The organism is Streptomyces cinereoruber (assembly GCF_009299385.1).
Classification (GTDB): Bacteria; Actinomycetota; Actinomycetes; order Streptomycetales; family Streptomycetaceae; genus Streptomyces; species Streptomyces bikiniensis.
Map to the genome: position 1 here is coordinate 3,865,094 of NZ_CP023693.1, position 56,241 is coordinate 3,921,334.

General features: G+C 72.3%; 52 protein-coding genes and 3 tRNA genes (2 of these 55 only partly in view). 20 read left to right on the forward strand and 35 right to left on the reverse strand.

Annotated features, from left to right (window positions below; genetic code table 11):
• Window positions 1-867, forward strand: the 3' portion of a protein-coding gene (locus CP977_RS17250) for an ABC transporter permease (RefSeq protein WP_109186788.1). 2,001 nt of this gene lie to the left of the window's left edge; 867 of the gene's 2,868 nt are visible here — the last part of the coding sequence; its start codon lies off the left edge, out of view; the stop codon is at window positions 865-867.
• Window positions 868-964: 97 nt separating this feature from the next.
• A complete protein-coding gene (locus tag CP977_RS17255) occupies window positions 965-1,510 on the forward strand; it encodes a bacterial proteasome activator family protein (RefSeq protein ID WP_062753845.1) in 546 nt (181 codons plus the stop codon).
• Window positions 1,511-1,686: 176 nt separating this feature from the next.
• Here CP977_RS17255 and CP977_RS17260 read toward each other — a convergent pair whose 3' ends face one another.
• The 7 genes from CP977_RS17260 to pdhA form a co-directional block, all read right to left on the reverse strand.
• A complete protein-coding gene (locus tag CP977_RS17260; RefSeq protein ID WP_062753844.1) occupies window positions 1,687-2,673 on the reverse strand; it encodes an NAD(P)H-quinone oxidoreductase in 987 nt (328 codons plus the stop codon).
• A gap of 70 nt (window positions 2,674-2,743) precedes the next feature.
• Entirely contained in the window at window positions 2,744-3,829 is a 1,086-nt protein-coding gene (locus tag CP977_RS17265; RefSeq protein ID WP_079131121.1) for a potassium channel family protein, read from the reverse strand.
• Complete coding sequence (locus CP977_RS17270) at window positions 3,826-5,367, reverse strand: molybdopterin molybdotransferase MoeA (RefSeq protein WP_152370426.1); 1,542 nt, start codon at window positions 5,365-5,367, stop codon at window positions 3,826-3,828. Before CP977_RS17270 ends, CP977_RS17265 begins: the two co-directional genes overlap by 4 nt.
• Complete coding sequence (locus tag CP977_RS17275; RefSeq protein ID WP_062753838.1) at window positions 5,364-6,215, reverse strand: NTP transferase domain-containing protein; 852 nt, start codon at window positions 6,213-6,215, stop codon at window positions 5,364-5,366. The genes CP977_RS17270 and CP977_RS17275 overlap by 4 nt, the downstream gene beginning before the upstream one ends.
• Window positions 6,216-6,295: 80 nt before the next feature.
• Window positions 6,296-7,660 (reverse strand): dihydrolipoamide acetyltransferase family protein, encoded by a 1,365-nt coding sequence (locus CP977_RS17280; RefSeq protein ID WP_152370427.1) that lies wholly within the window; start codon window positions 7,658-7,660, stop codon window positions 6,296-6,298.
• On the reverse strand, window positions 7,660-8,706 hold the full coding sequence (locus tag CP977_RS17285; RefSeq protein ID WP_152370428.1) for an alpha-ketoacid dehydrogenase subunit beta: 1,047 nt from the start codon (window positions 8,704-8,706) through the stop codon (window positions 7,660-7,662). The genes CP977_RS17280 and CP977_RS17285 overlap by 1 nt, the downstream gene beginning before the upstream one ends.
• Window positions 8,706-9,863, reverse strand: coding sequence for a pyruvate dehydrogenase (acetyl-transferring) E1 component subunit alpha (gene pdhA / locus CP977_RS17290; RefSeq protein ID WP_152371583.1), 1,158 nt, complete (start codon window positions 9,861-9,863; stop codon window positions 8,706-8,708). The genes CP977_RS17285 and pdhA overlap by 1 nt, the downstream gene beginning before the upstream one ends.
• 192 nt (window positions 9,864-10,055) lie before the next feature.
• Here pdhA and CP977_RS17295 point away from each other — a divergent pair, with 192 nt between their 5' ends.
• Window positions 10,056-10,565, forward strand: coding sequence for an Lrp/AsnC family transcriptional regulator (locus CP977_RS17295; RefSeq protein ID WP_152370429.1), 510 nt, complete (start codon window positions 10,056-10,058; stop codon window positions 10,563-10,565).
• 73 nt (window positions 10,566-10,638) lie between these two features.
• Here the strand turns inward: CP977_RS17295 and CP977_RS17300 are convergent, their stop codons facing one another.
• Together CP977_RS17300 and CP977_RS17305 are read right to left on the reverse strand one after the other, a co-directional pair.
• On the reverse strand, window positions 10,639-11,232 hold the full coding sequence (locus CP977_RS17300; protein ID WP_062753828.1) for a TetR/AcrR family transcriptional regulator: 594 nt from the start codon (window positions 11,230-11,232) through the stop codon (window positions 10,639-10,641).
• The gene (locus tag CP977_RS17305) at window positions 11,229-12,872 is read right to left on the reverse strand and encodes a 3-hydroxyacyl-CoA dehydrogenase (protein WP_152370430.1); all 1,644 of its coding nucleotides are present in this window, start codon (window positions 12,870-12,872) and stop codon (window positions 11,229-11,231) included. The genes CP977_RS17300 and CP977_RS17305 overlap by 4 nt, the downstream gene beginning before the upstream one ends.
• Before the next feature lie 124 nt (window positions 12,873-12,996).
• Between CP977_RS17305 and paaN the strand changes: the two genes are divergently transcribed.
• Window positions 12,997-14,694 (forward strand): phenylacetic acid degradation protein PaaN, encoded by a 1,698-nt coding sequence (paaN, locus tag CP977_RS17310; RefSeq protein ID WP_109186784.1) that lies wholly within the window; start codon window positions 12,997-12,999, stop codon window positions 14,692-14,694.
• A gap of 71 nt (window positions 14,695-14,765) precedes the next feature.
• Here the strand turns inward: paaN and CP977_RS17315 are convergent, their stop codons facing one another.
• From CP977_RS17315 to CP977_RS17325, 3 genes are read right to left on the reverse strand one after another with little or no spacing between them, the layout of a single operon-like run.
• Window positions 14,766-15,461, reverse strand: a complete 696-nt coding sequence (locus tag CP977_RS17315) for a TrmH family RNA methyltransferase (RefSeq protein WP_152370431.1) — start codon at window positions 15,459-15,461, stop codon at window positions 14,766-14,768.
• Window positions 15,458-16,783 (reverse strand): HTTM domain-containing protein, encoded by a 1,326-nt coding sequence (locus CP977_RS17320; protein WP_107276784.1) that lies wholly within the window; start codon window positions 16,781-16,783, stop codon window positions 15,458-15,460. The genes CP977_RS17315 and CP977_RS17320 overlap by 4 nt, the downstream gene beginning before the upstream one ends.
• Entirely contained in the window at window positions 16,780-17,625 is an 846-nt protein-coding gene (locus CP977_RS17325; RefSeq protein ID WP_152370432.1) for a DUF5819 family protein, read from the reverse strand. The genes CP977_RS17320 and CP977_RS17325 overlap by 4 nt, the downstream gene beginning before the upstream one ends.
• A gap of 112 nt (window positions 17,626-17,737) precedes the next feature.
• Here CP977_RS17325 and paaA point away from each other — a divergent pair, with 112 nt between their 5' ends.
• The 5 genes from paaA to CP977_RS17350 are packed head-to-tail and all read left to right on the forward strand — an operon-like array spanning window position 17,738 to window position 21,379.
• On the forward strand, window positions 17,738-18,772 hold the full coding sequence (paaA, locus tag CP977_RS17330) for a 1,2-phenylacetyl-CoA epoxidase subunit PaaA (RefSeq protein WP_152370433.1): 1,035 nt from the start codon (window positions 17,738-17,740) through the stop codon (window positions 18,770-18,772).
• Entirely contained in the window at window positions 18,769-19,056 is a 288-nt protein-coding gene (gene paaB, locus CP977_RS17335; RefSeq protein WP_062753816.1) for a 1,2-phenylacetyl-CoA epoxidase subunit PaaB, read from the forward strand. The genes paaA and paaB overlap by 4 nt, the downstream gene beginning before the upstream one ends.
• Window positions 19,053-19,799, forward strand: a complete 747-nt coding sequence (gene paaC, locus CP977_RS17340) for a 1,2-phenylacetyl-CoA epoxidase subunit PaaC (protein ID WP_079131119.1) — start codon at window positions 19,053-19,055, stop codon at window positions 19,797-19,799. The genes paaB and paaC overlap by 4 nt, the downstream gene beginning before the upstream one ends.
• Complete coding sequence (gene paaD / locus CP977_RS17345) at window positions 19,793-20,290, forward strand: 1,2-phenylacetyl-CoA epoxidase subunit PaaD (protein WP_109186780.1); 498 nt, start codon at window positions 19,793-19,795, stop codon at window positions 20,288-20,290. Before paaC ends, paaD begins: the two co-directional genes overlap by 7 nt.
• Window positions 20,291-21,379 (forward strand): 2Fe-2S iron-sulfur cluster-binding protein, encoded by a 1,089-nt coding sequence (locus CP977_RS17350; RefSeq protein WP_152370434.1) that lies wholly within the window; start codon window positions 20,291-20,293, stop codon window positions 21,377-21,379.
• A gap of 57 nt (window positions 21,380-21,436) precedes the next feature.
• Here CP977_RS17350 and CP977_RS17355 read toward each other — a convergent pair whose 3' ends face one another.
• The 4 genes from CP977_RS17355 to CP977_RS17370 form a co-directional block, all read right to left on the reverse strand.
• Window positions 21,437-21,781 (reverse strand): rhodanese-like domain-containing protein, encoded by a 345-nt coding sequence (locus CP977_RS17355; RefSeq protein WP_062753810.1) that lies wholly within the window; start codon window positions 21,779-21,781, stop codon window positions 21,437-21,439.
• A gap of 56 nt (window positions 21,782-21,837) precedes the next feature.
• Complete coding sequence (locus CP977_RS17360; protein ID WP_079131118.1) at window positions 21,838-22,653, reverse strand: hypothetical protein; 816 nt, start codon at window positions 22,651-22,653, stop codon at window positions 21,838-21,840.
• A gap of 68 nt (window positions 22,654-22,721) precedes the next feature.
• The gene (locus CP977_RS17365; protein ID WP_152370435.1) at window positions 22,722-24,218 is read right to left on the reverse strand and encodes a DUF2252 domain-containing protein; all 1,497 of its coding nucleotides are present in this window, start codon (window positions 24,216-24,218) and stop codon (window positions 22,722-22,724) included.
• 139 nt (window positions 24,219-24,357) lie between these two features.
• Window positions 24,358-25,413, reverse strand: coding sequence for an ABC-2 transporter permease (locus CP977_RS17370; protein ID WP_372460704.1), 1,056 nt, complete (start codon window positions 25,411-25,413; stop codon window positions 24,358-24,360).
• Between the two features lie 103 nt (window positions 25,414-25,516).
• On the opposite strand from CP977_RS17370, the gene CP977_RS17375 reads away from it, so the two are divergent.
• Window positions 25,517-25,984, forward strand: a complete 468-nt coding sequence (locus tag CP977_RS17375) for a MarR family winged helix-turn-helix transcriptional regulator (RefSeq protein WP_062756982.1) — start codon at window positions 25,517-25,519, stop codon at window positions 25,982-25,984.
• Between the two features lie 151 nt (window positions 25,985-26,135).
• Here the strand turns inward: CP977_RS17375 and CP977_RS17380 are convergent, their stop codons facing one another.
• From CP977_RS17380 to CP977_RS17390, 3 genes are all read right to left on the reverse strand, one after another.
• The gene (locus CP977_RS17380) at window positions 26,136-26,795 is read right to left on the reverse strand and encodes a response regulator transcription factor (protein ID WP_062753802.1); all 660 of its coding nucleotides are present in this window, start codon (window positions 26,793-26,795) and stop codon (window positions 26,136-26,138) included.
• Window positions 26,796-26,831: 36 nt separating this feature from the next.
• Window positions 26,832-28,610, reverse strand: coding sequence for a sensor histidine kinase (locus CP977_RS17385; RefSeq protein ID WP_152371584.1), 1,779 nt, complete (start codon window positions 28,608-28,610; stop codon window positions 26,832-26,834).
• A gap of 194 nt (window positions 28,611-28,804) precedes the next feature.
• A tRNA-Leu gene (locus tag CP977_RS17390) sits at window positions 28,805-28,891 on the reverse strand.
• 566 nt (window positions 28,892-29,457) lie between these two features.
• Here CP977_RS17390 and CP977_RS17395 point away from each other — a divergent pair.
• From CP977_RS17395 to pknB, 6 genes are all read left to right on the forward strand, one after another.
• A complete protein-coding gene (locus tag CP977_RS17395) occupies window positions 29,458-30,312 on the forward strand; it encodes an FhaA domain-containing protein (protein ID WP_062753800.1) in 855 nt (284 codons plus the stop codon).
• A 10-nt stretch (window positions 30,313-30,322) separates the two neighbouring features.
• On the forward strand, window positions 30,323-30,847 hold the full coding sequence (locus tag CP977_RS17400) for an FHA domain-containing protein FhaB/FipA (protein ID WP_062753798.1): 525 nt from the start codon (window positions 30,323-30,325) through the stop codon (window positions 30,845-30,847).
• A gap of 189 nt (window positions 30,848-31,036) precedes the next feature.
• A complete protein-coding gene (locus CP977_RS17405; protein ID WP_062753796.1) occupies window positions 31,037-32,524 on the forward strand; it encodes a Stp1/IreP family PP2C-type Ser/Thr phosphatase in 1,488 nt (495 codons plus the stop codon).
• A gap of 27 nt (window positions 32,525-32,551) precedes the next feature.
• Window positions 32,552-33,973: an FtsW/RodA/SpoVE family cell cycle protein gene (locus tag CP977_RS17410; protein WP_062753794.1), complete on the forward strand. Its 1,422-nt coding sequence runs from the start codon at window positions 32,552-32,554 to the stop codon at window positions 33,971-33,973.
• Complete coding sequence (locus CP977_RS17415; RefSeq protein ID WP_062753792.1) at window positions 33,970-35,436, forward strand: peptidoglycan D,D-transpeptidase FtsI family protein; 1,467 nt, start codon at window positions 33,970-33,972, stop codon at window positions 35,434-35,436. The genes CP977_RS17410 and CP977_RS17415 overlap by 4 nt, the downstream gene beginning before the upstream one ends.
• Window positions 35,437-35,601: 165 nt before the next feature.
• Window positions 35,602-37,644, forward strand: a complete 2,043-nt coding sequence (gene pknB, locus CP977_RS17425) for a Stk1 family PASTA domain-containing Ser/Thr kinase (RefSeq protein ID WP_104860460.1) — start codon at window positions 35,602-35,604, stop codon at window positions 37,642-37,644.
• An 80-nt stretch (window positions 37,645-37,724) separates the two neighbouring features.
• On the opposite strand, the gene CP977_RS17430 is transcribed toward pknB, so the two are convergent.
• The 5 genes from CP977_RS17430 to CP977_RS17445 form a co-directional block, all read right to left on the reverse strand.
• Entirely contained in the window at window positions 37,725-38,402 is a 678-nt protein-coding gene (locus tag CP977_RS17430; protein WP_062753790.1) for a class E sortase, read from the reverse strand.
• 37 nt (window positions 38,403-38,439) lie between these two features.
• The gene (locus CP977_RS17435) at window positions 38,440-39,936 is read right to left on the reverse strand and encodes a class E sortase (protein ID WP_152370437.1); all 1,497 of its coding nucleotides are present in this window, start codon (window positions 39,934-39,936) and stop codon (window positions 38,440-38,442) included.
• On the reverse strand, window positions 39,933-40,571 hold the full coding sequence (locus tag CP977_RS17440) for an aminodeoxychorismate/anthranilate synthase component II (protein WP_062753786.1): 639 nt from the start codon (window positions 40,569-40,571) through the stop codon (window positions 39,933-39,935). Before CP977_RS17440 ends, CP977_RS17435 begins: the two co-directional genes overlap by 4 nt.
• Window positions 40,568-40,729, reverse strand: coding sequence for a hypothetical protein (locus CP977_RS34120; protein ID WP_030206689.1), 162 nt, complete (start codon window positions 40,727-40,729; stop codon window positions 40,568-40,570). The genes CP977_RS17440 and CP977_RS34120 overlap by 4 nt, the downstream gene beginning before the upstream one ends.
• A 132-nt stretch (window positions 40,730-40,861) precedes the next feature.
• A complete protein-coding gene (locus CP977_RS17445; RefSeq protein WP_062753784.1) occupies window positions 40,862-41,629 on the reverse strand; it encodes a DUF881 domain-containing protein in 768 nt (255 codons plus the stop codon).
• Window positions 41,630-41,769: 140 nt separating this feature from the next.
• Between CP977_RS17445 and crgA the strand changes: the two genes are divergently transcribed.
• Window positions 41,770-42,024, forward strand: a complete 255-nt coding sequence (gene crgA / locus CP977_RS17450) for a cell division protein CrgA (RefSeq protein WP_152370438.1) — start codon at window positions 41,770-41,772, stop codon at window positions 42,022-42,024.
• A gap of 362 nt (window positions 42,025-42,386) precedes the next feature.
• Here the strand turns inward: crgA and CP977_RS17455 are convergent, their stop codons facing one another.
• Window positions 42,387-43,250: a rhomboid family intramembrane serine protease gene (locus CP977_RS17455; RefSeq protein ID WP_062753776.1), complete on the reverse strand. Its 864-nt coding sequence runs from the start codon at window positions 43,248-43,250 to the stop codon at window positions 42,387-42,389.
• A 24-nt stretch (window positions 43,251-43,274) separates the two neighbouring features.
• On the reverse strand, window positions 43,275-43,802 hold the full coding sequence (locus tag CP977_RS17460) for a peptidylprolyl isomerase (RefSeq protein ID WP_062753774.1): 528 nt from the start codon (window positions 43,800-43,802) through the stop codon (window positions 43,275-43,277).
• Window positions 43,803-43,974: 172 nt separating this feature from the next.
• On the opposite strand from CP977_RS17460, the gene CP977_RS17465 reads away from it, so the two are divergent.
• Complete coding sequence (locus CP977_RS17465) at window positions 43,975-44,688, forward strand: DUF5324 family protein (RefSeq protein WP_062753772.1); 714 nt, start codon at window positions 43,975-43,977, stop codon at window positions 44,686-44,688.
• A 303-nt stretch (window positions 44,689-44,991) separates the two neighbouring features.
• On the opposite strand, the gene CP977_RS17470 is transcribed toward CP977_RS17465, so the two are convergent.
• From CP977_RS17470 to CP977_RS17480, 3 genes are all read right to left on the reverse strand, one after another.
• Entirely contained in the window at window positions 44,992-45,378 is a 387-nt protein-coding gene (locus CP977_RS17470) for a DUF6344 domain-containing protein (RefSeq protein WP_152370439.1), read from the reverse strand.
• A gap of 145 nt (window positions 45,379-45,523) precedes the next feature.
• Complete coding sequence (locus CP977_RS17475) at window positions 45,524-46,876, reverse strand: MFS transporter (protein WP_152370440.1); 1,353 nt, start codon at window positions 46,874-46,876, stop codon at window positions 45,524-45,526.
• 190 nt (window positions 46,877-47,066) lie between these two features.
• Window positions 47,067-47,139: transfer RNA gene (locus CP977_RS17480), tRNA-Ala, on the reverse strand.
• A 129-nt stretch (window positions 47,140-47,268) separates the two neighbouring features.
• Between CP977_RS17480 and CP977_RS17485 the strand changes: the two genes are divergently transcribed.
• Both CP977_RS17485 and CP977_RS17490 read left to right on the forward strand, forming a co-directional pair.
• On the forward strand, window positions 47,269-47,817 hold the full coding sequence (locus CP977_RS17485; protein ID WP_062753768.1) for a helix-turn-helix domain-containing protein: 549 nt from the start codon (window positions 47,269-47,271) through the stop codon (window positions 47,815-47,817).
• Window positions 47,818-47,878: 61 nt separating this feature from the next.
• Window positions 47,879-49,291, forward strand: coding sequence for a serine/threonine-protein kinase (locus tag CP977_RS17490; RefSeq protein WP_152370441.1), 1,413 nt, complete (start codon window positions 47,879-47,881; stop codon window positions 49,289-49,291).
• 13 nt (window positions 49,292-49,304) lie between these two features.
• Here the strand turns inward: CP977_RS17490 and CP977_RS17495 are convergent, their stop codons facing one another.
• From CP977_RS17495 to gyrB, 6 genes are all read right to left on the reverse strand, one after another.
• Window positions 49,305-50,606 (reverse strand): hypothetical protein, encoded by a 1,302-nt coding sequence (locus CP977_RS17495; protein WP_062753764.1) that lies wholly within the window; start codon window positions 50,604-50,606, stop codon window positions 49,305-49,307.
• 158 nt (window positions 50,607-50,764) lie between these two features.
• On the reverse strand, window positions 50,765-50,899 hold the full coding sequence (locus CP977_RS17500) for a DLW-39 family protein (RefSeq protein ID WP_003958712.1): 135 nt from the start codon (window positions 50,897-50,899) through the stop codon (window positions 50,765-50,767).
• 168 nt (window positions 50,900-51,067) lie between these two features.
• Window positions 51,068-51,141: transfer RNA gene (locus tag CP977_RS17505), tRNA-Ile, on the reverse strand.
• 110 nt (window positions 51,142-51,251) lie between these two features.
• Window positions 51,252-51,815, reverse strand: coding sequence for a DUF3566 domain-containing protein (locus CP977_RS17510; RefSeq protein WP_062753762.1), 564 nt, complete (start codon window positions 51,813-51,815; stop codon window positions 51,252-51,254).
• Between the two features lie 109 nt (window positions 51,816-51,924).
• Complete coding sequence (gene gyrA / locus CP977_RS17515; protein ID WP_062753760.1) at window positions 51,925-54,537, reverse strand: DNA gyrase subunit A; 2,613 nt, start codon at window positions 54,535-54,537, stop codon at window positions 51,925-51,927.
• Window positions 54,538-54,578: 41 nt separating this feature from the next.
• A protein-coding gene (gyrB, locus tag CP977_RS17520; protein ID WP_062753758.1) for a DNA topoisomerase (ATP-hydrolyzing) subunit B crosses the window boundary here: on the reverse strand, window positions 54,579-56,241 show its 3' portion. It continues 368 nt past the right edge of the window; 1,663 of the gene's 2,031 nt are visible here — the last part of the coding sequence; its start codon lies beyond the right edge, outside the window; its stop codon occupies window positions 54,579-54,581.

The following is a 56,241-nucleotide window of genomic DNA, read 5'->3' on the forward strand; positions in this document are numbered from 1 at the left end:
GGTGACGCCAAGCTCCTCCAAGTGCTCGGCGTCGACGACCCCGCGGCCGTGAAGGCCCTCGCCGACGGCAAGGTCGTCACCTTCGACCGTGCCCAGGTCGACAAGAACGGCACCGTCGGGCTCAAGCAGATCACCGACAACGCCGCCGCCGACAAGGCCATGGAGGAGGGCCGCCCCGCGCCCGGCAAGGTCAGCACCGTGCCCGCCTACCTCGTGCCCGGCGGCAAGAAGTCCTACGGCGTCCAGGCCCTGATGACCCCGGCCGCGGCCGAGGCCGCCGGTCTCTCCACCGTGCCGCTGGGCATGTACGCCAGCACGGACCGGCTCCCGGACGCCGAGCAGCGGCAGAAGCTCGACGGCGAGATCGCCAAGCTCGCCAGCGGCGTCGAACTGCACGTGGAGGAAGGTTTCGTCAACAAGTACGGCATCGTCCTGCTCTCGCTGGCGATCTTCGCCGGCCTCGTCACCATCGGCGCCGCCGGCATCGCCACCGGGCTCGCCCAGGCCGACGCCGAGGCCGATCTGAAGACGCTCGCCGCCGTGGGCGCCCCGCCCCGGGTCCGCCGTACGCTCAGCGGTTTCCAGTGCGGAGTCGTCGCCACGATGGGCGTGGTCCTCGGCTCGGCCGCCGGGATGCTGCCCGCCGTGGGGCTCCGGCTCACCGAGGAGCGCGACCAGCTCCGCTTCCACGAGGTGAGCATCGCCCAGGGCTGGACCGGCACCGACACGGCGCCGCCGGACGTGCCGATCGTCGTCCCATGGGAGACGCTGGCCGTCCTGCTCGTCGCCGTCCCGCTGGGCGCCGCCCTGCTCGCCGCCCTCGTGACCCGCTCGCGCGGCGCGCTGGCCCGGCGCGCGGCGACCTGACGTCCTTCGCCGCCCATCTGTGCCCCTGTACGAGGGTGGATCACCTTCGTACAGGGGCACACCCCGTGGTGAAGCACGTGTACGAGAGAATGGCGGCATGGAGATGCCGAGGAATGACAGGTCGCAGGAGAGCCCCCAGGTCCTCATCGTGGGACAGGACGGGATGGCGCTCGGCGGCACTCAGGGCGACGACGAATCCCGCGAGGTCCCGGTGACGGAAATGGTCGAGCAGCCTGCGAAGGTCATGCGGATCGGCAGCATGATCAAGCAGCTCCTGGAAGAAGTACGCGCGGCACCTCTCGACGAGGCCAGCCGGGTCAGGCTCAAGGACATCCACGCCAGCTCCGTGAAGGAGCTGGAGGACGGGCTCGCGCCCGAACTGGTCGAGGAACTCGAACGTCTCTCCCTGCCGTTCACGGACGAGGCGATCCCCTCCGAGGCGGAGCTGCGCATCGCGCAGGCGCAGCTGGTGGGCTGGCTCGAAGGCCTCTTCCACGGCATCCAGACGGCGCTGTTCGCCCAGCAGATGGCGGCCCGCGCCCAGCTGGAGCAGATGCGCCGGGCGCTGCCGCCGGGCGTCGGGCACGACGATGACGACGACCACGGCCCGGGCCACGCGGTCCGCTCGGGGCCGTACCTGTAAGGACGCACGCGGAGGGGCCCAGCACACACGGCGTGTGCCGGGCCCCTTTCGTGTCGTACGGGGCGTACGCGCGTCGTACGGGTCGTCCGGAGGCGGTCGCGGGACGGGCCGGGCTCTTTCGGGTCGTACGGAGGCGGTCCCGGGGCGGGCCGGGCCCTTGCGTACCGCGCGCCGGGTCAGGCGCCGGGCGCGAGGAGCAGGACCTTGCCCACGTGGTCGCCGGCCTCCAGCGCCCGGTGCGCGTCGGCGGCCTCCGGCAGCGGCAGCGTGCGGTCGACCACCGGCCGGACCGTGCCCGCCTCGATCAGCGGCCAGACGTGCTCCCGGACGGCGGCGACGATCGACGCCTTCTCCCGCAGCGGACGGGACCGCAGCGTGGTCGCCATGACCGCGCCGCGCTTCGCGAGCAGCGCCCCGAGGTTCAGCTCGCCCTTCACCCCGCCCTGGAGGCCGATGATCACCAGGCGCCCGTTCACGGCGAGCGCCTTCACGTTCCGTTCCAGGTACTTGGCGCCGACGATGTCCAGGACGACGTCCGCCCCGGCCCCGTCCGTCGCCTTGGACAGCTCCTCCACGAAGTCCTGCTCGCGGTAGTCGATGAGCACGTCCGCGCCCAGCTCGGCGCAGCGCGCCAGCTTCCCGGCGCTGCCGGCGGTGGCCACGACCCGGGCTCCGACCGCCTTCGCCAGCTGGATCGCCATCGTGCCGATCCCGCTCGCGCCGCCGTGCACGAGCAGCGTCTCGCCCGGACGCAGGTGGGCGATCATGAAGACGTTGGACCAGACCGTGCACGCGACCTCGGGGAGCGCGGCGGCCGTGGCCAGGTCGAGGCCCTTCGGCACCGGAAGGAGCTGCCCGGCCGGGACCACGACCTTCTCCGCGTAGCCGCCGCCGACGAGCAGCGCGCACACCTCGTCGCCGACGGCCCAGCCGGACACCCCGGGGCCGAGCGAGGCGATCCGGCCCGAGCACTCCAGACCGGGGTACGGGGAGCTGCCGGGCGGCGGGTCGTAGAAGCCCTGGCGCTGGAGCAGGTCGGCGCGGTTGACCGCGCTCGCCACCACCTCGACGAGCACCTCGCCCTCGCCGGGCACGGGATCGGGCACCTCGGACCAGACCAGGGCCTCGGGACCGCCGGGTTCCGGAATCGTGATCGCATACATGGCGGCGAGGCTACTCCCGCGATCACCGCCGGGGCGGGTTCGCCGTGGTGGATCCGGCCGCCGGGCGGACTCAGTCCTCCGGAGGCGTGGAGAGCCGGGTCACCGGCGTGGCGCGCACGATGGTGATCACCCGGTCGGTCAGCTGGAGCGGGCTGGCCGCGGGGTCGTCGTAACTGAGCAGGCGGTGGCCCCGGAGCACGCTCACCACCAGGTCCTCGGTCTCCCGGGGGCTCTTGCCCGCCTCGCTCTTGGTCACGGGGCGGTCGACCAGGTCGAGGCCGGAGCCCTGCTGGATCAGGTCCTCCATCACCGTGCCGGCGCTGGGGCTCAGCACCGAGAGGCCGAGCAGGCGTCCGGCGGCGCTGGCGCTGGTGATGACCGCGTCCGCGCCGGACTGGCGCAGCAGCGGCGCGTTCTCCTCCTCGCGGACGGCGGCGACGATCTTCGCGCCCCGGTTGAGCTGGCGCGCGGTCAGGGTGACCAGGACGGCCGTGTCGTCGCGCTGGGTGGCGATGACGATCTGGCGGGCGCGCTGCACCTCGGCGCGGAGCAGTACGGCGCTGCGGGTCGCGTCGCCGATGACACCGACGAAACCGTCCGCGTTCGCCGTCTCGATCACCTTGCTGGAGGGATCGACGATGACGATCTGCTCCTTGCTGAGCCCGGTCGCGCAGAGGGTCTGGATCGCGGACCGACCCTTCGTGCCGAACCCGACGATGACGGTGTGGTCGCGCAAGGTGGACCTCCAGCGGTTCAGCCGGAACTCCTCCCGGGTCCGCTCGGTGAGGACCTCCAGGGTGGTGCCGACCAGAATGATCAGAAACAGCACGCGCAGGGGCGTGACCAGCAGGATGTTGACGAGCCGCGCCGTGTCGCTGTACGGGACGATGTCGCCGTATCCGGTGGTGGAGAGCGTCACGGTCGCGTAGTAGGCGCAGTCGAGGAAGTCGAGCGTCTCGTCGGCGTTGTCGTGGTAGCCGTCGCGGTCGAAGTAGACGAGGAAGATCGTCACGACGAGGACGCCGAGCGCCATGAGCAGCCGCTTGCCGACCTGGCGCAGCGGCCGCTCCACCTCCCGGCGGGGCAGGGTGACCCGGGGGCCGCTGATCTTCTCGTCCGCGTGGCGGGCCATCACGTCGCGACTGGGAAGTTTCACGTGAAACACGCTCCTTGGGCCGGTACGGCCCCCGCCGTCGGCGGCCAGGGAAGATCGAGGACGTCCAGTTCCTGTCCGGGTCGTGCCCCGCCGGGCGGGACGACGACCAGGCCGTCCGCGGCAGCGATGCCGCGGAGCATGGCCGGACCGTTGTAGCGCAGCGGAACGGCCGTTCCGCCGTGGCGGACGACCGGGACGAGCCGTGTGTCATGGGGGTGCCCGTGCACCTCGTCCCGAACGGGCACACGGTACGGCACGGGGGTACGGGGCTCTGATCCGGCCCCGGATTCCGCGGGGGCCCCGGGGCCTGTGGAGGGCTCGGCCTCTGCGGAGGGGCCGGGTCCCGTGGAGGGGTCGGGTTCCGTGGAGGACCCGGGCTCTGCGAAGGGTGCGGGCTCCGTCAGGGCGGCGAGCAGGGGCGCGGCCAGGGTGAGGAGCCCGGAGACGGCCGCGAGCGGGTTGCCGGGGAGGCCGACGAGGTGGCGCACGTGCCGGGGGCGGGCGGGATCGGCGCCGAGGCGGGCGAGGAGCATGGGGTGCCCCGGCCGCACCTTCACCCCGTCGACCAGGAGCACGGCACCGGCCTTGTCGAGCACCCGGTGGACGTGGTCCACGGGCCCGGCGGCGGTGCCCCCGGTGGTGACGACCAGATCGGCGGTGGAGCCGGTGACGGCCGCGTACAGCGCTTCGGCGTCGTCGCCGATCCGGCGGGTGGCGAGGACGTCCGCGCCGAGCGCCGCCAGCCAGGGGCCGAGCATCGGGCCGAGGGCGTCCCGGATGAGCCCGTCGTGGGGGAGGCCGGCGGTGAGGAGTTCGTCGCCGAGGACCAGGATCTCCACGCGGGGGCGGGGCAGTACGCGGAGTGCGTCGTACCCGGCGGCCGCGGCGAGGCCGAGGACGGCGGGGGTCACGGTGGTGCCGGCGGGCAGCAGTTCGTCGCCGGAGCGGCACTCCTGGCCCCGGGGCCGGATGTCCTGCCCGCCGACGACCTCGCGCAGGGCGCGCAGGAGGAGCCGCCCGCCGCGCGGGGGTTCGCCGGTGCGGGGGTGTTCGGGGCCTTCGCTACGGGGCCGTTCGGTCCGGGAGTGCTCCGTGCGGAGGACGGCCGTGGTCCCGGGCGGGACGGGGGCGCCGGTGGCGATCCGTACCGCCTCCCCGGTGGCCAGGGCGGCGGCCGGAGCGTGCCCGGCAAGGACGGCGGCCTCCTCGCGTACGTGCCAGGGGCCGGGTCCCGCGACCGCCCAGCCGTCCATGGCGGAGGTGTCGAAGGACGGCAGGTCGGCGAGGGCCGTGAGGGGACCTGCCAGGACCCGGCCCAGCGCCTCCCCCAGCGGGAGCCCCGACGGCTCCCGGCCGGCCCGTGCCCCGGCTCCGGCGCGGCGCGCGGCGGCCCGCGCCTCGGGCCAGGCGGTGGCCCGGTGCGCGTGCCCGGCCTTCGCACCGCCGGCGGGCCCGGGGTTCTCGTCGGCGGGCCCGGTGGAGTCGGGGGCGTCGCCGGGGGGCGCGGGGACCACGGGAGGGGGCTCCTTCAGGCTCATCCCGACCCGTCCTGCTCGGCCTCCCAGCGCAGGGCGAGCGCCGCGGCCTTGCGGGCGGCCTCCGCGACCGCCTCGGGGCCGCCCTCGCCCGCGCGCGCCGCCGCGTACCCCACCAGGAAGGTGGTCAGGGGCGCGGCGGGACGGGCCACGTTGTGGGCGGCGTCGCGAGCCAGATCGAGCAGGACGTCGATGTCCACGTCCAGCTCGATGCCCAGTTCGTCCTTGACTGCGGTGATCCATTCATCCAGCACGCTCCCATGCTCCCTGATGCGGGCGCGGGCCGTGGCGATGTCCTCCCAGGTGTCGCAGTCGAAGGAGGCGAGGGGGCCCGCGGGGAGCCGGGCGAGCCGGAGGCCGTGCGTGAGGTGACGCAGCGGCAGATGGGCGAGGCCGCCGTGCTCGTGCGCGAGCCGGTCGAGCTCGCGGCGCAGCGGCCCGGCCCGGTACGCGGCGACGAGCGGCTGGTCGCGCCCCTCGGCGTCGGTGAGGAGCACGGCCTCGGCCCCGGGGTCCTCGTCCAGCGCACCGAGGAGGCTCCGTACGGTGGCGCCGTCCAGGAAGGGCAGGTCGGCGGAGAGGACGAGCAGGACGGCGGCCTCCGTCTCCCGCGCCCCCGCGTCGAGGGCGGCCACCGGGCCGCCGCCGGGCGGGTCCTCCCTGGCCCAGCGGACGGGGCGGCCGGTCGGCCGGGGGGACCCGACGACCACGGTCCGGTCCGCGTCGGCGCAGGGCGCGAGAACCCGGTCGAGGAGGGTCCGGCCCCCGACCCGTACCCCGGGCTTGTCCGTGCCGCCGAGGCGCCGGGCGGCGCCCCCGGCGAGTACGACGGCGTCGTGTGCGGTGGTCACCCCAGCAGTATGGGCCGCCGGGGGCCGCGAGGCCCGGCCCGTCCCACGGGGAGAGACGGGCCGGGTGGCGGCGGGTGCCGTCAGACCGTGCGGAGCAGGACCGCCGGTTGTTCGACGCAGTCCGCCACGTACCGCAGGAAGCCGCCCGCCGTGCCGCCGTCGCAGACGCGGTGGTCGAAGGTGAGCGAGAGCTGCACCACCTGACGGGCGGCCAGTTCGCCCCGGTGCACCCAGGGTTTGGGGATGATCCGGCCGACGCCGAGCATGGCGGCCTCGGGGTGGTTGATGATCGGCGTGGAGCCGTCGACCCCGAACACCCCGTAGTTGTTGAGGGTGAACGTGCCTCCCGTCAGGTCGGCCGGGGTGAGCGCGGACTGCCGGGCGGCCTCGGTCAGGCGCCCGAACTCCTCCGTCAGCGACTCGGCCGTCCGCCTCCCCGCGTCCTTGACCACGGGGACGACCAGGCCGCGCGGGGTCTGGGCGGCGAACCCGAGGTGCACGTCCGGCAGCCGGACGATCTCCCGGGCGGCGGTGTCGACCGTGGAGTTGAGCTCGGGGAAGCGGGCCAGGGCGTGGACGCAGATCCGGGCGAGGAGCGCGAGCAGTGAGATCTTCGGCCCGCCCGCCGCGTTCATCGCCGCCCGCGCGGCCATCAGCTCGGTCGCGTCGGCGTCGACCCAGCAGGTCGCGTCGGGGATCTCCGTACGGCTGCGGGACAGCTTGTCCGCCACCGCGCCGCGCACTCCGCGCAGCGGGACCCGCTCGCCCGCGGGGGCGACGGAGGGGGCGGGAGCGACGGGCGCCGGCGCGGGCTCCCGGTGGTCCCGGGCGGTCGCGAGGGCCAGTTCCACGTCGGCGCGCAGGATCAGCCCCTCGGGCCCGGACCCGCGCACCCGCCGCAGGTCGAGCCCCCCGTCCCTGGCCAGCTTCCGCACGAGCGGGGAGATGACGGGCACGGGTCCCTGTCGGGTGGGAGCAGGCGCGGGGGCGGGGGCCGCGACCGGTGCGGGGGTGGCGGCCGGGGCCGTCTGCCGCACCCGGCGACGCCGGGCGGCGGGCCCGGCGGTGCCGTACCCGACGAGGACGTTGCCGGAGTACTCGGACGAGACAGCGGACTCGGCGGAGGCGGCGGTCCCGGTCGGCTCGGCGGCCGCCCCGGCACCCTGCTCCACGGCAGGGGCGGGCCCCGGCCCCCCCGTGCCGCCCACGGCGACCGTCAGGAGCGGTGCGCCGACGGGCAGTTCGGTGCCCTCCTCGCCGTACCGGGCGGTGACGACGCCGCCGTACGGGCAGGGCACCTCGACCATGGCCTTGGCCGTCTCGACCTCGACGACCGGCTGGTCGACGGCGACGACGTCGCCGACGGCGACCAGCCAGCGCACGATCTCGGCCTCGGTGAGCCCTTCGCCGAGGTCGGGGAGCTTGAATTCGAGGACCTGGGCCATCAGTTGCCCGCCTCCCACTGGAGCCGGGCCACTGCGTCCAGGACCCGGTCCACGCCGGGCAGGTGGTGCCGCTCCAGCATCGGCGGCGGGTACGGGATGTCGAAGCCCGCGACCCGCAGCACCGGCGCCTCCAGGTGGTGGAAGCAGCGCTCGGTCACCCGGGCGGCGATCTCCGCGCCGGGGCCGCCGAAGCCGGTCGACTCGTGGACCACGACCGCGCGTCCGGTGCGCCGCACCGAGGCGCAGACGGTCTCGTCGTCGAACGGCACCAGCGAGCGCAGGTCGACCACTTCGAGGTCCCAGCCCTCCGCCTGCGCGGCCTCGGCGGCCTCCAGGCAGACCGGCACCGAGGGGCCGTAGGTGATGAGGGTGGCGCCGGTGCCCCGGCGCCGCACGACGGCCTTCCCGATGGGCTCGACGGACGCGGGCGCCTCGGGGGACCAGTCGGACTTGGACCAGTAGAGCCGCTTGGGCTCCAGGAAGACCACCGGGTCGTCGGAGGCGATGGCCGCGCGCAGCAGGCCGTAGGCGTTCTCGACGGTGGCCGGGGTGACGACGTGCAGGCCCGGGGTGGCCGTGTAGTAGGCCTCGGAGGAGTCGCTGTGGTGCTCGACGCCGCCGATCCCGCCGCCGTACGGCACCCGGATGACGATCGGCATCGGCATCGTGCCGCGCGTGCGGTTGCGCATGCGGGCCACGTGGGAGATCAGCTGCTCGAACGCGGGGTAGGCGAAGGCGTCGAACTGCATCTCCACGACCGGCCTCAGGCCGTACATGGCCATGCCGACGGCCGCGCCGAGGATGCCGGCCTCGGCCAGCGGGGTGTCCGTGCAGCGGTCCTCGCCGAACTCCTTCGCGAGTCCGTCGGTGACCCGGAAGACCCCGCCGAGGGTGCCGACGTCCTCGCCCATCACGTGGACGGTCGGGTCCTCGGCCATGGCGTCGCGCATGGCGCGCTGGAGCGCCTGCGCCATCGTGGCGGGCTTGGCCTTCCCGGCCTTCCCGCCGGCCCCGGACGCCTTGGGTCCGGTCGTCGCGGTCGTCATCACGCCTCACCCTCGGCTTCGAGCTCGGCGCGCAACTGCGCCGCCTGTTCGCGCAGCTGCGTGGTCTGCTCCGCGTACACGTGGGAGAACAGGTCCATCGGGTCGAGCACCGGGTCGGCGTTCATCCGCTCGCGCAGCTCCGCGGCCATCGTCTCGGCGGCCTCGGCCGCGGCGCGCCGGCCGTCCTCGTCCAGCAGGCCGCGCTCGGTCAGTTCCCGTTCGAGGATCAGGACGGGGTCGTGCGCCCGCCAGGTCTCGACCTCGGCGGCCTCCCGGTAGCGGGTGGCGTCGTCGGCGTTGGTGTGGGCGTCGATCCGGTAGGTGACGGCCTCGACCAGGGTCGGTCCGCCGCCGCGCCGCGCGCGGGCCACGGCCTCGGTGAGCACCTGGTGGACGGCGACCACGTCGTTGCCGTCGACCAGCCGGCCCGGGACGCCGTATCCGACGCCCTTGTGGGCGAGGGAGGGGGCGGCGGTCTGCTTGGCGAGCGGCACGGAGATCGCGAAGCCGTTGTTCTGGACGAGGAAGACCACGGGGGCCTGCCAGACGGCCGCGAAGTTCAGGGCCTCGTGGAAGTCGCCCTCGCTGGTGCCGCCGTCGCCGACCATGGCGAGGGCGACGACGTCGTCGCCCTTGAGGCGGGCGGCGTGGGCGAGGCCCACCGCGTGCGGGAGCTGGGTGGCCAGGGGGGTGCAGAGCGGGGCGATCCGGTGCTCGTGCGGGTCGTAGCCGGTGTGCCAGTCGCCGCGCAGCAGGGTCAGGGCCTGGACGGGGTCGAGGCCGCGGGCCACGGCCGCCAGGGTGTCGCGGTACGAGGGGAAGAGCCAGTCCCGGTCCTCCAGGACGGCCGCGGCGGCGATCTCGCACGCCTCCTGGCCGGTGGTGGACGGGTACACGGCGAGCCGGCCCTGCTTGGTGAGGGCGGTGGCCTGGGTGTTGTACCGGCGGCCGCGGACCAGCTCCGCGTAGAGCCGCAGCAGCAGCGCGGGGTCGGCGTCGGCGACGGCGTCCGTGCCGAGCACGCGCAGCGGCTCGGCGTCCGGCAGCAGCGGCGCGGGGTCGGTGCGCGGCTGCCACGTCGGCGGGGTGGTCCGGCGGGCGGGGGCGGCGCCGGGCGGCTCTTGGACTGTCGAACTGCGCTGTTGCAACGAGTCCACCTCCTCGTGGGAGCGGGCATGAAGCCCGAAGGCGGGCGGCGCGAGTGTGGTGCGCCTCACCTACCGATTGTTCGGTCGTGGAGGCATTTTGGCTACAGGCACCTCCAGCCTGTGGACAAACGGTTCTCCACAGCCTGGGATAAGAACAGGTCGTCCACCGGAGAGAGGCGGGGGCACATGGCGGATGAACAAATGGCCGACGAATGGGAGCAGGTCGTTTCCCCGGCCCCCGCGGCGGCGCTGCCGGGCCCGCCCGCGCGCCCGCTGGACGCGATCGACCGGGACATCCTGCGCATACTCCAAACGGACGGCCGGGCCTCGATCCGCTCCGTGGCCGAACGGGTGCACGTCTCCCGGGCCAACGCCTACGCGCGGATCAACCGGCTCATCGACGACGGGGTCATCCGGGGCTTCAGCGCCCGCGTGAACCACGAGCGGGCCGGCCACGGCGCCTCCGCCTACATCACGCTCAAGATCGTCCAGAACTCCTGGCGGACCGTGCGCGAACAGCTCCAGGCCCTGCCGGGGGCCGCGCACATCGCGCTGGTCAGCGGCGATTTCGACGTGCTGCTCCTGGTGCACACCCCGGACAACCGGACCCTGCGCGAGCTGGTGCTCACCAAGCTCCAGTCGATCCCGGAGGTGCTCTCGACCCGGACCCTGCTGGTCTTCGAGGAGACGGACCTCGACCCGGACCACTGAGAATCCGGGCCGCTGAGGATCCAGGCCACTGAGAATCCGGGCCGCCGGGTCCGGGCCGGGCCCGCCGAGGACGTCAGCCGGCCGTCCGCAGCCCGTCGAAGGCCAGGTGGACCACGGTCCCGGCGATCCGCTGCCGCTCCGCCGCCGTGTCCGGGTGCGGCCGGTACCACTCCACCAGCGAGTTGATCATGCCGAAGAGCAGCCGGGTCGCGAGCCGGATGTCCACGTCGGCCCGCAGGTCGCCCTCGGCGACGGCCGCCTTCAGGAGGTCGGCCACCCGGTGGTCGAACTCGCGGCGCCGCTCCATCGCCCACCGCTCGGTGGCCGTGTTGCCGCGCACCCGCAGGAGCAGCGTCACGTACGGCAGCTCCTCGATCAGCACCTCGACGGTGCGGCGCGTGACGTACTCGACCCGCTCGACGGCCCTGCCCTGCCCGGCCCCCGGCTCGTCGAGGACCGCGAACAGGCCGTCGAGCGCCCGGCTGACCGCCCGCCGGAGCAGCTCCTCCTTGCCGGACACGTGGTGGTAGATCGAGGACTTGGAGATGCCCGCCGCCTTGGACAGGTGCTCCATGGACGTGCCGTCGTAACCGCGCTCGTTGAAGACCCGCACCGCGACCGAGAGCAGCGTCTCGGGGGTGTACGTGTCGCGCTTCGCCGTGGTCATCGCGATTCCCGTCCTTCCTCGGCGCAGCTCCGGCGGACCGTGCCCAGGCACGGCGCGTACCGCCCCGTCGGGTAGCGCTCGTGCAGCGACAGGAGCAGGCCCCGTACGCGCACGTGGCCCACCTTCCCGGCCCACTCCAGCGGCCCCAGCGGATAGTTCACGCCGAGCCGCATCGCCGTGTCGACGTCCTCGGCGGTGGCGACCCCCCGGTCGACCGCGTCGGCCGCGAGGTCGGCCAGCATCGCGACCGTACGGGCGACGATCATGCCGGGCACGTCCCCGATGACGGACACCTGCTTGCCGAGGGCCTGGAAGAGGCCGACGGCCTCGGCGAGGGACTCGGGCGAGGTGTGCTCGCCGGTCGACAGCACGATTCGGGACGCGCGCGCGTAGTCCAGCGCGAGGTCGAAGTAGATGATCTCCTCGTCGGGGTACTCGAAGGAGGTCTCGCCGTCGGCCAGGCTGAGCTGAGCGCCGCCGGGCAGCTGGATGTACCCGTCGCCGGCCTTGCGCCGGACCTTGATCCCGGCCTCCTCGAAGAGCCCCACCAGCGGCTCGGCGGGCTCCAGGTCGCCCCGGACGGTGATCCTCTCCGGCGCCTTCGCCGGCGGGGCCGTGTGCGGTTCGGGCCGCTCGGCGCCCTCCGCGTACGGGAACCAGCCGTGGCCCGTCTTGCGGCCGAGGCGCCCGGACTCGACCAGCCGGCGCTGCGCGAGCGACGGGGTGAACTTGGGGTCCTGGTGGAAGGAGTCCCAGACGGAGCGGGTGACGGCCTCGTTCACGTCCTGGCCGATGAGGTCGGTCAGCTCGAACGGGCCCATGCGGAAGCCGCCGCTCTCGCGCAGGGCCGCGTCGATGGTGGCCGGGTCGGCCCCGCCCTCCTCGTAGACGCGCAGCGCCTCGGCGTAGAAGGGGCGCGCGACCCGGTTCACGATGAAGCCGGGGGTGTCCGCGCAGCGCACCGGCGTCTTGCCCCAGCCCTTCACCGTCTCGTACGCGCGCGTGGCGACGTCCGGGTCGGTGGCGAAGCCGCTGACGACCTCGACCAGCGGGAGCAGCGGCGCCGGGTTGAAGAAGTGCAGGCCGACGAACCGGCCGGGCAGCCTCAGGCCACCGGCGATGGCGGTGACGGAGAGCGACGAGGTGTTGGTGGCGAGGACGGCGTCGCCGGCGACGACCTCCTCCAGGTCGGCGAAGAGCCGCCGCTTGACCGTCAGGTCCTCGACGATCGCCTCGATGACGAGGGCCGCGTCCGCGAGCTCGGCTAGCTCCCCGGCCGCGTGCAGCCGTCCGACGGCCGCCTCGCGCGCGCCCGCGTCCAGGCGGCCCTTCTCCACGAGCCGGTCGAGGCGGGCGGTGAGGGCGGCCACGGCCTCCCCGGCCCGGCCGGGGGCGCTGTCGTAGAGGCGCACGGGGTGGCCGGCGACCAGGGCGACCTGGGCGATGCCCTGCCCCATGGTCCCGGTACCGACGACGGCGACGACGCGGTCCCGCCCGACGGGCTCCGCGGCTCCGGCCGGGTCCGGCTCCACGACCTCGACCCGGCCCGTCTCCACGGCTTCAACGCGTTCCTGCTGCACGGCGGCGGCCTCGTTGGCGGTCACGTCGTCGCTCCCCCTGACGGTCACGTCGGCACTCATGGGAGTGATCCTCCCCGATGGGTTTTCCACAGGATCGGCGGACCCCCTTGTCCCGACCGATCGTTCGGTTACTCTAACTCCGTACGTGTCTCCCTGCCCAGCTCGACGAGGAGTTGGTCCACCCATGGCCACCGCTCAGCCGACCACCGACCGTCTGGCCGAGAAGCACCGGTCCACGCTCGACCAGGCGCTCGACACCATCCGCACCCGCGCCTACTGGTCGCCGCACCCCGAGCACCCGAAGGCGTACGGGGCGGACGGCTCGCTCGACGCGGCGGCCGGCCTGGCCGCGTACCAGTCCCTGCTGAACGGCCGCTTCGAGCTCGACCAGCCCGGCACGGACGGCTGGACCGGCGGCGAGGTCTCGCCGTACGGCCCGGAGCTCGGCGTCGAGTACCCGCACGCGGACCTGGACGTCCTGCTGCCCGCCATGCGCGCGGGCATGGGCGCCTGGCGCGACGCCGGGGCCGAGACGCGCGCCCTGGTCTGCCTGGAGATCCTCGCCCGGATCTCCGCCCGCACCCACGAGTTCGCCCACGCCGTCATGCACACCAGCGGCCAGGCGTTCATGATGGCGTTCCAGGCCGGCGGCCCGCACGCCCAGGACCGCGGCCTGGAGGCCGTGGCGTACGCGTACGCGGAGCAGACCCGCACGCCCGCCGGGCGGGCCGGCTGGTCCAAGCCCCAGGGCAAGCGGGACCCGCTGGAGCTGAGCAAGGAGTTCACCCCGGTCGGCCGGGGCGTCGCCCTGGTGATCGGCTGCAACACCTTCCCCACCTGGAACGGCTACCCGGGCCTGTTCGCCTCCCTCGCCACCGGCAACGCGGTCCTGGTCAAGCCCCACCCGCGCGCGGTCCTGCCGCTGGCGCTCACCGTCCGGGTCGCCCGCGAGGTCCTCGCCGAGACGGGCTTCGACCCCAACCTGGTGGCGCTCGCCGTCGAGCGTCCCGGCGAGGGCATCGCCAAGACCCTGGCCGTGCGCCCCGAGGTCCGGATCATCGACTACACCGGCTCGACCGCCTTCGGCGACTGGCTGGAGGCCAACGCCCGCCAGGCCCAGGTCTACACCGAAAAAGCCGGGGTCAACACGGTCGTGGTGGACTCCACCGACGACTACAAGGGCATGCTCGGCAACCTGGCCTTCTCGCTGTCCCTCTACAGCGGCCAGATGTGCACCACCCCGCAGAACCTGCTGATCCCCCGCGACGGCATCGCCACCGACCAGGGCCCCAAGTCGTACGACGAGGTCACGGCCGACCTCGCGGCGGCGGTCGACGGCCTGCTCGGCGACGACGCCCGGGCCAACGGCCTGCTGGGCGCCCTGGTCAACCCGGACGTGAAGGCGCGCCTGGAGGCCGCCGCCGACCTCGGCGAGGTGGCGCTGGCCTCCCGCGAGGTGGTCAACCCGGACTTCCCCGACGCCGTGGTCCGCACCCCGGTGATCGTGAAGCTGGACGGATCCAAGCCGGAGGCCCAGGACGCGTACTTCTCGGAGTGCTTCGGCCCGGTCTCCTTCGCCGTCGCGGTGGACTCCACCGCCGACGCCCTGGAGCTGCTGCGGCGCACGGTCCGCGAGAAGGGCGCGATGACGGTCGGCGCGTACACGACCTCGGAGGAGGTCGAGCGCGCGGTGGAGGAGGTCTGCCTGGAGGAGGCGGCCCAGCTGTCGCTGAACCTGACGGGCGGGGTGTACGTGAACCAGACGGCCGCGTTCTCCGACTTCCACGGCTCCGGCGGGAACCCGGCGGCGAACGCCGCCCTGTGCGACGGCGCCTTCGTCTCCAACCGCTTCCGGGTGGTGGAGGTCCGCCGCCAGGCCTGACCTGCCACGATGCGGCGGGACCCACCGGGTCCCGCCGTCCGGGGCCCCGGCCATGATCCGCCGGACACGCCCTAGGGGGTCTCGATCTCCGCGTACCGCTGGATCCACGCGTGCATGGCGATGGCGGCCGCCGCCCCCGCGTTGATCGACCGGGTGGAGCCGAACTGGGCGATCGAGCAGACCATCTCCACGTGGGCGCGGGCCTCCTCGGTGAGCCCGGGGCCCTCCTGCCCGAAGAGCAGCACGCAGCGGCGGGGGAGCACGGTCCGCTCGAGGGGTACGGCGCCGGGCAGGTTGTCGATGCCGATGACGGGCAGGCCCTCGGCCGCCGCCCACGAGGTCAGCGACTCGGTGTCCGGGTGGTGGCGGACGTGCTGGTAGCGGTCGGTGACCATGGCGCCGCGCCGGTTCCAGCGCCGCCGACCCACGATGTGGACCTCCTTGGCCAGGAAGGCGTTGGCGGTCCGCACCACCGAGCCGATGTTGAAGTCGTGGCCCCAGTTCTCCACCGCCACGTGGAAGTCGTGGCGTCGGGTGTCCAGGTCGGCGACGACCGCCTCGCGCGTCCAGTACCGGTAGCGGTCGACGACGTTGCGCCGGTCGCCGCCGGCGAGCAGCTCGGGGTCGTACCGCTCGCCCTCGGGCCACGGCTCCGGGTGCGGCCCGACGCCGACCTCGGGGCCGAACCCCTCGTCGTACTGGACGGGCTCCTGCTCGGCCCCGGCGGTCTCCTGCCCGGTCCCGGGCCTCTCTTCGGTGCTGCTCACCCGACGAGGGTACGGGGGGCCTGCTCGCCGCCCGCAGGGCGCTGCTCGTCCACGGGGTCCTGCTCGCCCGCACGGCTTTCCCCGTTCGCACGGCGCTGCTCGGGCAGTGCCTTCTCCGGCGCCCGTCGCAGCAGCCGGTCCCGGATCCGGGACACCCGCGCGCCCAGGGCCACCAGGAACACCGTCGGCAGGAACACCGCGTCGGCCGAGATCATCGCCAGCGAGAAGACCGGCAGGCCGAGGAGCACGGCGATCCCGGCGTGCTCCAGCATCATCGCGACGAGCAGGACGTTCTTGACCTTGCGGTTGAAGAGCGTGAAGGGGAAGGCGACCTGCACGATCACCGTGCCGTAGGTCACCACCATCACCATGATCCCGCTGGAGGCGAGCAGCTCGGAGAGGGCGGGCCAGGGCGTGAAGTAGTCGAGGTGGAGCGGGTAGAACAGCGCGGTGCCGTCCTGCCAGCGCGAACCCTGGACCTTGTACCAGCCGGCCGTGGCGTAGATCAGGCAGACCTCCGCCATGAGCACGAGCAGGGCGCCGTTGTGCGCGAGGTTGGCGAGGGCGTCGAGCAGGGTGCGGGGCTCCCCCGGGGCGTACCGGCACACCAGCCACCACAGCGCGTTCCCCAGCCAGAGCACCCACAGCAGCACCGGGATCCACCACTCGCCGCTGACGTCGGAGAACCAGGTGGCGGCCACGAGGAAGCCGCCGAGCACGACCCACAGCAGCGGGCCGGTGAGGTCGCGGCGCGGGGGCTCCCCGGCGCGGGCGGCGCGGTCCTCACGGGCCGCCCGCCGGGCGTCGAGGGACCACACCTGCGAGCAGCGGACCAGGACGAGGTAGATCGCGGCGAGGTGGAGGACGTTGTCGCCGCCGTCGCCCACGAAGACGGCGCGGTTCTGCAGCGACAGCACCCCGGCCATGAAGACCACGGAGACGGCCCGGGTGCGCCAGCCCACCAGGAGCAGGGCGGCGGAGAGCACCGCGAGCCCGTAGACGACCTCGAACCAGATCCGTCCGTCCGACCACAGGAGCGCGGTGAAGGCCCGGTTGTCGGCGATCAGCCGCTCGGCCATCCCCCACGACCAGGGGCTCTCGGAGCCGTACAGCCGGTGCCGGTGCGGCAGCTCGCGCAGCAGGAAGAGCAGCCAGGTCAGCGAGAAGCCGATCCGTACGATCGCGCTCTGGTACGGGCCGAGGGAGCGGCCGGTGACGGTCTGGACGGCGCGGGCGAGCCGGCGGTCGAAGGGCTCGCGGGCACGCGCGCGCGTGGACGCGGACACGGGCGCCGGGGGCGGGGTCGGGACCGGGGCGCTCATCGGGCCTCCTCCGTACGGTTCTGGGCCGTGTCCGTGCGGTTCGGGTCCGCGCCGGCGTCGGGGGACCGGTCGGCGTCGGTGATCCGCCACCACGGGAAGTCGCGGTAGGAGGGGGAGGACTTCGACTTCTCGGTGCCCCACCACGGCGCGGGGACGGGCCGGGTGACGGCGCGGAGCTGGATGCGCCGGACGTCGGAGTCGGCGAGGGAGGGCAGGGCGTCGAGCCGCTGCACCGCGATCCGGCGCATGTACTGCTCCGAGAGGCGGCCGCGCAGTCCGTTGGGGCGGTGCTCGTCGTTGTGCGAGTTGAAGTAGAAGTCCACGGCCCTGCGGAGCTGGTTCTGCTGGGTGTGGCTCGGAATCGGGTTGTGGCGGATGGCCCCGGTGTCCTGGGCCGTGAGGTCGATCCAGCCGGTGGTCCGGCGGCCGCCGTCGGCGGTGGCGAGCTCGGCGCGGACCTCTATGGAGACGTTCTGCTGGAGCGGGTTGGGCGCGAAGAGCTTCCAGTTCTGCTCGAACTCGGGGTAGATCCAGTCGTCGACGGCCTGGCCGTTCTGCTTGGTCAGCGTGTTGGACGGCGCCACGTGCAGGAAGACCATCGCGAGGTGGACGCAGGCGAACACGCCGGTGACGGCGAGCGCGACGGCGACGACGACCTGGTACGGCAGGGAGAGGGCCATGATCCCGCCGCCCGTACCGGACGCTCCGGTCGTGCCGTTCGTACTGGTCGTGCCGGCGGGCTTCGGGGGTGCGGGTTCCGAGGGCGCGGGCGGTGGTCCCTCCAGGGGTCTCCGCCGGTCGTCCCCCGCCTCGACCGCGTCCTTTTCGACGTACGCGTCCATCCCGCCCCGATCCCGATCGGCCCACCTCGGTTATCCACAGGGTTGACACCATACGGGCCGCCGTCTCACCATTGAAGCCAATGAACCGAACGATCGGTCGGTAGGGGATCTGATGACTGCGGTGACGGCAGGAACGGCAGGGAGCGCGGGTACGGCGGGCGGCGCGGGCACGGTCGGCTCGGCGGACGCGGCCGCGGTGGAGGCGGCCGCCCACGAGGCCGTGTTCGACGCCGCCGTCGCCGCCGACGAGCGCATCGAGCCGCGCGACTGGATGCCCGAGGCCTACCGCGCCTCGCTCGTCCGGCAGATCGCGCAGCACGCCCACTCCGAGATCATCGGCATGCAGCCCGAGGCGAACTGGATCACCCGCGCGCCCTCGCTGCGCCGCAAGGCGATCCTGATGGCCAAGGTGCAGGACGAGGCGGGCCACGGGCTGTACCTGTACAGCGCGGCGGAGACCCTCGGCACCAGCCGCGACGAGCTGCTCGACAAGCTCCACTCCGGCCGCCAGAAGTACTCCTCGATCTTCAACTACCCCACGCTGACCTGGGCCGACGTCGGCGCGATCGGCTGGCTGGTGGACGGCGCCGCGATCACCAACCAGGTCCCCCTGTGCCGCTGCTCCTACGGCCCGTACGCCCGCGCGATGATCCGGGTCTGCAAGGAGGAGTCCTTCCACCAGCGCCAGGGGTACGAGGCGCTGCTCGCCCTGTCGAACGGCACCGAGGCCCAGCACGCCATGGCGCAGGACGCGGTGAACCGCTGGTGGTGGCCCTCGCTGATGATGTTCGGCCCGCCGGACGACGAGTCGACCCACACGGCCCAGGCGATGGCCTGGAAGATCAAGCGCCACTCCAACGACGAGCTGCGGCAGCGCTTCGTCGACATCGCCGCGCCGCAGGCCGACGCGCTCGGCCTCACCCTCCCCGACCCGGACCTCCGGTGGAACGAGGAGCGCGGGCACTACGACTTCGGGCCGATCGACTGGACCGAGTTCTGGGACGTCCTCAAGGGGAACGGCCCCTGCAACGACCAGCGGCTGAGCAGGCGGCGCCAGGCCCACGAGGACGGCGCCTGGGTCAGGCAAGCGGCGGCGGCCCACGCGAAGAAGCACACCGGCGGGAACAACGGGAAGGCACAGGCATGACGAGCGACGGTTGGCCGCTGTGGGAGGTGTTCGTGCGCTCGCGCCGCGGACTGTCCCACACCCACGCGGGCAGTCTCCACGCGCCCGACGCGGAGATGGCCCTGCGCAACGCCCGCGACCTGTACACCCGCAGGAGCGAGGGCGTCTCGATCTGGGTGGTGCCCTCCGCGGCGATCACCGCCTCCTCGCCCGACGAGAAGGACCCCTTCTTCGACCCGGCGGCCGACAAGGCCTACCGCCACCCGACCTTCTACGAGATCCCGGAGGGGGTGAAGCACCTGTGAGCACCCCCGACACCTCCGGGAGCGCCACCGCCGCCGTGCCCGTGGGCGCGGCCCTCGCCCTCGGCGACGACGCCCTGGTCCTCTCCCACCGCCTGGGGGAGTGGGCCGGTTCCGCCCCCGTCCTGGAGGAGGAGGTCGCCCTGGCCAACATCGCGCTGGACCTGCTCGGCCAGGCCCGCGTCCTGCTCTCCCTCGTCGGCGACGAGGACGAACTGGCCTACCTCCGGGAGGAGCGCTCCTTCCGGAACGTCCAGCTCGTCGAGCAGCCGAACGGCGACTTCGCCCACACCATCGCCCGGCAGCTGTACTTCTCCACCTACCAGCACCTGCTGTACGCGCGGCTGGCCTCCGGCGACGGGCCCTTCGCCGGGCTCGCGGCGAAGGCCGTCAAGGAGGTCGCCTACCACCGGGACCACGCCGAGCAGTGGACGCTGCGGCTCGGCGACGGCACCCCCGAGAGCCACGAGCGGATGAGCCGGGCCTGCGAGGCCCTGTGGCGGTACACCGGCGAGCTGTTCCAGCCGGTCGAGGGGCTCGACGTGGACCACGCGGCCCTGGAGGGCGCCTGGCTGGAGTCGGTGACGGACGTCCTCGGCAGGGCCACGCTCACCGTGCCCTCCGGGCCGCGCACCGGCGCCTGGAGCGCGGGCGCGGGCCGCCAGGGCCTGCACACCGAACCCTTCGGGCGGATGCTGGCCGAGATGCAGCACCTGCACCGCAGCCACCCGGGGGCGTCGTGGTGACCATGACGGCCCTGGAGGAGGAGCTGAGCCGGATCGCCGGCTCCGTCCCCGACCCCGAGCTGCCCGTCCTCACCCTGGAGGAGCTGGGCGTGATGCGGGGCGTCCACGTCACCGGCCCCGGCCGGGTCGAGGTCACCCTCACCCCGACGTACACGGGCTGCCCGGCGATCGAGGCCATGTCCTCCGACATCGAGCGCGCCCTCCACGACCACGGGGTCCCGGAGGTCTCCGTCGTCACGGTCCTCACCCCGGCGTGGTCCACCGACGACATCAGCGAGGAGGGGCGGCGCAAGCTCACCGAGTTCGGCATCGCCCCGCCGCGCCCCCAGGGCCCGGCGGGCGGCCCGGTGCCGTTGACGCTCGCGATCCGCTGCCCGCACTGCGGCTCCACCGACACCGAGCTCCTGAGCCGCTTCTCCTCCACCGCGTGCAAGGCCCTGCGCCGCTGCACCGCCTGCCGCGAACCGTTCGACCACTTCAAGGAGCTGTAGATGGTGTCCTCAGGCGCGGGACGGGCCGGGTTCCATCCACTCAGGGTGAGCGAGGTCGAGCGGCTCACGGACGACTCCGTGGCCGTCACCTTCGCGGTCCCGCCCGAGCTGCGCGAGGCCTACCGGCACCTGCCCGGCCAGCACCTCGCGCTGCGGCGCACCGGCGAGCGGGGCGAGGAGGTCCGGCGCACGTACTCGATCTGCGCCCCCGCCGCCCCGGCCGGCGAGCCGCCCGTCCTGCGCGTCGGCATCCGGCTCGTGGACGGCGGCGCGTTCTCGACGTACGCGCTCAAGGAGCTGGCCGTCGGCGACCTGGTCGAGGTCATGGAGCCGACGGGCCGCTTCACGCTCGCCCCGCGCCCCGGGTACTTCGCGGCCGTGGTCGGCGGCAGCGGCATCACCCCGGTGCTCTCGATGGCGGCCACCCTGCTCGCCCGCGAGCCGGAGGCCCGGTTCTGCCTGGTCCGGAGCGACCGCACCGCCGCGTCCACGATGTTCCTGGACGAGGTGGCCGACCTGAAGGACCGCTACCCCGGCCGCTTCCAGCTGGTCACCGTGCTCTCCCGGGAGGAGCAGCAGGCGGGTCTGCCGTCGGGCCGGCTCGACCGCGAGCGGCTCGCGGGGCTGCTTCCCGCGCTGCTGCCGGTCGGCGAGGTGGACGGCTGGTTCCTGTGCGGCCCGTTCGGTCTGGTGCAGGGCGCCGAGCGGGCGCTGCGCGACCTGGGCGTCGACCGGGGCCGGATCCACCAGGAGATCTTCCACGTCGACGGCGGCTCCGCGCCCGCGGCGGCCCCGGCGGCCGACGCCCCCGCGCACGCCACCCTGACCGCGACCCTGCACGGCCGGTCCGGGACCTGGCCGGTGGAGCGGGGCGAGACGCTCCTGGACACCGTGCTCCGGGCCCGCGCGGACGCCCCGTACGCCTGCAAGGGCGGGGTGTGCGGCACCTGCCGGGCCTTCGTGGTCGGCGGAGAGGTGCGGATGGACCGCAACTTCGCCCTGGAGCCGGACGAGACGGAGGCCGGTTACGTCCTGGCCTGCCAGTCCCGCCCCACCACCGCCGACGTGGAGCTGGACTTCGACCGCTGACGAGCCCGGTCCCGGCTCAGGCCGGGGCCGGGGGACGGCACGGGGCGGGGCCGGGGGTCAGAGGACGAACGCCTCGGCGCCGTTCTCCGTCACCATCGGGCGTCCGGCGCCGTCCCAGGCGAGCATCCCGCCGTCGATGTTCACCGCGTCGAAGCCCTGCTGGACCAGGTACTGCGTGACCTGCGCCGACCGGCCGCCCACGCGGCACATCACATAGGCGCGGCCGTGCTCGGCCAGGGACTCCGTGACCTCGCCGAAGCGGGCCACGAAGTCGCTCATCGGCACGTGCACCGCGCCCTCGACGTGCCCTGCGGCCCACTCGTTCTCCTCCCTGACGTCCAGCACCAGGGCATCGGCCGGCACGGAAGCCGCGTCCACCGAGGGCAGCGGGGAGACATTCATGGGACCGGCCTTCTCTCGTCAGAACCGCCCGAAGGGGCTCGGGCGCACGGAAAAACCTACTGCACCAGACCGGACAGCTCGTTCTCCCGCTCGGAGACCTGCGCGAGCAGCTGCTCGGCGATCTCCTCCAGGAGCCGGTCCGGGTCGTCCGGCGCCATCCGCAGCATCGCGCCGATCGCGCTCTCCTCCAGCTCGCGCGCCAGCGCCGACAGCATGTCCTTGCGCTCCGCCAGCCACTCCAGGCGCGCGTACAGCTCCTCGCTCTCGTCGGGCCGCTCCTCGGCCGGCGCCGGTCCGGCCTCCCACTCGGCGGACAGCTCGCGCAGCAGGCCCTCGTCGCCCCGGGCGTAGGCGGCGTTCACCCGGGTGATGAACTCCTCGCGCCGCTTCCGTTCGTCCTCCTCGCGGGCCAGGTCGGGGTGGGCCTTGCGGGCCAGCTCGCGGTAGAGCCTGCGGGCCTCCTCACCGGGCCGGACCCGCTTCGGCGGCTGGACCGGCCGCTCGGTGAGCATGGCGGCCGCCTCGGGGGAGAGGCCGTCGGTGTCGAGCCAGTCGTGGAACAGCTCCTCCACCCCGGGCATCGGCATGACCGCAGCCCGCGCCTCATGGGCCCGCCGCAGGTCCTCCGGGTCGCCGGTGCGCGCCGCCCGGGCCTCGGCGATCTGCGCCTCCAGCTCGTCCAGCCGGGCGTACATCGGGCCGAGCCGCTGGTGGTGCAGCCGGGAGAAGTTCTCCACCTCGACCCGGAAGGTCTCGACGGCGATCTCGAACTCGATCAGGGCCTGTTCGGCCGCCCGCACGGCACGCGCGAGCCGCGCCTCGGGCCGCTCGTCGCCCCCGGTGTCCGCGCCCTGCTCCAGGCCCTGGTCCACGTCGCTGTCCTCGCTCCGGCTCGTCACCCTCCCAGCGTAAGGGGCCAAGGGCCCGGCCCCGCGCGGAGTCAGACGCCGAGCTCGGCCGCCACCCGTCCGGAGCGGACGGCGGAGAGCAGGTCGGCGTGGTCGGCCGTGGTGCGGTCCGCGTACGCGACGGCGTAGGAGGCGACGGCCTCGTCCAGCTCCTCGTTCTTTCCGCAGTAGCCGGATATCAGGCGCGGGTCGGCGCTGTGGGCGTGGGCGCGGGCCAGCAGGGCGCCGGTCATGCGCCCGTAGTCGTCGACCTGGTCGGCGGTGAGCGCGGCGGGGTCGACGCTGCCCTTGCGGTTGCGGAACTGGCGCACCTGGAACGGCCGCCCCTCGACGTCCGTCCAGCCGAGCAGGATGTCGCTGACCACCTGCATCCGCTTCTGGCCGAGCACCACGCGCCGCCCCTCGTGGCCCGCGTCCTCCACCGCGAAGCCCGCGGCCGGCAGGTGGGGGAGCAGGGCCGAGGGCCGGGCCTCCTTGACCTGGAGCACCAGCGGCTCGCCCCGGTGGTCGAGGAGCAGCACGACGTAGGAGCGGGTGCCGACGCTGCCGGTGCCGACCACCCGGAAGGCCACGTCGTGGACGGCGTACCGCGCGAGGAGCGGCAGCCGGTCCTCGGACACGGTCTCCAGGTACGAGCCGAGGGAGGCGGCGACCAGGGCCGCCTCGGCGTCCGGGACCCTCCGCAGCACCGGGGGAGCGTCGACGAACCTGCGGCCGCCGCCCCCGGCATCCGTCACGGCCTCGGTCGACCGGGCGGCGAAACGGGCGCTGGTGTTGTTGCGGGCCTTGGCGGAGACCTTCTCCAGGATGCCGAGGAGGTCGTGGGCGTCGGCGTGGGAGACCAGCTCCTCGTCGGCGATCGCGTTCCAGGCGTCGGCGGCGGGGAGCCGGGCGAGCAGGCGCATGGTGCGCCGGTAGGCGCCGACGGCGTCGAAGGCGGCGGCCCGGCAGGTCTCCTCGTCCGCGCCGACCTCCCGCCCGGCGAGGACGAGGGAGGTGGCGAGCCGCTTGAGGTCCCACTCCCAGGGGCCGACGACGGTCTCGTCGAAGTCGTTGAGGTCCATGACGAGCCGGCCGCGGGCGTCCCCGTAGAGGCCGAAGTTGGCGGCGTGCGCGTCGCCGCAGATCTGCGCGGCGATCCCGGTGACGGGGGTCCCGGCGAGGTCCTGGGCCATCAGTCCGGCGGACCCGCGCAGGAAGGCGAAGGGGCTCGCCGCCATCCTGCCGACCCGTATCGGCGTGAGCTCGGGGACCCGGCCGAAGTTCGACTCCTCGACGGCGCGGACGGCGTCCGGGCGGTCGGCGACGGGGTCCTGCCGGGCGTGCGAGGAGCGGGGCACCCGCTCGCGCAGCGCCTTGCCCCGCTCCTTGAGGGAGGCGCCGGACCCGGGGGCGACCCGGCGCGCGAACCCCGGCACGTACGGGATGCGCTCCGCCTCCCGAACTCCGCCCGCGTCCCGCCCTCCATCAGCGTCCCGAACTCCGTCGGTACCGCGCTGTTCCGGCACGACAGCCGTGATCACGTCCATGGGACGCCCTCCCCCGATGCGATGTCCGTCCTCGTTCGGCCCGACCGTACATCCGTCGCGGAGCGGTCGTCTCCCCCTGTGGACAAGCACCTGTGGACAACTCCTCCGAACGCGTCCCGGACGCGGGGCCGGGCGGTTCTCAGACCGCGACGGCCTCCTCCATCTCCTCCTCGGCCTCGGCCTTCTCCTCCCCGGCCCCTTCCACAGAAGGCCCGGCGACCGCCTTCGCACGCCGCTTCTCCGTGAGGCCCGCGACGGCGACGAGGGCGGCGCCGGCGAGGAGCCAGAGGGCGAGGACGATGACGTTCCCGCCGAGGTCGTGGCCGCCGAAGTACACATGGGCGCGCACGCCCTCGACGAAGCCCGCGCCGTTCCAGAAGGCGTGCAGGGCGCCGAAGAAGCCGGGCTGTAGCTCGGGCCGGTAGATGCCGCCGGAGCTGGTGAAGTTGAGCATGACGAAGAGGACCATCACGCCGAGCGTGGTCCAGCGGCGCAGGAAGGTGTGCAGGCCGACGCCGACGAGCAGGATGCCCGCCGCGTACAGCCAGGACATCGCCCACACCCCGCCGAGCCCCCGGTCGACCAGGTGGAAGACCGGTCCGGCGAAGAGGGTGCCGACCAGGCTGACGACGAACGACATGCCGGCGGCGAGGAGGACCCTGATCCGCATGGGCAGGACGGCTCCGGCGCCGCCGATGACGGCGACCGAGGCGTACGCGCCGATGCTGAGGGCGACCAGGAGGAAGAAGACGCCCTGTCCCGTGGGGTCGCCGGAGGCGGTGGGGGCGACGTCGGTGACCTTCAGCGGGGCGTCCTGCGCGGCGGCGACCTCGGTGAACACCTTCTCGACCGCCATGGCGCTGGTGTCGGACGAGCCGGAGGCGACGAGGAGTTCGGGCTTCTCGCCGGGCACGTAGGCGCCGAAGCTGCCCTGCTCGCGCAGCGCGGTGACGGCCGTCTCCCGGTCGGCGACGGTCCGCACGTCGAGGGCGCCCGCCCCCTTGTCCTGGAGCGACTGGGCGAGGACCCGGGTCGCGGGACCCGAGCCGACGACGTCGACGCGCAGGTCGTGGGGTTCGGGGGCGTGGAAGGCGCCGAGGTAGGCGAGCCCCATGCCGATACACATCAGCAGGGGGGTGAGCAGATGCCCGAGGACGTGCTTCAACGCTCCCCTGGTGTTCGGTCCTGCGGACACCGAGACCTCCATGGTTGGCTTTTACAACTAAAGAACCGTTGTACTATACAACCGAAAGTCCGTGGTGGGCGAACAGCGCCCGCACGACGACGAGGGAGCCCCCATGACCGGCGGCGCGCGACCACCCCGCGAGGCGTCCCTGGACGTCATCCAGCGCGAGTTGACGGCCTTCGCCCGCCGGGCCCGCGCCGCGGCGGCCCGGGTCCACCCCGAGCTCCCGCTCGTCTCGTACACGCTCCTCGCCCACATCGAGGAGAGCCACGGCTGCCGCGCCACCGACCTCGCGGCCCACTACCTGCTGGACAAGTCGACGGTCAGCCGCCAGCTCGCCGGCCTGGAGAAGCTCGGCTTCGTGGAGCGCCGGCCGGCCCCCGACGACCACCGCGTACAGGTCCTGCACGCCACGGAGGCGGGCGCGAAGGTCCTCGCCTCCGCCCGGACGAACCGCCAGGCGGCCTACCAGGAGCGCCTCAAGGACTGGTCGGCCGAGGACCTCGCCCGCTTCGCCGCGTACCTCCTGCGCTACAACGACGCCGGCACGAACGGCCTCCCGGACCACCCCGCGAACTGACCCCGGGCCCCGCGCCCCCAGGCCCCGCGCCGCCCCGGCTCAGGTCCCGGACCCGCCCCCGCCCTCCCCCTCGGGAAGCCCCGCACCGCGCCCCGCGGAGAGGCCCCACATCCTTCCCACCGAGGGGGCGCCACCAGGAAGCCCCCACCGACTACAGCCCCGCGTCCCGCGCGAGCAGCGCCGCCTGGACGCGGTTCTCGCAGTCCAGCTTGGCCAGGATCCGGCTCACGTACGTCTTCACCGTGCCCTCGCTCATGTGCAGCCGCTTCCCCGTGTCCGCGTTGGACAGCCCTTCCCCGAGCAGCGCCAGGACGTCCCGCTCCTTCTCGCTCAGCGCCGCCACCCGCCCCCGGGCCTCCTCGGCGCGGGCCGCCTCCCGGCCCTTGGCGAGCCGCTCCACCACGTGCCGGGTCGCCGCCGGCGACAGATACGCGTCCCCGGCCGCGGCCGCCCGCACCGCCCCGATCAGCTCCGCGGGCGCCGTGTCCTTGAGCAGGAACCCGGCACCGCCGTGTTCGAGCGCCCGCAGGACGTTCTCCCGCTCGCCGAAGGTCGTCAGGATGATGACCCGGGCCCCGGGCGCCGCCCGCCGCAGCTCCGGCAGCGCCGAGAGACCGTCCAGGACCGGCATCTGGATGTCGAGCAGCACCACGTCGGCGGCGTGCGCCCGCGCCGCCTCGACCGCCGCCCGCCCGTCGGCCGCCTCCCCGACGACCTGGATGTCCGGGTCCGAGATGAGGATCATCCGGATCCCGGCCCTGATCAGCGGCTCGTCGTCGGCGATCACGACCCTGATGGGCTGCCCTGCCACAGCTTCTCCCCCACGGCTCCGGTACGAGCGGCCGCGCTACCGCTGCTCGGCCATGTACGACTTCTTCTCGATCAGCTTGCCGTCCTTGAAGCAGAACCGGAAAACGGGCTCCTCGCCCCAGCTCTCGCTCGTCTCCGAGGACAGCAGCACCAGGCACTCGGTCCCTTCCGGCCGCGCGGGCCCCGAATCCTGGAGGCCCACCGTGGCTATCGAGTCCCCCGAGGGCAGCTGGGACCTGACCTCCTCCTCGGTCGCCCCGACCTTCACCGCCTCGTACTCCGAGGGCTCGATCATCCCCTTCTCCAGCGAGCCGACCAGGAAGTAGAGGCCGAAGCCTCCCGCCACCAGGAGCAGGACGAACGCCGCGAACGCGATCCCGCACCCCAGCGCGACCCCCCTGCCCGTCCCCGTACCCCTGCCCCCGCGCACCGCCATCGCCAACTCCCGCTCGGTGAAAGTCCAGTCGGCCGGTCCGACCACGACCGGACGACCATCTCCCACCAGCGGCTTCGTGGTCTGCTGTCGGAAGTCGTCGGCCGCGTCGACCAAAGGCACCTCCTCCGCGACCGGCGCCGCCCCGTACGGCAGCACCCCGGCCACCCGGAACCCACCGCCGTCGGCCGGGCCCGCGTGGCACATGCCGCCCACCAGCCGGGCCCGCTCGGCGAGACCGGTCAGCCCCTGCCCGCCGCTCACCATGTCCTCGGCGGGCCCGCCCGCCGGCTCCTCGTTGACGACCTCCACCACGAAGGCGTCCGGCTCGTAGCGCAGTTCGACGCCGATCGGCGCCCCCGGCGCGTACTTGTAGGCGTTGGTCAGGGCCTCCTGCACGATCCTGTACGCGGCGTGGTCGGCCGCCGGCGCGAGCGGCCGCTCCTTCCCCGTCCGCCGCAGCCCGACCTCGGTGCCGGCCGCCCGGGCCGCCGCCACGAGCCCCTCGATGCCGGCGGTCCCCCGGGCCGCCCTCCCCGTCTCGTCCCCCGCGGGCGCGGGCGCCGCCGCGGGGCCGCCCGCCGCCCCGGCCCCGTCGCGGAGTATCCCGACGACCTCCCGCAGCTCGTGCATCGCGGTCACCGAGGCGTTCCGCAGGACGCCGACCGCCTCGCGCTGCCGCTCGCTCAGCTCCCGGTCGACCTCCAGGGCCCCCGTGTGCACGGCGATCAGGGCCAGTTGGTGTCCGAGGCTGTCGTGCATGTCCTGGGCGATGCGCTGCCGCTCCCGCAGCCGCGCCTGCCAGGCCACCATGTTCCGCTCGCGCAGCAGTTGGGCGTTGCGCTCCTGGAGGGCGTGCAGCAGGGTCCGCCGCTGGGTCCAGTAGCGGTGGGCGAGCCCGGGGGCCAGGGTGGTCCCCAAGTAGTAGAGGGTCGCCATGAAGGCGACGGTGAAGAACCGCTGCCGGTCCCAGGTGTCCAGGAGCGTCCCGCCGACGTCGAGGACGAAGGCGGCGATGAACGCGGCGAGCGCCCGCCCGGCGCTCGCGACGTACCGGCCGGCCGACCAGCCGGCCACGATCAGCAGCGGCCCGAATCCGGCGACGAAGGGCGAGAGCGCCGCCGTCAGGACCAGCACGCTCGCGGGGAGCCGCCGTCGCAGCAGCGAGAGGACCGCGGCGGCGACCGCCACCCCCGCCGGCCGCCACCCCTCGCCGCCCAGCAGCTCCTCGGTCCCGGCGCCGAGCAGCCCCACGACCACGGCGAGCGCCACCTCACCGGTGGTCCTGGGCCCCGACCACTGCCCGGGCACCGCGAACCGGGCCCACCCGGCGGCGAGTGCGGCCCCGATCCCGTACGAACCCCGGTCCCCCGACTTCGACATAGCGTCCACGCCCGCACCCTAGGCACCGGCCCCGCCGCCGGCCTTCCCTCTTTCGTCTCGCCCCTCCACGACGAAGGTCGCGCCCCTTGTGGAGTACCTCACAGCACCGGCCCGACAGTGCCCCGAAAACGAAGAAGGCCGACACCATTTTCATGGTGCCGACCTTCTCATCGGTATAGCTGGAGCGATGCTCCTGGTGCGCGAGGGGGGAGTTGAACCCCCACGCCCTTTCGGGCACTGGAACCTGAATCCAGCGCGTCTGCCTATTCCGCCACCCGCGCATTGGGTGTGCTCCGGACCCTCTCACTTTTCGGTGGGAGCGCCTGGCGACATCAGAAGATTAGCACGCCGCAGACCGTGGATTCACATCCGTTGTTTCGGCTCCGCTCGCGGAGACCAAGGTGACCGGAGGGAAGGGATGAGGAGGACGAGGGAGGCGAGGGGGTGAGGGGAGGCGGAACAGGGGTAGGGCGGACGGAGGCGGGTGGACGGGGACGGAAGCAGGCGGCCGGCAGGAGCGGGAGACGGGCGGGAGGAGACCGGGAGGGACGGGTGGAAGGGGAGCAGGAGAGGCGGGTGGGAGGAGACCGGGAGGGGCGGTGGGAGGAGAGCAGGAGATTCGGGAGAGAGGGGAGGAACGGGGACGGACCGCCCGGACCCCGGACCGAGCCCCGCTTCCACAGCCGGGTGCGGGACACTGTCCACAGGCCGCCTCTACGATCCGTGGGGGCAACCTGTGAGAGGTGACACTCGTCCACAGGGCAGAGAAGGGGAACCAGCCGATTTCCCGACGCGTGGATACGATCAGTAAGCAGTACCAGGACGGCAACGACGGAGGAGGTGCCCCATGGGAGTCCTGAAGCGTTTCGAGCAGCGTCTCGAAGGTCTGGTCAACGGCACCTTCGCCAAGGTCTTCAAGTCCGAGGTCCAGCCGGTCGAGATCGCCGGCGCGCTCCAGCGCGAGTGCGACAACAACGCGCAGATCTGGAACCGCGAGCGGACCGTCGTGCCCAACGACTTCATCGTCGAGCTGAGCACACCGGACTACGAGCGCCTCAGCCCCTACTCGGGCCAGCTCGGCGACGAGCTCGCCGGCCTGGTCAGGGACTACGCCAAGCAGCAGCGGTACACCTTCATGGGGCCGATCAAGGTCCACCTGGAGAAGGCCGAGGACCTCGACACCGGCCTGTACCGCGTCCGCAGCCGCACGCTGGCGTCGAGTACGTCACAGCCGCAGCCGCCCTCGGGCGGACAGCAGCAGGGCCGCGACGGCTACGGGTACCCCCCGGCCGGCGCCCCGCCCATGCCCGCCTCCCCGCCTCCCGGCGCGCCCGGCCACCGGCCGCCGACCGCCGCGGGCCGCCCCTCCGGCGGCCCCGGCGCCATGCCCGGCCCCGCCACCCACGGCGGAGCGGGCACCCAGGTGCGCCGCTGGATCGAGATCAACGGCACCCGCCACCAGATCTCGCGCCCGACCCTGGTCCTCGGCCGCAGCACCGACGCGGACGTGAGGATCGACGATCCCGGCGTCTCCCGCCGGCACTGCGAGATCCGGACCGGAACGCCCTCGACGATCCAGGATCTCGGATCCACCAACGGCATCGTGGTGGACGGGCAGCACACCACCCGCGCTACGCTCCGCGACGGCTCGCGGATCGTCGTGGGCAGCACCACCATCGTTTACCGGCAAGCCGAAGGGTGAAGCGGGGGCAATGTCAGAGCTGACCCTTACGGTCATGCGGTTGGGTTTCCTGGCCGTTCTGTGGCTGTTCGTCATCGTGGCCGTCCAGGTCATCCGCAGTGACCTCTTCGGTACGCGGGTCACCCAGCGCGGTTCGCGGCGCCAGGAGGCGCGGCCCCAGCAGGCCGGGCGCCAGGCCTCCGCGCCCCCGCAGCAGCGCGGCCAGCAGCAGAACACGGGCGGCGGCCGCCAGCGCCGCGGCGCCCCGACCAAGCTCGTCGTCTCCGAGGGCACCCTCACCGGCACGACCGTCGCCCTCCAGGGCCAGACGATCACGCTGGGCCGGGCGCACGACTCGACGATCGTGCTCGACGACGACTACGCCTCCAGCAGGCACGCCCGGATCTACCCGGACCGGGACGGCCAGTGGATCGTCGAGGACCTCGGGTCCACCAACGGCACGTACCTCGACCGGGCCCGCCTCACCACCGCCACGCCGATTCCGCTGGGCGCGCCGATCCGCATCGGCAAGACCGTCATCGAGCTGCGGAAGTAGTGGCTGCATCATGAAGAGGCGCGAGCGGAGCGAGCGAGCCGGGGCGGTCCCCGCCGCGGGACGTGCCGCGCTCCCGGCCGGAGCGGCTGACGCGTCCGGAGCGACTGAAGTGACCGGAGCGACCGGAGGGTGGGCAGTGTGGGTCGAGACCGGCCGTACCCCGATGCGGCGTCGACAGGGCAGGTGCGCATGACTCTGTCGCTGCGATTCGCCGCGGGCTCGCACAAGGGCATGATCCGCGAGGGCAACGAGGACTCCGGCTACGCCGGCCCCCGGCTGCTCGCCATCGCCGACGGCATGGGCGGCCAGGCCGCCGGCGAGGTCGCCTCCTCCGAGGTGATCTCCACCCTCGTCACGCTCGACGACGACGTTCCCGGCTCCGACATCCTCACCTCGCTCGGTACGGCGGTGCAGCGCGCCAACGACCAGCTGCGGATGATGGTCGAGGAGGACCCGCAGCTGGAGGGCATGGGCACCACGCTCACCGCCCTCCTGTGGACCGGCCAGCGGCTCGGCCTGGTGCACGTCGGCGACTCGCGCGCCTACCTGCTCCGCGACGGCGTCCTGACCCAGATCACCCAGGACCACACCTGGGTCCAGCGGCTCGTCGACGAGGGCCGGATCACCGAGGAAGAGGCCACCACCCACCCGCAGCGCTCGCTCCTCATGCGCGCGCTCGGCAGCGGCGACCACGTCGAGCCCGACCTCTCCATCCGCGAGGTCCGCGCCGGCGACCGGTACCTGATCTGCTCCGACGGCCTGTCCGGCGTGGTCTCGCACCAGACCCTCGAGGACACCCTCGCCAGCTACCAGGGCCCGCAGGAGACCGTGCAGGAGCTGATCCAGCTCGCGCTGCGCGGCGGCGGCCCCGACAACATCACGGTGATCGTCGCCGACGTCCTCGACGTCGACGGCGGCGACACCCTCGCCGGCCACCTCAGCGACACCCCGGTCATCGTGGGCGCGGTCGCCGAGAACCAGTCCCAGCCGAACGACGGCGGGGCCATGCAGACCCCGGCCGGCCGCGCCTCCGGGCTCGGCCGCCACGCCGCCCACCGGCAGCCCCCGGCCGGCGGCTTCGGCCCGCCCGGCAGCGGCGACGACCACGGGTACGACGGGATGCCCCCGGAGGGCTCCTTCGAGTCGTACACCGACGACGACTTCGTCAAGCCGCGCAAGGGCCGCAAGTGGCTCAAGCGCTCCTTCTTCCTGATCCTGGTCCTCGCCCTCCTCGGCGGCGGCCTCTACGGCGGCTGGCGCTGGACGCAGACCCAGTACTTCGTGGGCTCCAAGGACCAGCACGTGGCGCTCTACCAGGGGATCAGCCAGGACCTGGCGTGGATCTCGCTGTCGAAGGTCGAGAAGGACCACCCCGAGATCGAACTCAAGTACCTCCCCGCCTACCAGCGGAAGCAGGTCGAGGAGACGATCGCGGGCGGCAGCCTGGGCAAGGCCCGGACGAAGATCGCCGAGCTGGCCGTGCAGGCCTCCGCCTGCAAGAAGACCGAGCAGCGCCGCGCCGCCGCCGAGCAGGCCGCCGACCAGGCGAGCAAGCCGCCGGCCCAGAAGCCCGACGGCACCGCCCCCGACTCCAAGCCCACCACAGCCGCTCCGTCCCCGGGTCCCACCCTCACGGGGGAGGAGCAGAAGCTGGCCTCGAACTGCGGCAAGCAGTAAGCACCCGTAGGGGGGCCTTTCACCACCATGAGCGTTGTCACCAACACGACCACCATCGGCGCGATCGAGGCGCCGAGCCGGCGCAACACCGAGCTGGCGCTGCTCGCGTTCGCCGTCGTCATCCCGGTGTTCGCGTACCTCAACGTCGGCCTGGCCATCGACGGCAAGGTCCCGGCCGGCATGCTCGGGTACGGGCTCGGCCTGGCCCTCCTCGCGGGCGTCGCGCACCTGGTGGTCCGTAAGTGGGCCCCGTACGCGGACCCGCTGCTGCTGCCCCTCGCGACCCTGCTGAACGGCATGGGCCTGGTGCTGATCTGGCGCCTCGACCAGTCGCCGCGGCTGATCGCCACCTCGATGCAGCGGTACGGCAGCTTCAGCCCGGACGCCCCGAGCCAGATGATGTACTCGGCGATCGGCATCGCCATGTTCGTGGGCGTGCTGCTGCTGCTCAAGGACCACCGGGTCCTCCAGCGCTACACGTACATCTCCATGGTGACCGCCCTCATCCTCCTGCTGCTGCCGCTCGTGCCGGGCCTCGGCACGGACAGCTTCGGCGCCAAGATCTGGATCCGGGTCGCCGGCTTCTCGATCCAGCCGGGCGAGTTCGCGAAGATCGTGCTCGCGGTCTTCTTCTCCGGCTACCTCATGGTGAAGCGGGACGCGCTGGCCCTGGCCAGCCGCCGCTTCATGGGGCTCTACCTGCCCCGCGGCCGCGACCTCGGCCCGATCCTGACGATCTGGGCGGTCAGCCTCCTCATCCTGATCTTCGAGAACGACCTCGGCACCTCGCTGCTGTTCTTCGGCATGTTCGTGATCATGCTGTACGTGGCGACGGAGCGGACCAGCTGGATCGTCATGGGTCTGGGCATGTCCGTCGCGGGCGCGGTCGGCGTGGCCTCCTTCGCGGGCCACGTCCAGGCACGTGTCGACGCCTGGGCCGACCCCTTCAGCTGCGCGGACAAGGTCGACGCCTGCGACCAGATGACCGAGGTGCTGATGTCCTTCGGCTCCGGCGGCATCCTCGGCACCGGCCTCGGCCAGGGCAACTCCGACCTGATCGGCTTCGCGGCCAACTCCGACTTCATCTTCGCCACGGTGGGCGAGGAGCTGGGCCTCACCGGTGTGATGGTCTTCCTGCTCTTCTACGGGCTGATCGTCGAGCGCGGCATCCGTACCTCCCTCGCCGCCCGCGACCCCTTCGGCAAGCTGCTCGCGATGGGCCTCTCCGGCGCCTTCGCGCTCCAGATCTTCGTCGTCGCCGGCGGTGTGATGGGCCTCATCCCGCTCACCGGCATGACCATGCCGTTCCTGGCGTACGGCGGTTCCTCCGTGATCGCCAACTGGGCCCTGATCGGCATCCTGATCCGGATCAGCGACACCGCGCGCCGTCCCGCGCCCGCGCCCGCCCCGTCCCCCGACGCCGAGATGACCCAGGTGGTCCGTCCGTGAACAAGCCGCTGCGCCGGGTCGCGATCTTCTGCGGCCTGCTCGTCCTCGCCCTGCTCCTGCGGGACAACTGGATCCAGTTCGTCCGTGCCGACGAGCTGAGCACCCACGCATCGAACAAGCGCGTCCGGATCGAGCGGTACGCCAACGAGCGCGGCAACATCATCGTCGGCGACAAGCCGATCACCGGCTCCGTCGACTCCAAGGACGAGTACTACAAGTACAAGCGCACCTACGTCGACGGCCCCATGTGGGCCCCGGTCACCGGCTTCGCCTCGCAGGCCTACGACGCCACCCAGATCGAGAAGATCGAGGACGGCATCCTCACCGGCAACGACGACCAGCTCTTCTTCGACCGCACCCTCGCCATGTTCACCGGCGAGAAGAAGAAGGGCGGCGACGTCGTCACCACCCTGAACGCCGCCGCGCAGAAGGCCGCCTTCGAGGGCCTCGGCAAGAACACCGGCGCCGTCGTCGCCATCGAGCCGAACACCGGCAAGATCCTGGCGATGGCCTCCACGCCCTCGTACGACCCCTCCTCCATCGCCGGCTACTCCCGCGCGGACGAGAAGGCGTGGATCGCACTGGAGAAGGACAAGAACAAGCCGAAGCTGAACCGCGCGCTCCGCGAGATCTACCCGCCCGGTTCCGTCTTCAAGGTCGTCACCGCCGCCGCCGCACTGGAGAACGGCAAGGTCAACGACATCAACGCGCCGACCGACACCCCCGAGGGCTGGAAGATCCCCCTCTCCAACAGGGAGATGGTCAACCACGCCAGCGGCTGCGCGAACGCCAGCCTCAACCGGGCGCTGGAGATCTCCTGCAACTCGGTCTTCGCCAAGCTCGGCGACGACGTCGGCCGCGACAAGATGGTCGAGATGGCCGAGAAGTTCGGTTTCAACGCCGAGCAGTACACCCCGGTCCGCTCCGCCGCCTCCGTCTACGACAAGAAGGCCGACAAGGGCGGCAACGCGCTCTCCTCCATCGGCCAGTTCAACACCGCGACCACCCCGCTCCAGATGGCGATGGTCACGGCGGCGATCGCCAACGACGGCAAGCTGATGAAGCCGTACATGATCGACCAGCTCCGCGCGCCCAACCTCGACCTGATCAAGCAGAACGAGCCCGAGGAGATGAGCCGCCCGGTCTCGCAGGAGACCGCCCAGAAGCTCCAGCAGATGATGGAGAACGTCGTCTCCAACGGCACCGGCGGCAACGCCGACCTGAAGATGGACGGCGTGAAGGTCGGCGGCAAGACGGGTACGGCCCAGCACGGCGAGAAGAACGCCAAGCGCCCCTACGCATGGTTCATCTCGTACGCGAAGACCGCCGAGGGCTCCCCGGTCGCGGTCGCCGTCATCGTCGAGGACTCGGCGGGCACCAACCGCGAGGACATCAGCGGCGGCGGCCTGGCCGCCCCGATCGCGAAGGCCGTGATGAAGGCGGTCCTGAAGACCCGGGGCTGATCCCCCACCCGGTCCCGGCCCGGTACGGGCCAGGTACCGGTCAGGTATCAGCTACCGGCCCCGGGCGGAACGCCTGCCCGGGGCCGGTAGCGTATGCGCGAACAGCACACACCGCCGGACCACCCATGGGTGCGGTCGGGACAGACGGAGAGGGCTGGATTAGCTATGGAAGAGCCGCGTCGCCTCGGCGGCCGGTACGAGCTGGGCTCGGTGCTCGGCCGTGGTGGCATGGCCGAGGTGTATCTCGCCCAGGACACCCGGCTCGGCCGCACCGTCGCCGTGAAGACGCTGCGGGCCGACCTGGCCCGTGACCCGTCCTTCCAGGCCCGGTTCCGCCGTGAGGCCCAGTCCGCCGCCTCGCTGAACCATCCGGCGATCGTCGCGGTCTACGACACCGGCGAGGACTACGTCGACGGGGTCTCCATCCCGTACATCGTGATGGAGTACGTCGACGGGTCCACCCTGCGTGAGCTCCTTCACTCCGGACGCAAGCTGCTTCCCGAGCGCACCCTGGAGATGACGGTCGGCATCCTCCAGGCGCTGGAGTACTCGCACCGCGCCGGCATCGTGCACCGCGACATCAAGCCGGCGAACGTCATGCTGACGCGCACCGGCCAGGTCAAGGTCATGGACTTCGGCATCGCGCGCGCCATGGGCGACGCGGGCATGACCATGACACAGACCGCCGCGGTGATCGGCACGGCCCAGTACCTCTCCCCGGAGCAGGCCAAGGGCGAGCAGGTCGACGCCCGCTCCGACCTGTACTCCACCGGCTGCCTGCTGTACGAGCTGCTCACCGTCCGGCCCCCGTTCATCGGCGACTCCCCGGTCGCGGTCGCGTACCAGCACGTCCGCGAGGAGCCGCAGCCGCCGAGCAACTTCGACCCCGAGATCACGCCCGAGATGGACGCCATCGTCCTCAAGGCGCTGGTCAAGGACCCCGACTACCGCTATCAGTCCGCCGACGAGATGCGCGCGGACATCGAGGCCTGCCTCGACGGGCAGCCGGTCGCGGCCGCCGCCGCGATGGGCATGGCGGCCGCGCCCGCGTACGGCGGGGGGTACGGCGGCTACCCGCCGGAGGACCAGCCGACCACGGCCCTGCGCCAGGCGGACCCGGGCGGCCAGACCGCCATGCTCCCCCCGATCAACCCGAACGACGGCGGCTACGGCTACGACGACCGTCCGGACCGCCGTCGCGGCGGCGGCCAGAAGAAGTCGAACACCTCGACGATCCTGCTGGCCCTCGCCGGCGTCCTGGTGCTCATCGGCGCGATCTTCATCGGTGTCGCGGTCTTCGACAAGAAGGACGGCGCGGAGCCGGTCACGGTGCCGAACCTGGTCGGCGAGACGCTGGACGTCGCGACGAACCGCGCCGCCAACGTGAACCTGAAGGTGGCGCAGGCGGGCACCGAACGCTGCGAGCAGCCCACCGGCGCCATCTGCCGTCAGGATCCGGTCGCGGACAACGTCGCGAAGCTGGAGCCCGACAGCACGATCAAGGTGTTCCTCTCCGAGGGCGCGCCGCTCGTGGAGGTCCCGGACGTCCAGGAGCAGTCCCAGGAGCGGGCCACGAAGTCCCTGGAGGACAAGGGCTTCAAGGTCAAGGTCGAGGAGGAGGAGTCCGACGAGGACCCCGGCTCGGTCCTGCGCCAGAACCCGGGCGGCGGCACCAAGGCGGAGAAGAACTCCGAGGTGACGATCACCATCGCGAAGAAGAAGCTGAGCACGGTTCCGCCGGTCGTCGGCAACCAGCTCGCGCAGGCCGAGCAGCAGCTGAAGGCCCTGGGCTTCGTGGTGGTCACCGAGGAGGTGGACTCCGACAAGCCGAAGGGCGAGGTCCTGGAGCAGTCTCCGGAGGGCAACGCCTCGGTCGCAGGGGGCTCCGAGGTGAAGCTGAAGGTCTCCAAGGGCCCGCAGCAGACCCAGGTCACGATCCCGGGCGACCTCGGGAACCGCCCCTTCAAGGACGTCAAGGCGCAGCTCGAGGGCATGGGCCTGACGGTCGTCCAGAGGGGTTCGGACAAGGAGGACGCGCTGGTGTTCGGCACCAACCCGCCCGCGAACACCCCCGTCAACACCGGCTCCACGGTGGAGGTCTACACCGCGGGCGGCGGCCTCCCCGGCAACCCCGGCGACAACAACAACGGGGACAACAACGGGGGCAACGGCGGCAACAACAACGGTGGCGGCGGCTGGTTCGACTGACCGCCCGCCCCGTACGACGGGAGAGCCCCGGCATCCGGAAGGTCGGATGCCGGGGCTCTCCCGTCGTCACGGGCAGCGGATCAGCGCAGCTCCGCCGGGGGCGTCCGGTCGCGGTCGACCCGTTCCGTCCGCTCCAGTTCGCCCCAGACGATGTACCGGTAGTCCGAGGTGTACATGGGCGTGCAGGTGGTCAGCGTGATGTACCGGCCCGGCCCGGTCCTGCCGGACTCCTTCGGGACGGGCTGGAGGACGTCCACGTTGTACTTCGTGGTCTCGGGCAGGGTCTTGTAGACCTTGTAGACGTACCAGGTGTCCTTGGACTCGAAGACGATCGCGTCCCCGGTCTTCAACTTGTGGATGTTGTGGAACTTGGCCCCGTGCCCGTCCCGGTGCGCGGCCAGCGTGAAGTTGCCCTGCTTCTCCTGCGGGAGGGCGGACTTGATCGGGTCGGTGTAGTAGCCGGCCACGCCGTTGTTGAGGACGTCGGGGTCGGTGCCCCGCTTCACCAGGACCTCGTCGTCGCCCATCGCCGGCACGTGCAGGAAGCCGATGCCGTCCCGGGTGTCGAGCGCGCCCGGGGCGTCGTCGGCCCAGTGGTCGCGGACCTGGGCGCCGTCCTTGTCGGCGGCGCGGTCGGCGAGGACGTTGGTCCACCACAGCGAGTAGAGGACGAAGAGACCGAGCACCAGGCCCGCCGTGATGAGGAGTTCGCCGAAGAGACTGATGATCCCGGCGATCCAATTGCGCGCTCGTGCCACTAGGTCGTCCCGTCGTCCTGTCCGGAGGTGTGGGGACTCAGCCTACGAGCGCCTCCGGCTTCCCCTTGCTGCGCGGACGCTCCTCCAGGAGCCTGCCCCACACGATCATGCGGTACGTGCTGGTGAATTCGGGCGTGCAGGTGGTCAGCGTGATGTACCGGCCGGGCTCGGTGAAGCCCGAACCCTTCGGGATCGGGTCGATCACCGCCACGTTGGAGGGCGGGGTCTGCGGCAGGATGCTCGCCATCTCGTACGTGTAGTACGCGTTCCGGGTCTCGACGACGATCGGGTCGCCGGGCTTCAGCCGGTTGATGTACCGGAAGGGCTCGCCGTGCGTGTTGCGGTGGCCGGCCACCGCGAAGTTGCCCTGCTTGTCGGAGGGCATGGCCGTCTTGAGGCTGCCCTCGGCGTAGTGGCCGGCCATGCCCTTGTCGAGGACCTTGGTCTTGTCGATGCCCTCGGCGATGGGGACGACGACGTCCAGCTTGGGGATGTACATGATGGCGAAGCCCTCGCCGGGCTGGAAGACGTCCGGCTCGTCCTTGTCCCCGCCCTTGGCCCAGGTGTCCTCGATCCGCTCCTTGGCCTGGCTCGTCTCCTGGCCGGCGAGGACGTTCGTCCACCACAGCTGGTAGGTGACGAAGAGCAGCATGACGACGCCGAGGGTGATGAAGAGCTCGCCGACTACCCGGCTGGCGATGACGCCGACGCTGTCCTTGGCGTCGCGGGCGGCCCGCCGGGCCTCGACCCGGGAGAGGGACGCGACCGGCTTCGCCGCGGCGGTGGCGGGCGGGGCGGCCCGTCGGCTCTTCCCCCGGCCGCCCTTGGCGGCACGGCGGCGCTCGGCCCGCCCGGGCCCGGGGGCGGCCTGCTCGGCCCCCCTCTCCGGATCCTTCCCCGGCTCCCTCCCCGAGGCCTCCGAAGGGCCTTCGGAGACCGGCAGGACGGCCGTCTCGTCCGGACGGGGCGCCGGGGCCTCCTCACCCCCGTACGGCCCGTGGGGGGCCTCGTAGGGGCCCTCGGGGGAGACGGTCCCGCGCCCGGAGGGCCGCTCCTGGGGATACGACTGGGCCGGGGCGGATGAATTGTCCGGTACGTACGGATCGGCGGGCGCGTACGGGCCGGGCTGCGCATGCGCACCGGGCCGCGCGTGCGGCTCTGCGGGCGCGTACGGGTCGGCGTACGGCGGCCCGGCCTGCGGGTACGGCTCCGCGGGGGCGTACGTCCCCGGGGCCCCGTACGGGTCGGCGGGAGCCCCGTACCGCTCCGCGTGCGCGTACGGATCGGCGCCGGACGCGTACGGGTCGGCGGGGGCGTACGGGTCAGTGGGCCCGTAGGGGGCCGCCGGTCCGTGCGGCTGCGCCTCCGGCGCGTAACCGTCGCCCGGTACGTAACCGTTCCCCGACCCGTGCCCGCTCCCCTGCGCGTACCCGTCCCCGGGCGCGTATCCGCCCTCCGGTACGCGTCCGTCCTCCGGTATCGGCTCCTGCCCCGGCTCGTGCGCAGCCCGGAACCACGGCGAGCCCGTCGTCACGCGACGGCCTTGCCCACCACCGGCGCGAGCCCCGCCGACCGGCCGACCGCCCCCTCGTCCCCGCACTCCTCCAGCCAGTTGGCGAGCATCAGGTGGCCGTGCTCGGTGAGGACGGACTCGGGGTGGAACTGCACTCCCTCGACCGGGAGTTCGCGGTGCCGCAGGCCCATGATGATGCCGTCCTCGGTCCGCGCGGTGACTTCGAGCTCGGCGGGCAGGGCGGCGGGCTCGGCGGCCAGCGAGTGGTAGCGCGTCGCGGTGAACGGCGAGGGCAGGCCGGCGAAGACGCCCCGACCCTCGTGCGTGACGGGCGAGGTCTTGCCGTGCAGCAGCTCGGGCGCGCGGTCGACGACGCCGCCGTACGCCACGGCCATCGACTGCATGCCGAGGCAGACGCCGAAGACGGGCACGCCGGTCTCCGCGCAGTGCCGGACCATGTCGACGCAGACGCCGGCCTCCTCGGGCGTGCCGGGGCCGGGCGACAGGAGGACGCCGTCGAAGCCGTCCTGGGCGTGGCTCAGCTCGACCTCGTCGTTGCGCAGGACTTCGCACTCGGCGCCGAGCTGGTAGAGGTACTGAACGAGGTTGAAGACGAAGCTGTCGTAGTTGTCGACGACGAGAATTCGCGCGCTCACTGGCCGTCCACCGTCACATCGTTGAACGGAAGCAGCGGCTCCGCCCAGGGGAACACGTACTGGAAGAGGACGTAGACGATCGCGAGGACCAGCACGATGGAGATCAGCGCCCGCACCCACGCGTTGCCCGGCAGATGCCGCCAGATCCAGCCGTACATGACGTCGACCGCCCCTTCCGTTCGTTACGGGGACCAGAGTACGGGGCGAGGGGGCCGGGAGGGGCCGCCTGTCCAAAGCCTGTGGACAACGGGAGCCCGGGGACAACGGGCGGGCTCGCGAACGGGGTCCGGTCAGCCGACCGGCGTCGCGTGGTGGAGGTCCACCGTGCCCGCGTACCCGGGGAGGGTGACCGCCCGGTGCTCGTCGACCTTCCAGCCGAGCCCGTACGCCTTGACGTACAGCTGGTAGTTCCGGATCGCCGGGGAGTCGGCCAGCGCCCTGCTCAGCCGCCCCCGGTCACCCACGGCGGTGATCTTGTACGGCGGCGAGTAGACGCGGCCCTGGAGGATCAGGGTGTTGCCGACGCAGCGCACGGCGCTGGTGGAGATGAGCCGCTGGTCCATGACCCGGATGCCCTCGGCGCCGCCCTGCCAGAGGGCGTTGACCACGGCCTGGAGGTCCTGCTGGTGGATGACCAGGTCGTTGGCCTGCGGCTCGGGGTAGCCGGGGGCGGCCCGGGCGTCCGGCGGGGCGTCGTTGAGGGTGACGGTGAGGCCGGAGCCGGAGATCTCGGTGGTGCCGGCCGCCGCTTCGAGCGCCGCCAGTTCCTCGTCCTCCGCGCGCGTGGAGCCGTCGTCGCGGGAGGCGAGGGAGTCCACCTGGGAGCGGAGGGCGGCGGCGGTCTCGTCGAGTCCGGCGTTCTTGTGGCTGCGCTCCTCGATCAGGTCGGAGAGCCTGAGGAGGGAGGCGTCCGTGCGCAGGTTGGTGCCCTTGGCGGTGTTGAAGCTCGTGACGAAGATCAGACCGGCGAGGGCGAAAACGGCAAGGGTGAGCAGCCGGACGGGGCGCCACGTGGCACTGCGGCCCGGCCCTTCGGGAGTACCGGCGGAATTGCTCAACGTACCCTGATCCCCTTCGGTGCCGCGGAACCACTACGCTAACGGACGCCTGGAGGACGCGGACGTCCTCCTTCGTCACATCCCGGCGCCAGCCACAGTTCCCTGCGCGGTCACGCAGCGCATCGACAGGAGAGTCCCTCGTGCCGAAGTCACGTATCCGCAAGAAGGCCGACTTCACGCCTCCGCCCGCCAAGCAGGCCACGAACATCAAGCTGAACAACCGCAGCTGGGTGGCGCCGGTGATGCTGGCGCTGTTCGCCATCGGGCTGGTGTGGATCGTGGTCTTCTACGTCACCGACGGCACCATGCCGATCGAGTCGATCCGGAACTGGAACATCGTGGTGGGCTTCGGCTTCATCGCGGCCGGCTTCGGCGTCTCCACCCAGTGGAAGTAGCGGCGGCCCGGACTTCCACGGCCGGGGTCTCCACGGCTGCGGTCCAGCCGCCCACCGTGGCGTCCTAGCGTCCGCGGCGGGTGCCCGTCAAGCTCTCCCCTGAGTTTATCCACAGCGTTGTGCACAGCACTGGATAACTTACGAAGATCTGTGGATAACTCGCACCGGGTTGACGCCGGTATGACTGCGATCACCTTCGGCACGACGCGTCGCGCCCCTCGCCTCCCTGGGAAATCACCAGGTCAGAGGTGAGGGGCGCGTTCTTTTTCCCTGCTTTCCCCACAGCGTGGGGAGACCTCGCCACGCACTGTGGATAACTCTGGGGAAAGCTCGCCCGGAAGCTCATCCACAGCCCTGTGCGCTCAGGCGAGCGCGGCCGATCGGAAGAGCACGATCCCCAGGTCGAGCAGGAGAACCAGTCCACAGGCTGTGTACTGCACCAGGCTCCGGCGTGCCTTGGGCGCGTGCACCAGTGCGTACGTCACCAGGGCGCCGCCGACCAGGCCGCCGATGTGGGCCTCCCAGGAGATCCCCGGGCGGGTGAAGGTCAGCAGCAGGGACAGCGCCACGAAGAGGGCGACCGGCCGCATGTCGTGCCGTCGGCGGCGGGCGAGCACGACCCAGGCCCCGATCAGCCCGAAGACGATTCCGGAGGCGCCGAGCGAGAACTGGTTCTGCGGGGAGAGCAGATAGGCGAGCGCCGAGCCGGAGAGCCCGGAGAGCAGGATCAGGGCCGTGTACCGGATCCGGCCCAGTTCGGGTTCGACGATCCCGCCGATCACCCACAGCCCCAGCATGTTGAAGAGGAAGTGCGGGATCTCCTGGTGGAGGAAGGCGGAGGTCAGCAGCCGGTACCACTCGCCGTCCGCGACCCCGACCAGCTCGCCGGTCGGGAGGAAGGCGTACCCGATGAGCGCCAGGTCGTCGACGAGCCGGTCGCCCACCGCCTGGACGGCGACGAAGAGCATCAGGTTGATCGCGATGACGATCTTGGTGACGAAACGTTCGTCCGCGGCGATCCGGCCGCCCGCGAGCGTCCGGGGCTGGTTGGCGTCGGGGGCGTGACCGGTGCCCGAGCCGCCGCGTACGCAGTCGGGGCACTGGAAGCCGACGGAGGCGGAGACCATGCAATGCGGACAGATGGGCCTGTCGCAGCGGACGCAGCTGATGCCGGTCTCGGTCTCCGGGTGGCGGTAACAGCGCGGCAGACCGGGCTGCGAGTCCATGCGGGGGTCCCCGTCCCTTCCGGCTCAGCGCTTCTCGATCACCACGGACTCGAGGACCACGTCCCGGAGCGGACGCTCGGTGTGCGGATCGGTCGCGGTCCCCGCGATCGCGTCCACGACCTCCCGGCCCTTCTTGCCCACGACCTCGCCGAAGATCGTGTGCTTACGGTTCAGCCAGGTGGCGGGGGCGACGGTGACGAAGAACTGCGAGCCGTTGGTGCCGGGGCCGGCGTTGGCCATGGCGAGGAGGTAGGGGCGGTCGAAGAAGAGCTCCGGGTGGAACTCGTCGGCGAACGAGTAGCCGGGGTCGCCGGTGCCGTCGCCCAGCGGGTCGCCGCCCTGGATCATGAAGTCCTTGATGACCCGGTGGAAGACCGTCCCGTCGTAGAGCGGGTCCTTGGAGACCGCGCCGGTGGCCGGGTGCGTCCACTCGCGCTCGCCCGTCGCGAGCTCGACGAAGTTGCGGACCGTCTTCGGGGCGTGGAACGGCATGAGCCGCACCTCGATGTCGCCCAGGCTCGTCTTGAGGATCGCGTACAGCTGCTCGGCCACGGTCGCCTTCCGTCCACTTCGGGGCGCGTGATGTCACGCCTGACTCTGCAGTGAACGATCCTCGCATGCCCCGGATGCCCGCCCCACATGCCGGACCTGGATCCGGCGGGCATGATTTCGAAAAGGATGGAAAGGCGAAAACCCGACATCGCCACCGAGGAGGAGGAACCCCGTGACCCGCATGGACAGCGTGCGCTCCGCGACAGGTTCGGCCAAGGAGAGCGTCCTGCACGCCGCGGAAGCGGTGGCGCCCTACGCCGAGACGGCTCGGGACCAGGCCACGCACTACGCGCACGAGGCGCGGGAGGTCATCGCGCCCAAGCTCTCGAAGGCCGCCAAGCAGGCCCGTGCGCAGTACGACTCCCACGTCGCGCCGCGGGTGCCGCCGCGGGTCGACGCGGCCGCACAGCGTGCGGCGGTCAAGACCCGCCGGGCCGCCCGTCAGGCGGCCGACTACACCGCTCCGCGCGTCGAGAGCGCGGTCGCCGCGACCGGACCCGTCCTGGAGGAGGCCGGTGCGCGTTCCACGGCCGCCTGGGCCGCGCTGCGCGGTCAGGTGACGCCGAAGGACATCCGGAAGATCGTGAAGAAGCACGAGCGCCGGGCCAGGGCCGGGCGCCTCGCCAAGGGACTCGTGGTCCTCGGCGCGGTGGCCGGCGGCCTGTTCGCCGCCTGGAAGTGGTGGGACAAGCAGTCCAACCCCGACTGGCTGGTCGAGCCGCCCGCCGCCACCGAGGTGGACGAGGAGGTCACCGTACTGACGTCCGTCGACGGCAGTGGGTCCGTCCTCGACCCGGAGGTGGAGGCCAAGGAGACCGAGGCCAGGGCGGAGGCCGCCGAACTGGACGCCCAGGAGGCCGCCGAGCGCCGCGACGAGGGCCGCTGACCGGACGAGGCTCTCCCGCGGGTCCCGTGGGGCCCTGCCGGGTGGTCGTGCCGTACCGCGGTGCGGAGGCCCGCGGGGTGCTGCCGGGTGGCGCGGGTGGGTCTGGCGTCCCGGTGAGTCCGGATAGCGCCGGTATCCACATCTGCGTTTGTGTCTGCGTCTGCGTCTGCGTCTGCGTCCAGGTCTACGTCTACGTCTACGTCTGCTTCTACATCTGCGTCCATCGCATGGTGCCGGTTCGCCCCATGCGCCGACGCACGGTGGGTGAGGTGCGGGGAGTGCACGTCGTGGTCTCCCCGTGCCCTACGCCGCCGAAGCGAGCGCCAGCTCCGTCAGCGCGACCGGGTCGCTCTCGGCCGCGGCGGGCACGGACGACCGCTGGCGCGCGGTGGGGGAGGAACCGTGGGCCTCGGCGGCGATGCGCTGCTTGATGGTGGGCGGCAGGGACCGGTCCCCGGCGAGCGGCCACCGGTGCGCCCGCTGTGCCGGTACGGAGACGGAGGCGCGCTCCCCGACGGCGGTGGAGGCGGTCGCGGCGGCGGGAGCGGCGGGCGCGGTCGGCTCCTCGGGCTGCTGAACGGCGGGCTGCTGGGCCGCGGCGGCGGTGCCCGCCAGGCCGACGGAGGCGAGCAGGGCGAAGAGGACGGAGATGAAGGCGGCCCAGAACTGCTTGACCTTGGCGGTGGCCATGATCCCTCACTTTCGTGATGTTCTCGGATGGTTCATTTCGGGTTGCGCGCTTTACATACCTTCCTCATGATGTGCCTGCGCCCCGGAATGGCACGGAGCGACGCCGCCCGCGCGCAGTTCTTCGGATGAACACCACTCGTACGGATCAGCGGGCGCGCTCCGCCCACCGCACGGCGGGCCCCGTCGCCGCCCCCGCGACCAGGAAGACCCCGCCTAGGAGCAGCCATCCGGGCACGCCCCGGCCGATGAGCAGCGTGGTGACGAGCAGGGGCCCGAGGGTGCGGGCGACGGGGACGCCGGAGCCGTAGAAGCCCTGGTACTGGCCGATCCGGTCGGCGGGGGCCAGCGCGAAGCCGATCTGCCACGCGCCCGCGGAGTGCCGCATCTCGGCGAGGACCTGGAGCACGGCCCCGAGGACGAGCACCGCCACCGCGGCCCCCGCCGCTCCGGCCCCGGCGCCACCGCCCGACCCCGGCAGCGCTCCTGACAGCGCGAAGACCGCGCACGCGGCGCACATGACCGCACCCGACCACCGCACGGCCCGCGCGGCCGTGGCGAGGTCCGTCACGGACCGGGCGGCACGGACCTGGAAGAGCATCACCACACCGGTGTTGAGGACGAAGAGCGCCGACACGGCCCAGCCGGGCGCCGCCGTCCGCTCCACGATCCACAGCGGCAGGGCGAGGCTGAGGAGCGGCATCCGCAGCAGCATCAGGGCGTTGAGGAGGGCGAGGAGCGCGTACGGCCGGTCCCGCAGCACCGCGAGCCCCGGTCCGCCGCCCGCCGACCCCGGGCCGGTCGTCGTCGCCGCCGTCCCCGAGGGCAGCCGGCCCAGGATCAGCGCGCAGGCCAGGAACGCGACCGCGTCCAGCGCGAAGACGGAGAGGTACGCGGTCCGCGTCCCGGCGTGCAGCGCGAGCCCGCCGAGCGCGGCCCCCACGGCCAGCCCGCCGTTGAGGACGGCCTGGAGCCGGGCGAGCACCCGCGTCCGCGCGGCCGGCCCGACGAGCCCGGCGAGCAGGGCCTGCCGGGCGGCGGCGAGACCGCTCTGCGCCGCGGCGTACACGACGGCCGCGCAGAGGAACGGCACGAAGGAGCGCACGACCAGGAAGGACGCGACGGACACGGCGGTGGTCAGGGCGAGCAGGACGGCGGTCCCGCGCGGCCCCCGCCGGTCGGCCAGATGCCCCAGCGGCACCCCGGCGACCGATCCGACGGCCCAGGCGACCGCGAGCCCGGCCCCGATCTGCGGCGCGGAGAGCCCGACGATCCGGGTGAAGTAGAGCGCCGAGGAGACGTAGAAGGCCCCGTCCCCGACCGCGTTGACGAACTGCGCGACCACCAGCGCGCGGGGCGCGCCCCCGCCCGCCGCTCCTCCGCCCCAGTACGCCCCCTCCACGCGCGCGTGCCCGCCGCCCTCACGCGCGTGCCCACCACCCCCGCGCGCGTACCGCTCCGCCGTGTCCGTCCGCTCCCGCGCGCCCGACTCGTTCGCCATGGACACGACGCTAGAACCGAGTGGCCCGCCCCTCCTGGTCCATTGGAGGTCCGTCCGTATGGGCCACTTTCCCCTCGATCACCCAGCGCCACGGCCCCGCACCCGCCGCCCGCCCGCCGTCCCGGGCCCCGGGAAACACGAAAGACCCCCCTGGCCCGCGCTTCCGCAGGTCAGGGGGGTCCGTCCGGAGTGGAGCCTAGGGGAGTCGAACCCCTGACATCTGCCATGCAAAGACAGCGCTCTACCAACTGAGCTAAGGCCCCGGAACGAGGACAGCGTACCGGGTCACCCCCCATGTCCGGCAAAAGGATTGGGACTCCCGGTCCGCGACCACGCTCCGTAAGATGCTGACCGAGGTTCGCAGTGGCGAACCGCAGGGATGGGGAGAAGTGATGGACGCAGCGCAGCAGGAAGCCACGGCCAGAGCCAGAGAGCTTCAGCGCAGTTGGTACGGGGAGCCGCTGGGGGCGCTCTTCCGTCGGCTGATCGACGATCTCGGGCTCAACCAGGCCAGGCTCGCGGCCGTGCTCGGGCTCTCCGCGCCCATGCTGTCCCAGCTGATGAGCGGCCAGCGGGCGAAGATCGGCAACCCGGCCGTCGTCCAGCGCGTCCAGGCCCTCCAGGAGCTCGCCGTGCAGGTCGCCGACGGCAGCGTCAGCGCCGCCGAGGCCACGGACCGGATGGAGGAGATCAAGAAGTCGCAGGGCGGCTCCGTCCTCACCGGCTCGGGCCAGACCGGCACCGCCTCCGGCGCCCCGACCGTGCGCCGGGTGGTCCGCGAGATCCAGTCCCTGCTGCGCTCCGTCGCGGCCGCGGGCGACATCATCGACGCCGCCGACTCCCTCGCCCCGGCCCACCCGGAACTGGCAGAGTTCCTCAGGGTGTACGGCGCCGGGCGCACCGCGGATGCGGTCGCCCACTACGAGTCGCACCAGAACTGACGGGCCCGGCGGCCGGCCGGGACCGCGGAGAGACGAAGCGACGGGGAGCGGGCGCAGCACGATGGGTGAGGTCTTCGCCGGGCGGTACGAGCTGATCGACCCGATCGGACGGGGCGGGGCGGGCGCGGTGTGGCGGTCCTGGGACCACCGGCGCCGCCGCTACGTGGCGGCCAAGGTGCTCCTGCAGAGCGACGCCCACACCCTGCTCCGCTTCGTCCGCGAGCAGGCGCTGCGGATCGACCATCCGCACGTCCTCGCCCCGGCCAGCTGGGCCGCCGACGACGACAAGGTCCTCTTCACCATGGACCTGGTGGCCGGCGGCTCCCTGGCCCACGTCATCGGGGACTACGGCCCGCTGCCGCCCCGGTTCGTCTGCGTCCTCCTCGACCAGCTGCTCTCGGGCCTGGCCGCGGTGCACGCCGAGGGGGTCGTCCACCGGGACATCAAGCCGGCCAACATCCTCCTGGAGGTCACCGGGACCGGGCGGCCGCACCTGCGGCTCTCCGACTTCGGCATCTCCATGCGCAAGGGCGAGCCCCGGCTCACGGAGACCAACTACGTCGTGGGGACGCCCGGCTACTTCGCGCCCGAGCAGCTCCTCGGCGCCGAACCGGACTTCACCGCCGACCTGTTCGCCGTCGGCCTGGTCGCCCTCTACCTGCTCCAGGGGCGCAAGCCGGACTCCCAGGCCCTGGTCGAGCACTTCCTCACGCACGGCACCCCGGGCGCCCCCGAGGGCATGCCCGAGCCCCTGTGGCAGGTGCTCGCCGGACTGCTCCAGCCCGACCCGCAGGCCCGCTTCCGTACGGCCACGGGGGCGCGCAAGGCGCTGAGCGCAGCCGTCGAGCTGCTGCCCGAGCCGACCGCCGCCGAGGAGCCGGTCGAGATCTTCGACCAGCTCGGCCCCCTGCCGCCCGGCTTCGGTCCCGAAGGCCCCGCGAGCCCCAAGAACCACGCGGACCACACAGGCCACACGAGCCCCGCACAGGACGGCCAGGACGGCCAGGACGGCCAGGAAGGTCAAGACGGCCGGGCCCCCGCCACGACCGCCGACCAGGGCACCCCCACGGCCACCGACCCGGGCCGCCCCCTCCCCCCGCCCGTACCGCCGCGGAACCTCCCCCCGCACCCGGCCGCGCCGGTCACCCCGCCCCCGTCCCACCCCTCCGAGACGGGCAGCTTCCATCTGCCTCCGCCGGTCGCGCAGCCGGCCCCCTCCCCTTCCCCCTCCTACGGCCCGGCGCCCTCCCCGGCGGCACCGTACGGTCAGGTCCCGTACGGGCCGGCCCCCACCAGCCCGTACACCGCTCCTCCCGCCCGGGCCCCCGGCCCCTACGGGTACCCGCAGCCGATGACGGCCCCCGTGCCCGCCCCCGTACGCCGACCGGGACCGCCCCCGAAGGTCGCGGTCCCGGTGCTCCTGCTCGCGCTCGTCTGCCTCGCGGTCGGCTTCTGGGCCCTCACTCAGCTCTGAGGGTCTGCAGGGGTCACGCCGTCCGCCGTCGCGCCACCAGCGTCCACGCGCCGAGGCCGAGGAGCAGCACCGTCCCGGTGCCGAGCCCGGCCGCGGCGACCAGCCGCATGGTGTCGCCGCGCTCCGCCTCCTCGTCCGCCTGCGCCCCGCTGGACCCCTTCTCGGCCGCCTCCTTGTCGCCGGCGGTCACGGCGAACGGGCCGGGGTCCCCGTCGTACCCGGGTCCGGGCTTCGCCGCGTTCAGCACGTTCACCCGCAGCGTCAGCGGCACCGGCCCGTCGCCGTACTCCTTGGCGATCTCCGGGCTGAGCGTGGCCGACAGGTAGTACCAGCCGGCGAACCGCATCCCGCTCGTCGCCTCGTTGTACGCGGTGCGGTTCTCGTGCGCCACCGGCCGCTGCGGGCCGAGCGCCAGCGTCGTCTGCTTCCCGCTGTAGCCGACGGTCCCGTCGTCGACGTGGCCGAGCGCCGGGTTGGCGAGGGAGAGCACCAGCGCGTTGGAGACGTAGTCGTCGCCCGCGGTGCTGCTGCCCAGCTCGGCGGTGGCGAAGAGCTGCTGTCCCCAGTCGAGGGGGACCCGGTAGAAGAGGGTCTGTCCCGGCCGGATGTCGGACCGCCACTCGCCCCGCGTCAGCGAGGCCGCGTCGTAGACCCCCGAGCCGCCCTGCCGGGTCTTCGGCTCGCCCGTCAGGGGCGCGGGCGTGGCGGACGGCCAGGCCTCCGGGAGCTCGGTCGGCCCCGCCTTCTTCAGGAGCGGCTCGGTCAGGTGCCGGATCTCCAGGTCCCAGGCGGCCGGGTCGGAGCCCGCCTTCGTGGTGCGCTCGACGAGCACGTAGTAGTTGCCCGGCTTCTGGCAGCCGGAGCCGTCCGGGTTCACGACGCGGCGGGCGTACGCGGTGAGGGGGCGGGTGTACCGGGCCGGGGAGAAGCCGGTCTGCTGGTAGCCGCACTCGGTGCCGGAGTCGTCCTGGATGCTGACCTTGAACCCGTCGCCGTAATCGACCTTGCCGCCGGGCTTGGGGACGGCGACCGCGGAGACGTACGTGTTCCGCTTTCCGTCGAGGACGATCCGGTAGTAGACCTTGCCGTCCTTCTCCAGCGTGTCGCGGTAGGTCTGCCCGGCCTTCAGTTCCCGCGCGTACGAGCTGGAGTCGGCGCCCCGGACCTGCTGGGCGGTGGCGTCGAAGGCGTACGGCGGAAGGGCCTCCCCGTCGGCGGCCCGGGCCTGGGCGGGCGGCCCCGCCACCGTGCCCACCGCCGCTGCGGCCGCGATCAGGGCCCCCGCCCTCCTGCCGGTGCCGGCCCGCTTCTTCACGCGCTCCCCCTCATCGCTTCCTCTTCACGTGGGCAAGCAACATATTCGCCCAGGCAAACCGCCGACAGGGCCGGGCGGGATCCGGACGGCCCCGGAACAGAGCGAAGCCCCGGCCCGCTGGTGCGCGGCCGGGGCTTCACCCACAGACGGTCTTCGTCTCAGACACCCGAACCTGCGGGCACGGAGTCGGTCGCCTCCGTCCACAGATCCTGCTCGGCGCGATCCGCCTGGATCTGGCGGTACACGAGGAGCCCGCCGATGGCGGCCAGTGCGACCAGGAGAAGCTTCTTCACCGCGCGACCTCGTCTTTCGTTGACGTAGGAGACTTCTGACGCCCACTCTACACATCGACCGATACCGATCGGTGACCTGTGCGAGGTTCAAACCCACGACGTCCCCGATTCACCCCGGGGAAAACGAAATCGACCCGGACGAATGAACCGTCCGGGTCGATCGAAAAGTGGGGCTAACAGGATTTGAACCTGTGGCCTCATCCTTATCAGGGATGCGCTCTAACCAACTGAGCTATAGCCCCGCCGCGCTCTGCGGTGTGTGTCCCGCGCGCTGACTCCTGAAGATTAGCGCACGTGGGGGCCAGTCCCAAAATCCGTTCCCGGGACCGGCCCCGCGCGTCCCTCTCGCCTACTACTCGTCCTCGGCCAGCGTCAGCTCGACACCGCCCACGAAACCGGCCGACAGGTTGTAGATGAACGCGCCCAGCGTCGCCAAGGCGGTCATCAGGACCACGTCGATCACCGCGATCACCGAGGTGAACATCAGCACCCGCGGCAGCGACAGGAACGACTGCAGGTCGAAGCCGTTGGACTCGTTCGAGCCCGTGGCCTCGCTGATCGTCCCGCCGACCGTCGAGAAGACGCCCATGGCGTCCATGACCATCCACAGCACCGCCGCGGCCACGACCGTGCAGATGCCGAGCGCGATGGAGAGCAGGAAGCTCACCTTCATCACCGACCACGGGTCGGCCTTCGCCACCCGCAGCCGGGCCTTGCGCGTCCGGGGCGTCGTGCGCGCGCCCGTACGGGGCCGGCGCACGGCCCCGGTCTGGCCGCCCGCCGTGCCGCCCGTCGTCGGGGCGCCGTAGGCCTGCGGCGGGTGGTACGGCCCGCTCGCCTGCCCACCGGCGCGCTCGCCGGGCAGCGGCCCGTTGTAGCTCTCGTACGAGGGCTGCTGCCCCCGAGTGTCCGTCACCGCAACCCCCTGGGAGTTCGTGGCGGAACCACGGGCGCCGTTCGCGCCGGCCCCTGCAGAAGAAGCTCCGGCGGCCGCCGATCCGGCGCCCGTGGCTCCACTCACGCTCTTACTCCTCGTGCTCCCCGGCCGAGGACTCCGTGCCCTCGGCTGTCCCGCCCTCGACCACCTCGGTCTCGGACACCTCGACGACGCCCTCGGCCTCGTCGGCGTCGTCGACCTCGTCGTCGCCGCCGGCCTCGGCGTTCCGCGCGATGCCGACGACGGCGTCGCGCTTGCCCAGGTTGATCAGCTGGACGCCCATGGTGTCACGGCCGGTCTCCCTGACTTCGTTGACTCGCGTACGAATCACACCGCCGGACAGCGTGATGGCGAGGATCTCGTCCGTCTCCTCGACCACCAGCGCGCCCACGAGCGAGCCGCGGTCCTCCACGATCTTGGCGGCCTTGATGCCGAGGCCGCCACGGCCCTGGACGCGGTACTCGTCGACGGGGGTGCGCTTCGCGTACCCGCCGTCGGTCGCGGTGAAGACGAACGTACCGGGCCGGACGACATTCATCGAGAGCAGTTCGTCGTCCTCGCGGAAACTCATGCCCTTGACACCCGAAGTGGCGCGTCCCATCGGACGCAGCGCGTCGTCCGTGGCGGTGAAGCGGATCGACTGCGCCTTCCTGCTGATGAGCAGCAGGTCGTCCTCGGCGGAGACCAGCTCGGCGCCGATCAGCTCGTCGTCCTCGCCGTTGTCCAGCTCGCGCAGGTTGATCGCGATGACGCCGCCGGAGCGGGGCGAGTCGTAGTCCTTCAGCGCGGTCTTCTTCACCAGGCCGGCCTTGGTGGCGAGCACCAGGTACGGCGCGGCCTCGTAGTCGCGGACCGCCAGGATCTGGGCGATCTGCTCGTCCGGCTGGAAGGCGAGGAGGTTGGCCACGTGCTGGCCGCGGGCGTCCCGGCCGGCGTCCGGCAGCTCGTACGCCTTGGCCCGGTAGACCCGGCCCTTGTTGGTGAAGAAGAGCAGCCAGTGGTGGGTGGTGGAGACGAAGAAGTGGTCGACGATGTCGTCCTGCTTCAGCTTCGTGCCCCGGACGCCCTTGCCGCCGCGCTTCTGCGAGCGGTAGTCCTCGGTCTTCGTCCGCTTCACGTAGCCGCCGCGCGTGATGGTGACGACGATGTCCTCCTCGGCGATCAGGTCCTCGATGGACATGTCGCCGTCGAAGGGCACGAGCTTGGAGCGGCGGTCGTCGCCGAAGCGCTCGACCAGCGCGGCCAGCTCCTCGCTGACGATCGTCCGCTGCTTCTCGGGCGAGGCCAGGATCGCGTTGTACTCGTCGATCTTCGCCTGGAGTTCGTCGTGCTCGGCGACGATCTTCTGGCGCTCCAGGGCGGCGAGCCGGCGGAGCTGCATCTCCAGGATCGCGTTGGCCTGGATCTCGTCGATGCTCAGCAGGTCCATCAGGCCGGTGCGGGCGACCTCGACCGTGTCGCTGCGCCGGATCAGCGCGATGACCTCGTCGATCGCGTCCAGGGCCTTGAGGAGGCCGCGCAGGATGTGGGCGCGCTCCTCGGCCTTGCGCAGCCGGAAGCGGGTCCGGCGGACGATGACCTCGATCTGGTGCGTCACCCAGTGGCGGATGAATGCGTCGAGCGAGAGGGTGCGCGGCACGCCGTCGACGAGCGCCAGCATGTTGGCGCCGAAGTTCGACTGGAGGTCGGTGTGCTTGTACAGGTTGTTCAGGACGACCTTGGCGACGGCGTCGCGCTTGAGCACGATGACCAGGCGCTGGCCGGTCCGGGACGAGGTCTCGTCGCGGACGTCGGCGATGCCGCCGATCTTGCCGTCCTTCACCAGGTCGGCGATCTTCTGCGCGAGGTTGTCCGGGTTGGTCTGGTACGGCAGCTCCGTGACCACCAGGCACTGGCGGTTCTGGATCTCCTCGACCTCGACGACCGCGCGCATCGTGATGGAGCCGCGACCGGTGCGGTACGCCTCCTCGATGCCCTTGCGGCCGACGACGAGCGCGCCGGTGGGGAAGTCGGGGCCCTTGATCCGCTCGATGAGCGCGTCGAGCAGCTCCTCGTGGCCGGCCTCGGGGTTGGCCAGGTACCACTGGGCGCCCTCGGCGACCTCGCGCAGGTTGTGCGGCGGGATGTTGGTCGCCATGCCGACGGCGATGCCGGCCGAGCCGTTGACCAGCAGGTTCGGGAACCGGGCCGGGAGGACCGTCGGCTCCTGGTTGCGGCCGTCGTAGTTGTCCTGGAAGTCGACGGTCTCCTCGTCGATGTCCCGGACCATCTCCATCGACAGCGGCGCCATCTTGCACTCGGTGTAGCGCATGGCGGCGGCCGGGTCGTTGCCCGGGGAGCCGAAGTTGCCGTTGGAGTCGACCAGCGGCAGCCGCATCGACCAGGGCTGGGCGAGGCGGACGAGCGCGTCGTAGATCGAGGTGTCGCCGTGCGGGTGGTACGTGCCCATGACGTCACCGACGACGCGGGCGCACTTGTAGAAGCCCTTCTCCGGCCGGTACCCGCCGTCGTACATCGCGTAGAGCACGCGCCGGTGGACGGGCTTGAGGCCGTCCCGCACGTCGGGCAGCGCGCGGGACACGATGACGGACATCGCGTAGTCGAGGTACGAGCGCTGCATCTCGGTCTCGAGCCCGACGGGCTCGATCCGCAGCACGGGCTCCTGCTCTTCGGTGGTGCCGGAGGTGTTTTCGTCGGCCATTGCTGGTCGTCAGTCCTTTCGTACGGTCAGCTGAGACCGACTCAGATGTCGAGGAAGCGAACGTCCTTGGCGTTCCGCTGGATGAACGAGCGGCGTGCCTCGACGTCCTCGCCCATCAGCACCGAGAACAGGTCGTCGGCCTGGGCCGCGTCGTCCAGGGTCACCTGGCCGAGCACGCGGTGCTCGACGTCCATGGTGGTGACGCGCAGCTCCTCGGCGTTCATCTCGCCGAGGCCCTTGAAGCGCTGGATCGAGTCCTCGCGGATCCGCTTGCCGTTCTGCTTGCCGAGCTCGACGAGCGCGTCCCGCTCGCGGTCCGAGTAGGCGTACTCGAAGTCGTCCCGGCCCCACTTGATCTTGTAGAGCGGCGGGCGGGAGAGGTAGACGTGACCGGCCTCGACCAGCGGGCGCATGAAGCGGAAGAGGAAGGTCAGCAGCAGGGTGTTGATGTGCTGGCCGTCGACGTCGGCGTCCGCCATCAGGATGATCTTGTGATAGCGGAGCTTCTCGATGTCGAAGTCCTCGTGCACGCCGGTGCCGAAGGCGGAGATCAGCGCCTGGACCTCGGTGTTCTGCAGGATCTTGTCGATGCGGGCCTTCTCGACGTTCAGGATCTTGCCGCGGATCGGCAGGATGGCCTGGTACATCGGGTTGCGGCCGGACTTGGCCGAGCCGCCGGCGGAGTCGCCCTCGACGATGAAGATCTCGCACTTGGAGGGGTCGTTCGACTGGCAGTCGGAGAGCTTGCCCGGCAGGGAGGCCGACTCCAGGAGGCCCTTGCGGCGTGTCAGGTCGCGCGCCTTGCGGGCGGCCACGCGCGCGGTGGCGGCCTGGATGCCCTTGCGGATGATGTCCGCGGCCTCGTTCGGGTTGCGGTCGAACCAGTCCGTCAGGTGCTCGTGGACGACCTTCTGCACGAAGGTCTTCGCCTCGGTGTTGCCGAGCTTGGTCTTCGTCTGGCCCTCGAACTGCGGCTCGCCGAGCTTGACCGAGATGATCGCGGTCAGACCCTCGCGGATGTCGTCGCCGGTGAGGTTGTCGTCCTTCTCGCGGAGCAGCTTCTTGTCGCGCGCGTACTTGTTGACCAGCGTGGTCAGCGCGGCGCGGAAGCCCTCCTCGTGCGTACCGCCCTCGTGGGTGTGGATCGTGTTCGCGAAGGAGTACACGCCCTCGCTGTACGAGGAGTTCCACTGCATCGCGATCTCGACCGAGAGCATGCGCTCCTTGTCCTCGGCCTCGATGTCGATGACGGTGGGGTTGATCAGCTCGCCCTTGCGCGAGTTGAGGTACTTCACGAAGTCGACGATGCCGCCCTCGTAGTGGTACGTCACCGTGCGGGCGGCCGGCTCGGCGGCGGCCTCGGCGTCCGGGTCGTCGGCGCCGACCGTGGCCTTCGCGGACTCGCGCTCGTCGGTGAGCGTGATGGTGAGGCCCTTGTTGAGGAAGGCCATCTCCTGGAAACGGCGCGAGAGCGTCTCGAAGGAGTACTCGGTCGTCTCGAAGATGTCCGGGTCGGACCAGAAGGTCACCGACGTGCCGGTCTCCGAGGTCGCCTCGTGCTGGGCGAGCGGGGCGGTCGGGACGCCCATCTTGTAGTCCTGCGTCCAGCGGTGGCCGTCCGTCTTGATCTCGACGGCGACCTTGGTGGACAGGGCGTTCACGACGGAGACGCCGACGCCGTGCAGACCGCCGGAGACGGCGTAG

Excerpts from the sequence above, each read along its gene's own strand:
- CP977_RS17270 (WP_152370426.1), bottom strand. The coding sequence starts at position 5,367 with ATGAGCCTGAAGGAGCCCCCTCCCGTGGTCCCCGCGCCCCCCGGCGAC.
- gyrA (WP_062753760.1), bottom strand. The coding sequence starts at position 54,537 with ATGGCCGACGAAAACACCTCCGGCACCACCGAAGAGCAGGAGCCCGTG.
- CP977_RS17385 (WP_152371584.1), bottom strand. The coding sequence starts at position 28,610 with ATGTCGAAGTCGGGGGACCGGGGTTCGTACGGGATCGGGGCCGCACTC.
- CP977_RS17305 (WP_152370430.1), bottom strand. The coding sequence starts at position 12,872 with ATGAGTGCCGACGTGACCGTCAGGGGGAGCGACGACGTGACCGCCAAC.
- CP977_RS17395 (WP_062753800.1), top strand. The coding sequence starts at position 29,458 with ATGGGAGTCCTGAAGCGTTTCGAGCAGCGTCTCGAAGGTCTGGTCAAC.
- CP977_RS17410 (WP_062753794.1), top strand. The coding sequence starts at position 32,552 with ATGAGCGTTGTCACCAACACGACCACCATCGGCGCGATCGAGGCGCCG.
- CP977_RS17490 (WP_152370441.1), top strand. The coding sequence starts at position 47,879 with ATGGGTGAGGTCTTCGCCGGGCGGTACGAGCTGATCGACCCGATCGGA.
- CP977_RS17260 (WP_062753844.1), bottom strand. The coding sequence starts at position 2,673 with ATGTATGCGATCACGATTCCGGAACCCGGCGGTCCCGAGGCCCTGGTC.
- CP977_RS17455 (WP_062753776.1), bottom strand. The coding sequence starts at position 43,250 with ATGGACTCGCAGCCCGGTCTGCCGCGCTGTTACCGCCACCCGGAGACC.
- CP977_RS17350 (WP_152370434.1), top strand. The coding sequence starts at position 20,291 with ATGGTGTCCTCAGGCGCGGGACGGGCCGGGTTCCATCCACTCAGGGTG.
- paaN (WP_109186784.1), top strand. The coding sequence starts at position 12,997 with ATGGCCACCGCTCAGCCGACCACCGACCGTCTGGCCGAGAAGCACCGG.
- CP977_RS17375 (WP_062756982.1), top strand. The coding sequence starts at position 25,517 with ATGACCGGCGGCGCGCGACCACCCCGCGAGGCGTCCCTGGACGTCATC.
- CP977_RS17255 (WP_062753845.1), top strand. The coding sequence starts at position 965 with ATGGAGATGCCGAGGAATGACAGGTCGCAGGAGAGCCCCCAGGTCCTC.
- paaB (WP_062753816.1), top strand. The coding sequence starts at position 18,769 with ATGACGAGCGACGGTTGGCCGCTGTGGGAGGTGTTCGTGCGCTCGCGC.
- CP977_RS17365 (WP_152370435.1), bottom strand. The coding sequence starts at position 24,218 with ATGGACGTGATCACGGCTGTCGTGCCGGAACAGCGCGGTACCGACGGA.
- CP977_RS17400 (WP_062753798.1), top strand. The coding sequence starts at position 30,323 with ATGTCAGAGCTGACCCTTACGGTCATGCGGTTGGGTTTCCTGGCCGTT.
- pknB (WP_104860460.1), top strand. The coding sequence starts at position 35,602 with ATGGAAGAGCCGCGTCGCCTCGGCGGCCGGTACGAGCTGGGCTCGGTG.
- CP977_RS17285 (WP_152370428.1), bottom strand. The coding sequence starts at position 8,706 with ATGACGACCGCGACGACCGGACCCAAGGCGTCCGGGGCCGGCGGGAAG.
- CP977_RS34120 (WP_030206689.1), bottom strand. The coding sequence starts at position 40,729 with ATGTACGGCTGGATCTGGCGGCATCTGCCGGGCAACGCGTGGGTGCGG.
- CP977_RS17320 (WP_107276784.1), bottom strand. The coding sequence starts at position 16,783 with ATGAGCGCCCCGGTCCCGACCCCGCCCCCGGCGCCCGTGTCCGCGTCC.
- CP977_RS17295 (WP_152370429.1), top strand. The coding sequence starts at position 10,056 with ATGGCCGACGAATGGGAGCAGGTCGTTTCCCCGGCCCCCGCGGCGGCG.
- CP977_RS17475 (WP_152370440.1), bottom strand. The coding sequence starts at position 46,876 with ATGGCGAACGAGTCGGGCGCGCGGGAGCGGACGGACACGGCGGAGCGG.
- CP977_RS17325 (WP_152370432.1), bottom strand. The coding sequence starts at position 17,625 with ATGGACGCGTACGTCGAAAAGGACGCGGTCGAGGCGGGGGACGACCGG.
- CP977_RS17485 (WP_062753768.1), top strand. The coding sequence starts at position 47,269 with ATGGACGCAGCGCAGCAGGAAGCCACGGCCAGAGCCAGAGAGCTTCAG.
- CP977_RS17280 (WP_152370427.1), bottom strand. The coding sequence starts at position 7,660 with ATGGCCCAGGTCCTCGAATTCAAGCTCCCCGACCTCGGCGAAGGGCTC.
- CP977_RS17470 (WP_152370439.1), bottom strand. The coding sequence starts at position 45,378 with ATGGCCACCGCCAAGGTCAAGCAGTTCTGGGCCGCCTTCATCTCCGTC.
- CP977_RS17355 (WP_062753810.1), bottom strand. The coding sequence starts at position 21,781 with ATGAATGTCTCCCCGCTGCCCTCGGTGGACGCGGCTTCCGTGCCGGCC.
- CP977_RS17405 (WP_062753796.1), top strand. The coding sequence starts at position 31,037 with ATGACTCTGTCGCTGCGATTCGCCGCGGGCTCGCACAAGGGCATGATC.
- paaA (WP_152370433.1), top strand. The coding sequence starts at position 17,738 with ATGACTGCGGTGACGGCAGGAACGGCAGGGAGCGCGGGTACGGCGGGC.
- CP977_RS17300 (WP_062753828.1), bottom strand. The coding sequence starts at position 11,232 with ATGACCACGGCGAAGCGCGACACGTACACCCCCGAGACGCTGCTCTCG.